51 protein-coding genes (1 of these 51 running past the window's edge) are annotated in these 57671 nt (G+C 64.1%); 24 read left to right on the top strand and 27 right to left on the bottom strand.

The features are described 5' to 3' along the window. On the bottom strand, positions 1-2 hold a 2-nt sliver of the coding sequence (locus P5705_RS10950; protein WP_277460867.1) for a multidrug effflux MFS transporter. Its footprint begins 1210 nt before the window's first position; just 2 of its 1212 coding nucleotides fall inside the window; only part of the start codon is in view: it crosses the left edge, with 2 bases visible at positions 1-2; its stop codon lies beyond the left edge, outside the window. A 92-nt stretch (positions 3-94) separates the two neighbouring features. Here P5705_RS10950 and P5705_RS10945 point away from each other — a divergent pair, with 92 nt between their 5' ends. Then, positions 95-1531 (top strand): PLP-dependent aminotransferase family protein, encoded by a 1437-nt coding sequence (locus P5705_RS10945; RefSeq protein ID WP_277460865.1) that lies wholly within the window; start codon positions 95-97, stop codon positions 1529-1531. A gap of 91 nt (positions 1532-1622) precedes the next feature. Here the strand turns inward: P5705_RS10945 and katG are convergent, their stop codons facing one another. Continuing rightward, on the bottom strand, positions 1623-3857 hold the full coding sequence (katG, locus tag P5705_RS10940; RefSeq protein ID WP_277460863.1) for a catalase/peroxidase HPI: 2235 nt from the start codon (positions 3855-3857) through the stop codon (positions 1623-1625). Between the two features lie 317 nt (positions 3858-4174). Between katG and P5705_RS10935 the strand changes: the two genes are divergently transcribed. Continuing rightward, a complete protein-coding gene (locus P5705_RS10935; protein WP_277460862.1) occupies positions 4175-5083 on the top strand; it encodes a LysR family transcriptional regulator in 909 nt (302 codons plus the stop codon). A gap of 101 nt (positions 5084-5184) precedes the next feature. Beyond that, positions 5185-5793, top strand: a complete 609-nt coding sequence (locus tag P5705_RS10930) for an ATPase (RefSeq protein WP_277460861.1) — start codon at positions 5185-5187, stop codon at positions 5791-5793. A gap of 73 nt (positions 5794-5866) precedes the next feature. Here the strand turns inward: P5705_RS10930 and P5705_RS10925 are convergent, their stop codons facing one another. From P5705_RS10925 to P5705_RS10915, 3 genes are all read right to left on the bottom strand, one after another. After that, positions 5867-7276: a DOPA decarboxylase gene (locus tag P5705_RS10925; RefSeq protein WP_277460860.1), complete on the bottom strand. Its 1410-nt coding sequence runs from the start codon at positions 7274-7276 to the stop codon at positions 5867-5869. Between the two features lie 167 nt (positions 7277-7443). Further along, entirely contained in the window at positions 7444-8388 is a 945-nt protein-coding gene (locus P5705_RS10920) for a LysR family transcriptional regulator (protein WP_277460859.1), read from the bottom strand. Between the two features lie 103 nt (positions 8389-8491). After that, entirely contained in the window at positions 8492-9202 is a 711-nt protein-coding gene (locus P5705_RS10915; RefSeq protein ID WP_110995175.1) for a YebC/PmpR family DNA-binding transcriptional regulator, read from the bottom strand. Positions 9203-9464: 262 nt separating this feature from the next. On the opposite strand from P5705_RS10915, the gene nspC reads away from it, so the two are divergent. The 7 genes from nspC (at position 9465) to P5705_RS10880 (ending at position 17954) form a co-directional block, all read left to right on the top strand. Further along, the gene (nspC, locus tag P5705_RS10910) at positions 9465-10562 is read left to right on the top strand and encodes a carboxynorspermidine decarboxylase (RefSeq protein ID WP_277460858.1); all 1098 of its coding nucleotides are present in this window, start codon (positions 9465-9467) and stop codon (positions 10560-10562) included. A 30-nt stretch (positions 10563-10592) separates the two neighbouring features. Further along, entirely contained in the window at positions 10593-11837 is a 1245-nt protein-coding gene (locus P5705_RS10905) for a saccharopine dehydrogenase family protein (protein WP_277460857.1), read from the top strand. A gap of 327 nt (positions 11838-12164) precedes the next feature. Then, positions 12165-14183, top strand: coding sequence for a peptidase domain-containing ABC transporter (locus tag P5705_RS10900; RefSeq protein WP_277460856.1), 2019 nt, complete (start codon positions 12165-12167; stop codon positions 14181-14183). Further along, positions 14180-15478, top strand: coding sequence for an HlyD family type I secretion periplasmic adaptor subunit (locus P5705_RS10895; protein ID WP_277460855.1), 1299 nt, complete (start codon positions 14180-14182; stop codon positions 15476-15478). The genes P5705_RS10900 and P5705_RS10895 overlap by 4 nt, the downstream gene beginning before the upstream one ends. 1 nt (position 15479) lies before the next feature. Continuing rightward, on the top strand, positions 15480-16217 hold the full coding sequence (locus P5705_RS10890) for a hypothetical protein (protein WP_277460854.1): 738 nt from the start codon (positions 15480-15482) through the stop codon (positions 16215-16217). 1 nt (position 16218) lies between these two features. Then, the gene (locus P5705_RS10885; RefSeq protein ID WP_248919793.1) at positions 16219-16833 is read left to right on the top strand and encodes a hypothetical protein; all 615 of its coding nucleotides are present in this window, start codon (positions 16219-16221) and stop codon (positions 16831-16833) included. After that, complete coding sequence (locus P5705_RS10880) at positions 16833-17954, top strand: cupin domain-containing protein (protein WP_277460853.1); 1122 nt, start codon at positions 16833-16835, stop codon at positions 17952-17954. Before P5705_RS10885 ends, P5705_RS10880 begins: the two co-directional genes overlap by 1 nt. A 65-nt stretch (positions 17955-18019) precedes the next feature. Here the strand turns inward: P5705_RS10880 and P5705_RS10875 are convergent, their stop codons facing one another. Next, positions 18020-19066 carry a class I SAM-dependent methyltransferase gene (locus tag P5705_RS10875; protein ID WP_277460852.1) on the bottom strand — a complete coding sequence of 349 codons (1047 nt, stop codon included), beginning with the start codon at positions 19064-19066 and terminating at the stop codon, positions 18020-18022. 193 nt (positions 19067-19259) lie between these two features. Between P5705_RS10875 and P5705_RS10870 the strand changes: the two genes are divergently transcribed. After that, on the top strand, positions 19260-19748 hold the full coding sequence (locus P5705_RS10870) for a signal peptidase II (RefSeq protein WP_277460851.1): 489 nt from the start codon (positions 19260-19262) through the stop codon (positions 19746-19748). Between the two features lie 67 nt (positions 19749-19815). On the opposite strand, the gene P5705_RS10865 is transcribed toward P5705_RS10870, so the two are convergent. Together P5705_RS10865 and P5705_RS10860 are read right to left on the bottom strand one after the other, a co-directional pair. After that, positions 19816-20664, bottom strand: a complete 849-nt coding sequence (locus P5705_RS10865) for a type 1 glutamine amidotransferase domain-containing protein (RefSeq protein WP_277460850.1) — start codon at positions 20662-20664, stop codon at positions 19816-19818. Positions 20665-20677: 13 nt separating this feature from the next. Further along, complete coding sequence (locus P5705_RS10860; protein ID WP_277460849.1) at positions 20678-20983, bottom strand: putative quinol monooxygenase; 306 nt, start codon at positions 20981-20983, stop codon at positions 20678-20680. A 90-nt stretch (positions 20984-21073) separates the two neighbouring features. Between P5705_RS10860 and P5705_RS10855 the strand changes: the two genes are divergently transcribed. After that, a complete protein-coding gene (locus P5705_RS10855; protein ID WP_277460848.1) occupies positions 21074-21988 on the top strand; it encodes a LysR family transcriptional regulator in 915 nt (304 codons plus the stop codon). A gap of 65 nt (positions 21989-22053) precedes the next feature. On the opposite strand, the gene mqo is transcribed toward P5705_RS10855, so the two are convergent. Next, complete coding sequence (mqo, locus tag P5705_RS10850; protein ID WP_277460846.1) at positions 22054-23622, bottom strand: malate dehydrogenase (quinone); 1569 nt, start codon at positions 23620-23622, stop codon at positions 22054-22056. Between the two features lie 173 nt (positions 23623-23795). Between mqo and P5705_RS10845 the strand changes: the two genes are divergently transcribed. Further along, complete coding sequence (locus tag P5705_RS10845) at positions 23796-25016, top strand: putative DNA modification/repair radical SAM protein (RefSeq protein ID WP_277460845.1); 1221 nt, start codon at positions 23796-23798, stop codon at positions 25014-25016. Further along, positions 25013-25858, top strand: coding sequence for a TIGR03915 family putative DNA repair protein (locus P5705_RS10840; RefSeq protein WP_277460844.1), 846 nt, complete (start codon positions 25013-25015; stop codon positions 25856-25858). Before P5705_RS10845 ends, P5705_RS10840 begins: the two co-directional genes overlap by 4 nt. A 100-nt stretch (positions 25859-25958) precedes the next feature. Here P5705_RS10840 and P5705_RS10835 read toward each other — a convergent pair whose 3' ends face one another. Continuing rightward, positions 25959-26438 (bottom strand): VOC family protein, encoded by a 480-nt coding sequence (locus P5705_RS10835; RefSeq protein ID WP_277460843.1) that lies wholly within the window; start codon positions 26436-26438, stop codon positions 25959-25961. A gap of 73 nt (positions 26439-26511) precedes the next feature. Next, positions 26512-27345, bottom strand: coding sequence for an AraC family transcriptional regulator (locus P5705_RS10830; protein ID WP_277460842.1), 834 nt, complete (start codon positions 27343-27345; stop codon positions 26512-26514). 420 nt (positions 27346-27765) lie between these two features. On the opposite strand from P5705_RS10830, the gene P5705_RS10825 reads away from it, so the two are divergent. Together P5705_RS10825 and P5705_RS10820 are read left to right on the top strand one after the other, a co-directional pair. Beyond that, the gene (locus tag P5705_RS10825) at positions 27766-28257 is read left to right on the top strand and encodes a GNAT family N-acetyltransferase (protein WP_277460841.1); all 492 of its coding nucleotides are present in this window, start codon (positions 27766-27768) and stop codon (positions 28255-28257) included. A gap of 121 nt (positions 28258-28378) precedes the next feature. Continuing rightward, complete coding sequence (locus P5705_RS10820; RefSeq protein ID WP_277460840.1) at positions 28379-29194, top strand: protein phosphatase 2C domain-containing protein; 816 nt, start codon at positions 28379-28381, stop codon at positions 29192-29194. Between the two features lie 349 nt (positions 29195-29543). On the opposite strand, the gene P5705_RS10815 is transcribed toward P5705_RS10820, so the two are convergent. Continuing rightward, positions 29544-31670: a hypothetical protein gene (locus tag P5705_RS10815; RefSeq protein WP_277460839.1), complete on the bottom strand. Its 2127-nt coding sequence runs from the start codon at positions 31668-31670 to the stop codon at positions 29544-29546. Positions 31671-32370: 700 nt separating this feature from the next. Here P5705_RS10815 and P5705_RS10810 point away from each other — a divergent pair. Continuing rightward, entirely contained in the window at positions 32371-32943 is a 573-nt protein-coding gene (locus tag P5705_RS10810; protein ID WP_277460838.1) for a ComF family protein, read from the top strand. Next, positions 32943-33608: a PspA/IM30 family protein gene (locus P5705_RS10805; RefSeq protein ID WP_277460837.1), complete on the top strand. Its 666-nt coding sequence runs from the start codon at positions 32943-32945 to the stop codon at positions 33606-33608. Before P5705_RS10810 ends, P5705_RS10805 begins: the two co-directional genes overlap by 1 nt. A gap of 52 nt (positions 33609-33660) precedes the next feature. Here P5705_RS10805 and P5705_RS10800 read toward each other — a convergent pair whose 3' ends face one another. Further along, positions 33661-37539: an amino acid adenylation domain-containing protein gene (locus P5705_RS10800; protein WP_277460836.1), complete on the bottom strand. Its 3879-nt coding sequence runs from the start codon at positions 37537-37539 to the stop codon at positions 33661-33663. Between the two features lie 651 nt (positions 37540-38190). On the opposite strand from P5705_RS10800, the gene P5705_RS10795 reads away from it, so the two are divergent. Next, positions 38191-39243, top strand: coding sequence for a cytochrome D1 domain-containing protein (locus P5705_RS10795; protein WP_277460835.1), 1053 nt, complete (start codon positions 38191-38193; stop codon positions 39241-39243). Between the two features lie 226 nt (positions 39244-39469). On the opposite strand, the gene P5705_RS10790 is transcribed toward P5705_RS10795, so the two are convergent. After that, positions 39470-40813: an OprD family porin gene (locus P5705_RS10790; RefSeq protein ID WP_277460834.1), complete on the bottom strand. Its 1344-nt coding sequence runs from the start codon at positions 40811-40813 to the stop codon at positions 39470-39472. Positions 40814-41093: 280 nt separating this feature from the next. Here P5705_RS10790 and P5705_RS10785 point away from each other — a divergent pair, with 280 nt between their 5' ends. Continuing rightward, a complete protein-coding gene (locus tag P5705_RS10785) occupies positions 41094-41417 on the top strand; it encodes a DUF2790 domain-containing protein (RefSeq protein ID WP_277460833.1) in 324 nt (107 codons plus the stop codon). 92 nt (positions 41418-41509) lie between these two features. On the opposite strand, the gene P5705_RS10780 is transcribed toward P5705_RS10785, so the two are convergent. Next, positions 41510-41929, bottom strand: coding sequence for a RidA family protein (locus P5705_RS10780; RefSeq protein ID WP_277460832.1), 420 nt, complete (start codon positions 41927-41929; stop codon positions 41510-41512). A 130-nt stretch (positions 41930-42059) separates the two neighbouring features. On the opposite strand from P5705_RS10780, the gene P5705_RS10775 reads away from it, so the two are divergent. Further along, entirely contained in the window at positions 42060-42806 is a 747-nt protein-coding gene (locus tag P5705_RS10775) for an SIR2 family NAD-dependent protein deacylase (RefSeq protein WP_277460831.1), read from the top strand. A 312-nt stretch (positions 42807-43118) separates the two neighbouring features. Here P5705_RS10775 and P5705_RS10770 read toward each other — a convergent pair whose 3' ends face one another. Next, on the bottom strand, positions 43119-43580 hold the full coding sequence (locus tag P5705_RS10770) for an FAD/FMN-containing dehydrogenase (RefSeq protein WP_277460830.1): 462 nt from the start codon (positions 43578-43580) through the stop codon (positions 43119-43121). A gap of 118 nt (positions 43581-43698) precedes the next feature. Here P5705_RS10770 and P5705_RS10765 point away from each other — a divergent pair, with 118 nt between their 5' ends. Beyond that, entirely contained in the window at positions 43699-44706 is a 1008-nt protein-coding gene (locus tag P5705_RS10765) for a GlxA family transcriptional regulator (protein ID WP_277460829.1), read from the top strand. Between the two features lie 9 nt (positions 44707-44715). Here the strand turns inward: P5705_RS10765 and gspF are convergent, their stop codons facing one another. Genes gspF through gspG form a run of 7 tightly spaced genes read right to left on the bottom strand, consistent with a single transcriptional unit; the run spans position 44716 to position 52530 of the window. After that, positions 44716-45921, bottom strand: coding sequence for a type II secretion system inner membrane protein GspF (gene gspF, locus P5705_RS10760; RefSeq protein WP_277460828.1), 1206 nt, complete (start codon positions 45919-45921; stop codon positions 44716-44718). After that, positions 45921-47342, bottom strand: a complete 1422-nt coding sequence (gene gspE / locus P5705_RS10755; protein WP_277460827.1) for a type II secretion system ATPase GspE — start codon at positions 47340-47342, stop codon at positions 45921-45923. Before gspE ends, gspF begins: the two co-directional genes overlap by 1 nt. Beyond that, positions 47339-49699: a type II secretion system secretin GspD gene (gspD, locus tag P5705_RS10750; protein WP_277460826.1), complete on the bottom strand. Its 2361-nt coding sequence runs from the start codon at positions 49697-49699 to the stop codon at positions 47339-47341. The genes gspE and gspD overlap by 4 nt, the downstream gene beginning before the upstream one ends. Continuing rightward, complete coding sequence (gene gspM, locus P5705_RS10745; RefSeq protein WP_277460825.1) at positions 49696-50202, bottom strand: type II secretion system protein GspM; 507 nt, start codon at positions 50200-50202, stop codon at positions 49696-49698. Before gspM ends, gspD begins: the two co-directional genes overlap by 4 nt. Continuing rightward, complete coding sequence (gspL, locus tag P5705_RS10740; RefSeq protein WP_277460823.1) at positions 50192-51130, bottom strand: type II secretion system protein GspL; 939 nt, start codon at positions 51128-51130, stop codon at positions 50192-50194. Before gspL ends, gspM begins: the two co-directional genes overlap by 11 nt. Further along, on the bottom strand, positions 51127-52077 hold the full coding sequence (gspK, locus tag P5705_RS10735) for a type II secretion system minor pseudopilin GspK (protein WP_277460822.1): 951 nt from the start codon (positions 52075-52077) through the stop codon (positions 51127-51129). Before gspK ends, gspL begins: the two co-directional genes overlap by 4 nt. A 6-nt stretch (positions 52078-52083) precedes the next feature. Beyond that, positions 52084-52530, bottom strand: a complete 447-nt coding sequence (gene gspG / locus P5705_RS10730; protein WP_277460821.1) for a type II secretion system major pseudopilin GspG — start codon at positions 52528-52530, stop codon at positions 52084-52086. A 147-nt stretch (positions 52531-52677) separates the two neighbouring features. Between gspG and gspI the strand changes: the two genes are divergently transcribed. Then, a complete protein-coding gene (gene gspI / locus P5705_RS10725; protein ID WP_277460820.1) occupies positions 52678-53043 on the top strand; it encodes a type II secretion system minor pseudopilin GspI in 366 nt (121 codons plus the stop codon). Between the two features lie 306 nt (positions 53044-53349). Here the strand turns inward: gspI and P5705_RS10720 are convergent, their stop codons facing one another. The 4 genes from P5705_RS10720 to P5705_RS10705 all read right to left on the bottom strand — a co-directional run bounded on the left by P5705_RS10720 (position 53350) and on the right by P5705_RS10705 (position 55224). Next, entirely contained in the window at positions 53350-53859 is a 510-nt protein-coding gene (locus tag P5705_RS10720; protein ID WP_277460819.1) for a hypothetical protein, read from the bottom strand. 12 nt (positions 53860-53871) lie between these two features. Further along, positions 53872-54225 carry a DUF7716 domain-containing protein gene (locus tag P5705_RS10715; protein WP_277460818.1) on the bottom strand — a complete coding sequence of 118 codons (354 nt, stop codon included), beginning with the start codon at positions 54223-54225 and terminating at the stop codon, positions 53872-53874. Positions 54226-54254: 29 nt separating this feature from the next. After that, positions 54255-54842 carry a DUF1963 domain-containing protein gene (locus tag P5705_RS10710; RefSeq protein ID WP_277460817.1) on the bottom strand — a complete coding sequence of 196 codons (588 nt, stop codon included), beginning with the start codon at positions 54840-54842 and terminating at the stop codon, positions 54255-54257. 85 nt (positions 54843-54927) lie between these two features. Next, on the bottom strand, positions 54928-55224 hold the full coding sequence (locus tag P5705_RS10705) for a DUF6881 domain-containing protein (protein ID WP_277460816.1): 297 nt from the start codon (positions 55222-55224) through the stop codon (positions 54928-54930). A gap of 1058 nt (positions 55225-56282) precedes the next feature. On the opposite strand from P5705_RS10705, the gene P5705_RS10700 reads away from it, so the two are divergent. Beyond that, the gene (locus P5705_RS10700; protein WP_277460815.1) at positions 56283-57626 is read left to right on the top strand and encodes a patatin-like phospholipase family protein; all 1344 of its coding nucleotides are present in this window, start codon (positions 56283-56285) and stop codon (positions 57624-57626) included. Positions 57627-57671: the final 45 nt, after the last annotated feature.

The raw sequence follows: 57671 nt of genomic DNA, 5'->3' as shown, positions 1-57671 counted from the left end.
ATCGGCACAACTCCACAGGCACAAGACACTCGCAGGGTAGAGCGAAAGCGGTCTAGTATTCAGAGCCATTTGGCGCATCTGTGAGTAGACCACTATGTCTCGCGGCAAGACCGCCCTGCCCCTCGACCTGCCGCTGCCTTCCACGCCTGGCCTCGGCAAGCAGCAAGGTGCCTACCAGGCGTTGCGCGACGCCATCCTCGAACGACGCCTGCTCGCGGGGGCGGCGCTGCCCTCCAGCCGCACCCTGGCGGCACGCTGGGGGCTGTCGCGCGGCACGCTGGAAGTGGTGTTCGACCGTCTGCGCAGTGAGGGCTATATCGAACGGCGCAGCGGTTCCGGCAGCCGTGTCTGCGCCGTGGTGCCCGAGCATCTGCTCGGCGCGGGCAATGCCACGCCGGCACTCGCGGCCAGCGGCGTACCGTCCCCGCTGGAAACCCGGGTCCGTGCCGGCGTGCCTTTCGTGGCCCGCCTGCCCGATCCCGCGCTGTTTCCACCTCGGCAATGGGCGCAACTGCTGACCCAGGCCTTGAACGGCGCCTCACCCGATCAACTCGCCCACGCCACGGCGCAAGGCTCGCCTGCGTTGCGTGAACAGTTGGCCGGCTACCTGGCCCAGCACCGTGGCATCGCCTGCTCGGCCGACGACCTGATCATCACCCATGGCATTCGCGACAGCCTGGAACTGGTCATCGCCACGCTCCTGCGCCCAGGCGATATTGCCGCCGTCGAAGACCCCGGCTACCCCGCCGCCGCCGCGCTGCTGCGCCAGGCCGGCGCCCAGCTGCGGGCAGTGCCGGTGGATGACGACGGGCTGCGCAGCGCTGCCCTGCCCGGCTGCGGCGCCCGCCTGCTCTACCTCACGCCTGCGCACCAGGCACCGACCGGCGCCACCCTGCCGGTGTCGCGGCGCCTGGCGGTGCTGGACTGGGCGCAGCGCGAGCAGGCCTGGGTCATCGAGGACGACTACGACAGCGAGTTCAACTACAACAGCGCCCCATTGCCGGCGCTCAAGGCGCTGGACCAAGGTGACCGGGTGATCTTCTGCGGTTGTTTCAACAAGACCCTGTTCGCCGGCCTGCGGGTCGGTTACCTGCTGGTCCCCAAGGCCTGGCGCGCCGCGCTGCTGGCCCGGGTCGAACTGACCGGCCGCGCCGTCGGTGTGGTCGAGCAACTGGCCCTGGCCCGGCTGATCGACAGCGGCGGCCTGCTGCGCCACCTGCGCGCCGCCCGGCACACCTACCAGCAACGCCGTGACGCCCTGGCCGCCGTGCTGCAACTGCACGCGCCCGGACAATTTACCCTTCATGGCGACCATGCCGGCCTGCATTGCCTGCTGCGGCTGCCCGCCGGCAGCGACGCGGAGCGCCTGTGCCAGCGGGCGGCCGACGTCGGTTTGCCTCTGCAACCGCTGCAGCGGTTCTGCATCGATGCGCGACCGCCTTCGGCGATAGTGCTCGGCTACGCCTCCCTGACCCTTGCTCAAGTGCGCCATGCCGGCAGGCAACTGGCCGAGCTGCTGCTCGCGCAGTGACAACTGGCGCCGTCAAGCGCCCGGCATGACCTGAAAACGCGCCCGCCCCACAGGCGGCAAACCTGTGGGGCGGGCTTTTGCGGCAGATTGGCTACTTGAGGTCGAAGCGGTCCAGCTCCATGACCTTCGCCCAGACCGCGACGAAGTCCTTGACGAACTTCGCAGCGGCATCGCTGCTGCCATACACCTCGCTGAGGGCACGCAGCTGGGCATGAGAGCCGAACACCAGGTCGACCCGGCTACCGGTCCACTTCACCGCGCCGGTCTTGCGGTCACGACCTTCGAAGTGCTCGTTGTCCGCCGAGGTCGGCTTCCACTCCACGCCCATGTCCAACAGGTTGCGGAAGAAGTCGTTGGTCAGTACGCCGGGCTTGTCGGTGAATACCCCTTCCTTGCTGCCGCCATGGTTGGCGCCGAGCACACGCAGGCCACCGACCAGCACGGTCAGTTCCGGCGCGGTGAGCGTCAGCAACTGGGCCTTGTCCAGCAGCAACTTCTCGGCCTTGACGCTGTAGCGCGCCTTGCTGAAGTTACGGAAGCCGTCAGCCAGGGGCTCCAGCACGGCGAACGACTCGACATCGGTCTGCTCCTGCGAGGCATCCACGCGCCCCGGGTGGAAGGGCACGCCGATCGTATGCCCGGCATCCTTGGCGGCCTTCTCCACCGCCGCGCTGCCAGCCAGTACGATCAGGTCGGCCAGGGAGATCTTGTGCCCCCCCTCGCTGCGGATCTTCTCCAGTGCCGCCAGCACCTTGTCGACACCCTGGTTCGCCGCCCAATCTTTCTGCGGGGCCAGGCGCAAGCGCGCGCCATTGGCGCCACCGCGCTTGTCCGAGCCGCGGAAGGTCGAGGCCGAGGCCCAGGCGGTGGATACCAGCTCGGCGACACTCAGCCCCGAGGCCAGCACCTTGGCCTTGAGCGCGGCGATATCGGCTTCGCTTGGCTGCGGGCCGGCCTTGGGCAGCGGGTCCTGCCACAGCAGTTCCTCAGTGGGCATTTCCGGGCCCAGGTAACGCGCCAGCGGGCCCATGTCACGGTGGATCAGTTTGTACCAGGCGCGGGCGAACGCGTCGGCGAGCTGGTCGGGATTGTCCTTGAAGCGCCGGGCGATGGGTTCGTAGATCGGGTCGAAACGCAGTGCCAGGTCGGAGGTGAGCATCGACGGGGCATGCTTCTTCGCTGGATCATGCGCATCAGGCACGGTATTGGCGCCCTTGCCATCCTTCGGCCGCCACTGGTGCGCGCCTGCGGGGCTCTTGGTCAGTTCCCATTCGAAGTTGAACAGGTTGTTCAGGTACTCGTTGCTCCACTTCGTCGGGGTCGAGGTCCAGGTCACTTCCAGGCCGCTGGTAATGGTGTCGCCGCCCTTGCCGGAGCCGAACCTGTTGTGCCAGCCAAAGCCTTGCTGCTCCAGGCCCGCCGCTTCCGGCTCGGCGCCGACATTGTCGGCGGGGCCCGCGCCGTGGGTCTTGCCGAAGGCATGGCCACCGGCGATCAGGGCCACGGTCTCTTCATCGTCCATGGCCATGCGGCCGAAGGTGTCGCGGATATCCTTGCCCGAGGCGACCGGGTCGGGGTTGCCTTCCGGGCCTTCCGGGTTGACGTAGATCAGGCCCATCTGCACGGCGGCCAGCGGGTTTTCCAGGTTGCGCTCACCGGCCAGGTTGCGGCCCTGCTCTTCCGGGCGCTTGGCCGGTTCCGCCACCAGGTCGCCCTTGCCGGGCGCCTCGGCCTTGCCGTAGCGGGTGTCGCCACCCAGCCAGACCTTTTCCGACCCCCAGTACACATCCTCGTCCGGCTCCCAGACATCGGCGCGGCCGCCAGAGAAGCCGAAGGTCTTGAAGCCCATCGACTCCAGGGCGACGTTGCCGGTGAGCACGATCAGGTCGGCCCAGGAAATCTTGTTGCCGTATTTCTGCTTGATCGGCCACAGCAAGCGCCGGGCCTTGTCCAGGCTGACGTTGTCCGGCCAGCTGTTGAGCGGGGCGAAGCGTTGCTGGCCGGAGCCGGCGCCCCCGCGGCCATCACCGATGCGATAGGTGCCGGCGCTGTGCCAGGCCATGCGGATGAACAGTGGGCCGTAGTGGCCGAAGTCGGCCGGCCACCAGTCCTGGGAGTCGGTCATCAAAGCGCTCAGGTCTTTTTTCAGGGCCTGGAAATCGAGGCTCTTGAACGCCTTGGCGTAGTCGAAGTCCGGGTCCATCGGATCGGACTTGCGCGAGTGCTGGTGGAGGATCTTCAGGTTGAGCTGGTCAGGCCACCAGTCACGGTTGCTGGTGCCACCACCAGCGGTTTGATGGAACGGGCATTTCGATTCGTTCGACATCTGCTTCTACCTTTTCGGTCGGATCTGTCCAGGTTTCCGGGCATTGTTGTGAACGCGGCGCCAGGTATTCGATCGGCCGGGCGCAAGGCCCGGGCCTACCCCTCATCAGGTGTGGCCGGTGTGCACGGCCACGCATCCCGCGACGGCTTTTCGCGGGGCCAGGGGAAAGACTAGTCGAGCTTGGGCAGAGGTCTAATAGAGGCGGTATTGAAGGGTGATAGCGTGGGTCTGTCAGCCACCGCGCCAGGCACATCGGTACAAGCCAGGCGCCTGGATCTGTGCTTGAATCGGCACTTTCCTCCGCCCAAGGGCCCCGCATGAACCGCAACGACCTGCGCCGCGTCGACATGAACCTGCTGGTGGTGTTCGAAGCGTTGATGCTCGAACGCAACCTCACCCGGGTCGGCGAGAAGCTGTTCATCACCCAACCCACGGTCAGCGCCGCCCTCGCCCGCCTGCGCGACCTGTTCGACGACCCGCTGCTGATCCGCAATGGCCGGGCCATGGACCCCACGCCACGGGCGTTGCAGATCTTCGGTGAACTGGCGCCGGCGATGGACGTCATCTCGGCGGCGATCAGCCGGGCCAAGGCATTCGACCCAGCCAGCAGTTGCAACGTGTTCCGCCTGGGCCTGTCGGACGATGCCGAGTTCGGTTTGTTTCCCGCCCTGCTCGACGCGTTGCGACAGGAGGCGCCAGAGATCAGCGTGGTTGTGCGCCGGGCCAACTTCCTGCTGATGCCGGGCCTGCTCGCCTCGGGCGAGATCTCGGTGGGGGTGAGCTATACCACCGACCTGCCGGCCAACGCGAAACGCCGCAAGCTGCGTGACATCGGCGTGCGAGTGCTGCGCGCCGACGACCGCCCCGGGCCGCTGACCCTGGACGAGTACTGCGCCCGCCCCCATGTGATGGTGTCGTTCTCCGGCGACATGAGCGGCAATATCGACCTGGACCTGGCGCGCATCGGCCGCACGCGCAAGGTGGTGCTGGCGGTGCCGCAGTTCGGCAGCCTGCGCGCGCTGCTGCGCAACACCGAGATGATCGCCACCGTGCCGGACTACGCCGCCTGCGCCCTGGCCGACGACGGCAGCCTGCGCGCCGACCCGGCGCCCTTCGAGGTCAGCGAGGCCGAGCTGTCGATGGCCTGGAGCAGCGCCCACGACAATGACCCGGCCGAGCGCTGGCTGCGCGAACGCATCCTGCAGTTCATGAGCGCGCCACGCTGAACCATCGATGCCGTCGATAGCCACCATGCCTGCCATCGAGTTCCGCCCGCCGCTCGGCGCGAGGAAGATGGCGGCATTGACACTTCGACGAGGCAACTCCCATGAAAACCGGCATGCTCGCCGCCCTGCTGGCCCTGTTCGCCGCCCTTGCGGGCTGCGCGACGCCCGCCAGCCAGCAGCAGACGCAACCCTACGGGCACTTCTACTCGGCCACCGAGTTGTCCAGCGTCACCCTGAGCCACGGCCAGCATGTGGCGGTGCTGCTGGGGCGCAACGCCACCGCGACCCTGGACTACCTGCAACGTCATCGCGACCAGGCCGTGCCGGGCACGGCCAAGGGCACGCCAGTAGCCACCCTGGGTGGCAGCCAGGCCTACGCTTGGTTGGCACAATCGCTCGTCCAGACGTTCGCCGACGTCACGTTCTACGAAGACCTGGACACCCTGCTCGCCGACCGCCCGGACGTGATCGTGCTGCTCGATGCCCGCAGCCAGCTGGCCAGCCCCGGCAGCGAAGCGATCCAGGCCAGCGTGGTGGCGCGGTTCTTCGATGAACAACTGACCTACATCGGCCGTGCCGAGGGGGTGGCGAGCAAGCAGGCCAAGGGGGTCGACCTGGTGCGCCAGTTGGATGAAGAGCAAGCGGTGCAGGCCGATGCGCTGAAGCAGTTCGACGCCTCGCTCAAGCTGTTGATGCAAGGATCGGTGTAGGAGCCAGCGTTGCTGGCGAACCGCATTCACACCGAGTTGGCGCGGTTCGCCAGCAAGGCTGGCTCCTACAGGGTCAGGCCACGACGGTTTGCAGGCGCTGCCACAGGCGCTGCACATGCTCGCGTTCGGTCGGCAGCGCACCGACCGAGACCCGCACCATCCAGCGCCCTTCCAGGGTGGCCGGGGTGACATAGGCGTCGCCCGAGGCATTCAAGCGATCCGCCCAACCACGGGTATGGGCATCCAGCGCCTCACCCTCCAGCCCGGCAGGCCGATGACGGATGCACAGGGTCTGCAACTGCACCGGTGCCAGCAACTCCCATTCACCCGACGCCTGCACCTGCTCGGCCAGCCAGCGGGCGTTGTCGAGGTCGCGGCGCAGGCGTTGCTGCAAGTTCTCCACGCCCTCGCTACGGAGCATGAACCACAGCTTCAACGCGCGGAACCGGCGCCCCAGCGGGATGCCCCAGTCGCGCAGGTTCTTCACTTCGCCATCGACGGCCGATTGCAGGTAGCTGGGGTTGGTGCTCATCACCCGGATCAGGTGCTGCGGGTCACGCACATAGTAGATCGAACAGTCGAACGCCACGCCCAGCCACTTGTGGGCATTGACCACCACCGAGTCGGCCAGCTCGATGCCGTCCCACATCCAGCGGCATTCCGGCAGGATCATCGCCGAGCCGGCCATGGCCGAGTCGACGTGCAACCACAGCTGGTTGGCCTGGGCGATCTCGCCGATCGCGCGCAGCGGGTCGAGCGCGGTGGTGGTGGTGGTGCCGGTGGTGGCGACCACGGCGCACGGCTGGTTGCCAGCGGCCAGGTCCTTGTCGATGGCCGCGCGCAGCGCTTCGGGCTGCATGGCGAACTGTTCGTCGGTGGGGATCAAACGAATGTTGTCGCGGCCGAAACCGGCCAGCAGCGCGGCCTTGTCCACCGAGCTGTGGGCGTGGGCACTGACGTAGACGACCAGGGGCTTGGCCTGGGCCTGCAGGCCGCCGCGTACCAGGGCGTAGTCGGTGGTCCGTTCACGGGCGCAGATCAGCGCCACCAGGGTACTGGTCGAGGCGGTGTCCTGGATCACCCCGCTCCACTGGCTGGACAGCCCCAGCAGTTGGCGCAGCCAGTCGAGCGTGGTTTCCTCCAGCTCGCTCAAGGCCGGGCTGGACTGCCAGGACAGGCCGAGCACGCCAAGGCCGGTGCTGAGGAAATCGCCCAGCACCGATGACAGCGTGCCATTGGAGGGGAAGTAGCCGTAGAAGTCGGGATGTTGCCAATGGGACAGGCCAGGCATCAGCAACTGGTCGACATCCTTCAGGATTGCCTCGAAGGGTTCACCCTGCTGCGGCGCCGCGCCGGGCAAGGCAGCCTTGAGATAGCCGGGCTCGACCTGGGCCATGACCGGGCGCTCGGCGACGGTCTGGCGGTAGTCGGCGATCAGGTCGATCAGTTGGTGGCCGTATTGGCGGAATTGTTCGGGGGTCACGTAGCGGTCTCCTGAGGGTTGTCCGCTGCCTGTACCGGCCTGTTCGCCGGCAAGCCGGCTCCTACGTAGGAGCCGGCTTGCCGGCGAACAGGCTGTTTCAGACAACTCGATGCCCAGCAGTCTAGGCGGCCTCTTGCCAATGAATAACCCCGTATCGCGCATAGCTGCTATGGCGAAGGCGCATGCCCGCCCTGCACACCGAACTGCGACTGACGCCACAGTTCGTACACCCGGTTGCGCAACCAACGGTGCTCGGCCGAGGCTTGCAGGCGCTGATGCCAGACCACCCAGTAACGCTGGGTATGCGTGATGAACCCCATCGGCCGCCAAGCCAGGCCATGCAACCGCGCCAATTGCGTGGCGATATGCTCGGGCACCGTGGCCAGCGCCTGGCCGTTGGCGACCACCTGGACCATGGCGCTGAAGAACGGCACCTCCAGGCTGATCCGCCGTTGCATGCCCTGGGCACGGAGATGGCGGTCGATGAAGCTGTCCTTGTCGCCACCACCGGACACCCGCACATGCTTGAACGCCAGGTAGTCGTCCTGGCTCAGATCGGCGCGCACGGTCAGTGGATGGTCATGGCGCATCAGGCACACCGCACGGTCCTCGCCGAGCAGGCGGCCGTGCAAGTTAGGTGGCGACTCGTCGAACAGCGTGGTGGCCAGGTCTATCTCGCCACTGGCCAGCAAGGCGTACTGCCCGGCCTGCCAGGTGCGGTATTCCAGCGACACCCCTGGTGCCTCGCGCTCCAATGCTGCCACCAACAACGGCAGCATGTGCTCGGCCACATAGTCCGACGCCGCCAGGCAGAATCGCCGCTCGCAACGGGCCGGGTCGAAGGCGGCGGGTTGGCGCAAAGCGCTAAGCTCGTCCAGCACCTGGCGTAGCGGTTCGACCAATGCCTCGGCGTGCTCGCTGAGCACATAACCGCGGCCCTGACGCACCAGCAACGGGTCGTCGAAGGCTTCGCGCAGGTGGGCCAGCTGGCGGCTGAGCGCGGGCTGGCTGCAGCCCAGGCGCTCGGCGGCGTGGCTGAGGTTCTTTAAATGCAGGAGGCAGTCGAGGGTGCGCAGGTGGGCGAGGCTGAGGGAGGCGAAGGTGGGGTTCATGCAGGCTCCCCTGTGTTGAATCCAAGTGCCCATTCGCCGGCAAGCCGGCTCCTACGGGGCAACTGCGTGTAGGAGCCGGCTTGCCGGCGAAGCGCTGGCTCGATCAGTCGGTCAGGCCGACATAGACGTTCTGCACGTCTTCGTTCTCGTCGATCGCCTCGAGGAACGCCTCGACTTCGGCCAACGCCTCGGCGCTCAGGCTGGCGGCACTCACCGGGTTCTTCGGGGTGTAGCCGATCTTCGCCGAGGTCACGGTGAAACCTTGCTCCGGCAGAGCCTTCTGCACCGCGTCCAGGTCGGTGGTGTCAGTGATGAACAGGGTCGAACCCTCTTCCTCGCCGTCCTCGAAGTCCTGGGCACCGGCTTCGATAGCGGCCATTTCCGGATCAGCGTCACCCTCCGGGGTGGCCTCGATCAGGCCGACATGGTTGAAGTCCCAGGCCACCGAACCGCTGGCGCCCAGCTGGCCCTTGCGGAACAGCACGCGGATCTGGGCCACGGTACGGTTGACGTTGTCGGTCAGGCACTCGACGATCAGCGGCACCTGGTGCGGGGCGAAGCCTTCGTAGCTGACGGCATGGTACTGCACGGCCTCGCCGTCCAGGCCTGCGCCTTTCTTGATCGCACGCTCCAGGGTCTCACGGGTCATCGAGGCTTTCTTGGCCTGGACGATGGCCAGGCGCAGGCGTGGGTTCATGTCCGGATCGGCGCCGGACTTGGCGGCGATCTGGATCTCCTTGGCCAGCTTGCCCATGATCTTGCCCTTGGCGTTGGCCGCCGTTTCTCTATGCTTGGCTTTCCACTGTGCGCCCATATCGACTCTCTTTGTTTCAGCGGCCGGTTCAGGAAGCGACCGGCCAAAAGTGGGTGCAGTTTATACGCCCTCGGGCCAGGATCGACAACACATCGTGCAGGCGCGGAACCTGAGCGCAGCCCCGGACAGTCACAATCTTCTGTTCAACTGGGCCTGTCACCCACGCAACTCAGACGAAATGCGCCTTGCGCCCTTTCGAATAGTGGCAAGTGAAGGCACAATGCGTGTCCTTTTTTTGGCCGGCCTGGCCGGGGGCCTTTAAATGATCAAGACGCCGTACTACCTCATCGATAAACAAAAGCTGCTGGGCAACATGGAAAAGATTGCCTACGTTCGCCAGCAGTCCGGGGCCAAGGCCCTGCTCGCCCTCAAATGCTTCGCCACCTGGTCGGTGTTCGACCTGATGCAGCAGTACATGGATGGCACCACTTCGTCTTCGCTGTACGAGCTCAAGCTCGGCCGCCAGAAGTTCGAAGGCGAAACCCACGCCTACAGCGTGGCCTGGGCCGACGATGAAGTCGAAGAGATGCTCGAGAACTGCGACAAGATCATCTTCAACTCCATCGGCCAGCTCGAGCGCTTCACAGAACAATCCGAAGGCAAGGTCCGCGGCCTGCGCGTCAACCCGCAGGTGAGCAGCTCCGACTACCTGCTGGCCGACCCTGCGCGCCCGTTCAGCCGCCTCGGTGAATGGGACCCGGAAAAGATCGAGAAGGTGATCGAGAAGATTTCCGGCTTCATGTTCCACAACAACTGCGAGAACGGCGACTTCAGCCTGTTCGACAAGATGCTGTCGCACATCGAGGAACGCTTCGGCCACCTGCTGCACCAGGTCGAGTGGGTCAGCCTCGGTGGCGGCATCCACTTCACCGGTGAAGACTATGCGGTCGATGCCTTCTGCGCGCGCCTGAAAGCCTTCGCGGAAAAATACGCCGTACAGGTTTACCTGGAGCCGGGCGAAGCCGCCATCACCAACAGCGCCTCGCTGGAAGTGACCGTGCTCGACACCCTGTACAACGGCAAGCACCTGGCCGTGGTCGACAGCTCGATCGAGGCGCACCTGCTCGACCTGCTGATCTACCGCCTCAACGCCAAGATGGCGCCCAATGACGGGGCGCACACCTACATGGTCTGCGGCAAGTCGTGCCTGGCCGGCGATATCTTCGGCGAATATCAGTTCGACAAGCCGCTGCAGATCGGTGACCGCCTGTCGTTCGTCGACACCGCCGGCTACACCATGGTCAAGAAAAACTGGTTCAACGGTCTGAAAATGCCGTCCATCGCGGTCAAGCAGCTCGACGGCAGCGTCGAGGTGGTGCGCGAGTTCGGTTTCGACGACTACGTTTCGAGCCTGTCGTAAGACAGGCTTTCATGAAGGAGAGCAGCTGAATTGAAGAAGAACGTTCTTATCATTGGTGCAGGAGGTGTCGCCAAGGTGGTGGCCCACAAGTGCGCACAGCATAACGACGAACTGGGTCGTATTGCGATTGCGTCACGGAACATCTCCAAATGCCAGGCCATCATCGACAGCGTCAAGGCCAAGGGTAGCCTCAAGGTACCCGCCGACATCCAGGCCTTCTCGCTCAACGCCCTCGATGTCGAGGCCACCAAGGCACTGATCCGCGAGACCGAATCGCAGATCGTGATCAACGTTGGTTCCGCCTTCCTCAACATGTCGGTGCTGCGCGCCTGCATCGATACCGGTGTCGCTTATCTTGACACCGCGATTCACGAAGAACCGGGCAAGATCTGCGAAACCCCGCCCTGGTATGGCAACTACGAGTGGAAACACCTCGAAGAGTGCCAGCAGAAGAACATTACCGCCATTCTTGGTGTCGGCTTCGACCCGGGTGTGGTGAACAGCTACGCGAAACTCGCGCAGCAGCAGTATTTCGACCACATTGACTCGATCGACATCCTCGACGTCAATGCCGGGTCCCACGGCAAGTACTTCGCCACCAACTTCGACCCGGAAATCAACTTCCGCGAGTTCACCGGGCAAGTATGGAGCTGGCAGAACAGCCAGTGGACCAGCAACACCATGTTCGAGGTCAAGCGCACCGACGACCTGCCGGTGGTCGGTTCGCAGAACCTGTACCTGACGGGCCACGACGAGGTTCATTCGATCTCGAAGAACCTGAACGTGCCGAACGTGCGCTTCTGGATGAGCTTCGGCGAGCACTACATCAACGTGTTCACCGTGCTGAAGAACCTCGGCCTGCTCTCCGAGCAACCGGTCAAGACCGCCGAAGGCCTGGAAGTGGTGCCGTTGAAAGTGGTCAAGGCCGTGCTTCCTGATCCAGCTTCGCTGGCCCCGGGCTACACCGGAAAGACCTGCATCGGCGACCTGGTCAAGGGCACCAAGGACGGCCAGCCGCGCGAGGTGTTCATCTACAACGTGGCGGATCACGAAGAAGCCTACGCCGAGACCGACAGCCAGGGCATCTCCTACACCGCCGGCGTGCCACCGGTGGCTGCCGCCCTGCTGGTCGCTCGCGGCCAGTGGGACGCCGGGCGCATGGTCAACGTCGAGGAGCTGCCGGCCGAGCCGTTCCTCAAGGCGCTGGACGTGATGGGCCTGCCGACCCGCGTCAAGGATGAGAACGGCGACCGTGCATGGGACGCCGAGGCTTGATAGCCAAGCCAACATGAAACACTGAGGGGGCCGAAAGGCCCCTTTTCTTTTGTTCCCACTTCCCCGTCTGGCCCGTTCTGGGCACGCAGTAGCCCCCTCACACTCGGCAACGGCATTCGCTTCAGTTGCCAGCATAAAGCCATCATTTTTGCAGAATATCCACGCATCCGCAGCGCGCACCCCACCCTTCGAGAGCCACCTCTCTCAATAGATTTTTGCAATCAAATCAATCGCTTACGATTAACAAATATAGATGTTACAAAATGTAAAAAATGTATGATGCCGCGATAAATCCATATCTAAATCATTCTCTTTTAAGGCGCTTCCATGGACGGGATTGTTCCAAGCCTGTGCTTCTGCCTGTCATTGCAGGGCCATGCCACCGACCCACTGGCCTTGCAGCGTCAACGCCATTCGGTTTCGTCCCAACCCCTGGAAAAGCAATGCCGCTCACTGGCAAGGCAGCAAGGTTTCACTTGCAAGGCCTGGGCGGCACAACACCTGGATCGAGCACCCCAGCCCCTGCTCATCAACCTTGAAGAGCACGGCCTGTGTGTCCTGGCCAAGCTGGAAAGAGGCCTGTGTTTCATCTTCCAGCCAGGCATGCCGGACACCCCGTTGATGCTGCCGTTGGCCGAAGTCAAGCGCATGCTCATCGGCTCAGCCCTGCAATTGAAAAGAAACCCGACCGGCGCTCTGAGCCTGCGTGCCGCGCTGCGTCACTATTTCGATGGTCCCACCGTGGCACTGATCGCCGGCGCTACCCTGCTGATCCAGACGCTCGGCTTTTCCATCCCGATCTTCAGCCAGATCATCATCGACCGGGTACTGGTCCACCAGAACCTGTCCGCCCTGCACGTTTTCGGCAGCCTGGCCATCATCCTCGCCTGCTGCGAACTGGCGCTGTCATTGGCCCGGGTGTATGTGAGCACCGAAGCCGGCGCCAAACTCGACATGCTGATCGCCTCGCGCGTCCATGCCTCGCTGCTGGACAAGCCACTGCCCTTCTATGGGGCCAGTAAAGTCGGCGAATTGGTGGAGACTGCACGGCGCGCCGACATATTCCGCAAGCTGAACTTTTCCGGCGGCCTGTTCAACGCGCTGGACCTGGCCTTCTGCCTGGTGTTCGTGGTGCTGATGATGGCCTACAGCCTGCCACTGACCGTGCTTTCCAGCGCCTTCATCCTGGTGATCTTCTCGCTGAACCTGCTGTTCGACCGCATCCGCCAGGCCAGGCCCGCCCAGGCATCCCAGGCACCCGCGCTGCTGACCGAGGCTTTGCAGGGCATCGAGACCCTGAAACTGACAGGCCGCGAAGGCCTCGTCCAATCGCGCCTTGGCGCGCAACTGCTGGCCGATGCCGAACAGGGCTGCCGAGATGCTCGCCACGCCAACTGGACGGTGGCCACCAACATCTGGGTCCAACGCCTGGGTATCCTGGGGACCTTGTGGTATGGCGCCCTGCTGGTGCTCGACAACCACATGAGCATGGGCCAGCTCGTTGCCTTCCAGATGTTCTCCAGCCGTGTGTTCCACCCTATCGCCCGTGCCACCTACACGCTGCAGGAACTGCGCAACGCCTTGTCCAGCTTCCTTGAGCTGGAGGACAAGGTCGCGCCGGCGGAGCCCGAAAAAGCCCTCACTACCCCGCGTATTTCCATGCTCAGCGCAGACCGCCTGACGTTTCGCTATGGCCCCAAGGGGCCGGCGCTGCTGGATGCCGTCAACCTGGACATCCAGCAAGGCGAGAAAATCGCCATCGTCGGCCGCAGCGGCTGCGGCAAGAGCACGCTGCTCAAGCTGCTGGCCAACGCCTATCAGCCGCAGGGGGGCCGCGTGGCGGCCAATGGCGTGGATATCCGCCAGTACAACCAGGCCTTCATCCGGCACAAGGTCTGTCTGCTGCCACAACAGGCATTCCTGTTCAGCGGCACCTTGCTCGACAACATCACGCCACTCAACGCCATGACCGACCGTCCGGCACTGGACGCGCTTGCCAGGCTTGCCTGCGCCGATGACATCATCGAAGCCCATCCAGACCACTACCAGCGCATCCTCGGCGAGGGCGGCGGTAGCCTCTCGGGGGGCCAGCGCCAACGCATCTGCCTGCTCAGGGCGCTTGCGTCCAAACCGGACATCCTGCTGCTGGACGAGTCGACCAGTGCGCTGGACGAGCAGACCGAACAGTTGATCCACGACAACCTGATCCGGCATTTCCCCGAGCTGACGGTGATCACTGTTTCGCACCGACCGCGTTCGCTGGCCGGCTATGACCGGATCTACTGCCTCGAACACGGCAGCCTTGTGCTGCAAGACACCCGCCACAGCCTGGACGAAGCCGTATGAGCCCTTGCAACCCCGATGTGGCGGCGTATCTCGAACAACCTGCCCGGCGCCTGCCAAGGGTCGCCATCCAGCTCACCGTGGCGCTGCTGCTCGCGGCAATGCTCGCGGCCTCGTTGGTCAGGATCGATACCGTGGTGACCGTCAGCGGGCGTATCGCCCCCGAAGGCAAGGTAAAAAGCATCCAGGCCGTGGAAACCGGCGAGATCAAGGAGGTTCTGGTCAAGGAAGGTCAATTCGTCAACAAGGGCGAGCGTATTGCCCTGCTCGACCCCCAGGTGTCGCAGGCTGAACTGGCCAAGCTGGAAGCGTTGCACGAAAAGACCCGGCTGGCGGAGGAGCGGGTGCAGGCCTCGCTGCACGAACGACCGCCGGCCTTCGAACATGACCAGGGCACGGCCGCGCGCGAGGAGCTCGAATTGTGGCGTGCCTCGGAGCGCAACTTCAGCCAGACCCTGCTCGACCTGGAGCGCCAGACCACCATCGGTGAACTGGCCATCGTCTCCACCCAGGCGGAGATCCAGAAGAACAAGGACCTGCTGCGCATCGCCGACGCCCAGGAAGCAGCCGTGCGCGATAGTGCCGGCAGTGCCATCTCCCGGTTCAAGTACATGGAATACCTCGACACGCGTAACCGCCTGCGCAACGAAGGCATCATTCTCAAGACCCGGCTACGCAAGGAACATCAGGAACTGGTCATCACCCAAGGCAAGGTCGACGCATTGCACGGTTCGCGGACAGAGCAACTGCTCAAGGAGCGGGAAAACCTGGCGCGAACCCTCGACGACCTGGGCAGCGAACTGGTCAAGGCCAGGCGCAACTCCCGATTGCTGGCGATCGAGTCGCCGCAGGCCGGCTACATCACCGAGCTCAAGCTCACCCACGCCACGCAGATGGTCAAGGCGTCGGAGGAAATCACCAAGCTGGTGCCAGCGGATGCCAACCTGGTGGTCAGGGCCAAGGCCAACTCCAACGATGTGGGGTTTCTTGCAGTGGGTGCGCCAGCCGAGGTCAAGGTCGACGCATTCCCTTATCAACTCTACGGCAGCATTGGCGCGAGCCTGACCTGGATCAGCGCCGACTCCGAAGAAGACCGCGCCCAGGCAGGCGGCCCGGGCAACCGTCAGTACACCCTTGAAGCCGCACTAGGAGAATGGAGACTCTCAAAGGACCTCGACAGCAAAGTAAAACCCGGCATGTCCGTACTCATGGACATCAAGACAGACAAGCGATCCATCGCTTCGATCATCTTCAACCCCATCACTTCCAGCCTGCGTTCTTCTTTAAGGAACAATTGAAATGACTTCAAAGTTGTTTGGCGGACTGCTGGTCTTCAGCCTGTCCGGGCTGACGCTCGCCTCGCAATCGGCTCCCGACGCCCTGCAGGTCAGCTATCTGAAGCAATCCACGCCCAGCCAGTTCGCCGAGTCGCCCTATGGCGCGCGCATCTCGGTGAAGCAAGGGCCTGACACCTTGCTCGAGCAGAACACCCGCCTGCTCCCCGGATGCGAACAGCTTCCGGCCAACCACACCCTGACACTGGCTGGCGAAGCGGTCAGCGTGCTTTGCGGCAGCTACAGCGGCCGCCATGAAACCTTGCGCGCGTTCGCCATCGTCAACGGCGAACTGGCCAGCGCCAGCCTTGGCTTCGGCGAAGCCAGCGCACAGTTGCAAGACCACGACGGCGTGCCCTACGCCCTGGTCGCCAACATCCCGCTGGCCGACCCCCGCCACGGCGTGGTGTTCCAGGCCTACAAGCTGGAGCGCAACCCCACCACCCTGGCTTTCGTGGCGGTCGACGACGACGCTGCGCGCCAGCTCTATCGGGCACGCCTGGCCCGTTATCTGGGCCAGGAGCTGCAAAGCGAACCCGAGCTGGCAGAAGCACTGCAACTGATTGACAAGTCGCGCTACAGCGAGGCCGACGCCTGCCTGAGCTACCAGCGCCTGGCCGAACGTTCGGCCCATGCCCCCGTGAACGAACAGACCGCGGCAATCACCCAGAAACTGACCGACACCTGCAAGGACGCACACTGACATGGCCGACCTCAACGCTATTCAACTGCAGAACGCCGAAGCCATCGCCAACTACGGTTACCAGCATGGCTTCAAGGAGTCGCAGATCGAGTTCGCCGTCAAGGCGGCATTCATCGAGTCCACGCTGGGCCTGAAGACGCAAAACGCCAACTCCTCGGCGGCTGGTCTGTTTGGCTACCTGTCCGGCACCTGGGCCGAGAACCACGCCAACCTGGGCAACCGCATGTCCAACGACAGCCAGATCCACGCGTTCTACGACGACATCGCCAAGTACACCGCACGCTTCAACGATCCCTCGGTCAATGCCCCGATCAAGGCCGCTGGCCTCACCCTGGACCAGTACATCTACATCAAGCACCACGACGGGCAAAACTACACCGATTTCAAGAATGCCCCTGGCCTTGGGATTTTCAAAAGCTTCAATTTCCATCCGGACCTGTCCGAATATACGCAGCCCGAAGGCTACGGCGCCCCGGTGGGCGGTCATGTCTTCACCTTGTACGACCCGATCTACGCCTCTTCCCACGCGTACTGGTTCACCAACTCCAGCTACCAGCCGGAAGGCCATGTCACCATCGGCGAGCTGGGGTTCATCAACGGGCAGGATCAGGACTGATGACCGTGCACATCGATGCGCAGTACTTCCGTGAACAGCTCATGGGCAAGGCGCCCGCGCACCTGCGCGGTGTCACCCAACCCATCCTGTCGAGCTGGGACGATGTGGATGAACTGCTCTATGCCTGCGAAATCAACGCCGGCTACGTCAAGCTGATCGGGGAGCGTCCGCTCGGCGAAGCGGAGTTCGCCGAACGCATCCCCTACTACGGCCAGACCAAGACCTGCCTGAATCGCGAGCGGCTGTACAACGAGTTGGCCAACGGTGCGACGCTGGTACTCAATCGCCTGGAAATGCGCTCGCTGCGCATCAAGCGCCTGTGCAACGCGATCGCCCACCTGAGCCTGGGGCAGGTCGTTGCCAATGGTTACCTGGCCATGACCGGCGACAGTGCGTTCGGCAACCATTGGGATGCACACGACGTTTTCGCCACCCAGCTGATCGGCCGCAAACGCTGGAAGATCTACAAGCCGACCTTCGCCAACCCGATCGCCGGCCAGCTCAGCCGCGACCGACGCGAGGAGTGCCCGACCGAAGCGGTGCTGGATGTCATCACCGAGCCAGGCGACATCCTCTACATCCCGCGCGGCTGGTGGCACTGCGCCTATCCCTCGGAAGGCGAGTGCTTTCACCTGGCAATCGGCGTGCACAAGCCCTATGTACTCGACTACCTCGGCTGGCTCAGTGCAAGCGTGCTGAACCAGCACGAAGCCTGTCGCGACAGCCTCAGCCTCGGCCAGGCCTTGCCACTGGACGCGTCGATGGCACAGGAAATGGCACGCCTGGCCCAGGACGAAAGTACCCTGAATGCCTTCGAACGCATGGTGTTCTTCAAGGAGCGCATGGACGGTGGGCTCAACCTCGGAGCCTGGTTCGCCCGCGACCTGCAGGCGCTCGAAGCCAGGCAGGTGCGCCTGGCCACGCCCTACAGCGATCTGGTGCAACGTGACAACCTGGCCCTGAACGGCCTGCGCCTGCAAGACAACCTGCTGACCCGGCAATTGATCGATGGCCCTTGCGCCCTCGCCGATCTGCGCGTCCGTCTCACGCAGCTCGACGACGACACATTCCTGCAGACCATCAAGGAGCTGATGGCCAAGGGGGTGGTTCACCTGTATTGACGCGACGCAACCATGGGCGCTCGGTGGCGCCCATGGTTCATCATGCGAAGCGGTTCGCGCCCGAACTATTTACGCGCTTCGAGGATGAGGTTGAATGGCGTCTGCGTCGCCCGCCGGAACCGCGTGAACCCCGCCTCCTCGAACACCGCCCGCAACCGTGCCTCACCGGCCTGCGCGCCCAACCCCAAGCCCACCTCCTGCGACAACGAGTTCGGTGTGCAGATGAACGTCGATGCCGCGTAGAACAGCCGCCCGACCGGATTGATGTTGGCGTCCAGCGTATCCTCGGCAAACGGCTCGACCAACATCACCGTGCCATCCTCTTTCAACGCATCATAGGCGTGCCGCGCCGCGCCGACCGGATCGCCCATGTCGTGCAGGCAGTCGAAGAAGCACACCAGGTCGAGATCATGCCCGGGATAATCCTTGGCCGAAGCCTGGACAAAGCTCACCCGGTCGCCCAGGCCGGCTTCCCGGGCACGCTCGGTGGCGGTGCTCACCGAGGGAGCATGGTAGTCATAGCCTATGAAATGCGAGGCCGGAAATGCCTGGGCCAGGACAATGGTCGAGGCACCATGGCCACAACCGACATCGGCCACCTGCGCCCCGGCCTGCAGCTTGGCCACCACGCCGTCCAGCGCCGGCAGCCAGTCCGCCACCAGGAACGTCCGGTAGCCGGGACGGAAGAAGCGTTCCGTGCCGCTGAACATGCACGGGTGATGATCGCCCCAGGCCAGCCCGCCATCGCCGCGCATGGCCGCCACCAGCTTGTCCTTGTCATGAAACAGTGCGGCCAGCACCGCCGCGCCACCGGCCATGTAGGCCGGCGAGTCCTCGAGCGCCAGGGCCAGGGCCTGCTCCTCCGGGAGGGTGAAGCTGCCATTGCGATGCTCCACATAACCCGCCGCGGCCTGGCCGTTGAGCCATTCACGCACCAGGCGGGGCTGGCAGCCGGTGCGCTCGGCCAGCACTTCGGGCGTGACTGGCAGGCTGTCGGCCATGGCCCGGTACAGCCCGAGTTCGTCACCGAGCACGACATTGGCCAAGGTCGCCGCGGCGCCCATGTCGCCCACCAACCTGCCCATGAATTCCTGAAGCCTTGCCTCGTCCATGACCTGACCTCCTCTAGCGGAAGGCCACCGTCGGCGATGTCCGGCCCGGGGGCGGTGGTCGAAAGGTTGAACAGCCCGCGTGTCATGCGGGTCCAGGCTTTAAGTCTAGACCCGCCTGCGCTATCTTCGCCGCGCTGTCGGCATACCCGCCAATACCGGACGGCCGCGCCCGCGCAACTAGGAAATCGCCACCATGTTCACCAGCCGTACCTTCGTCCTTGTCCTGGGCCTTGCCTTCGTCATCATCGACCAATGGGTGAAGCTGATCGCCCTGGTCGCCCTGAACAACCACAGCTATGTCATCGGCAACCAGAACGTCTGGCTGGACCTGGCCCTGAGCCTCAACCCCGGCGCCTTCCTCAGCCTCGGCGCAAACCTGCCGGCCGGCTTGAAGCTACTGGTCTTCGTGGTGGTAGTGGGCGTGGTGTGCTGCTGGGCCAGCATCTGGGCCTTCAGGCAGTGGCAGACGGCGCCGGTCAAGGCCAGCGCTGCCTGGTTCATCGCCGTGGGTGGCTTGGCCAACCTGATCGACCGGGTGTTTCGCGACGGTCATGTGGTCGACTATCTGGTACTCAATGTCGGCTCGCTGCACACCGGCGTCTTCAACCTGGCCGATATCGCCATCATGGCCGGTGCGGCGGTGCTGGTAGTCGATGGCCTGACGAAGCCGGCCAAACGCTGAAGGCGCTTACACGCATCACGGCAAAAGCCCTGGCCAACGGACCAGGGCTTTGGCTTTCCTCGGTGTTTCAGCCCCCTTTCTTCACCGCATCTTCCAGCTTCTCCAGCAAAGCGGCGGCCAGCGCCTTGTCGGAGAACGGGTTCTGCCCGGTGATCAGCTCGCGATCGACCACCACATGGGGCTTCCAGGCCTCGGCATAGCCCATGCTGCCACCTGCGCCGGCCATGGCCTTGGCTGGGTAGAACTGCAGGTGCTCACCGTTCAGTGAACCTTCGAATACCTGCTCCTCCGGGTCGGAGAAGATGGTCATGCGGTAGCCCTGGTAGCTCCAGTCGCTGGCCGCCGGGGCCTCGCCACGGGCCAGCGCGGCGCGGAAGGCGACCGGGTCCTGTTGCGCCGACAGCAGCGTGATGGGGCCATGGCAGATGGCCGCGGTGGGTTTGCCTGCCTGGTGGAAGTGGCGCAGCAGCGCACCGACTTCGGGGTTGTTGGCCAGGTCGATCAGCGGCGCATGCCCGCCTGGGATGAAGATGCCGGCGTAACGGTCCAGGTCACCCGCCAGCACCTCCGACAACGACAATGTGTCATGGATGCCCGGCAGGTTTTCGACGACGTGGCGGATGCGCAGCATTTCCGCCTGGTCGCCACCGAAATACATCGGGTCGACCGAGCGCTCGTCGACGCTCGGCGCATTGCCCTTGGGCGTTACCAGCACCAACGTATAGCCGGCCTTGAGCAACTGGTCGGCGGGCACGCCGAATTCGTTGAGGTAGTAACCGGTCGGGTAGTGCTTGCCATCCTTGAGCGCCAGCTGGTTTTCGCTGGACAGCAGCACCAGCACCTCGCCCTTGGGTGCGGCGACGGCACCGCCTGCCATGAGCGCGCCGGCCAGGGCAACGGATGCGAACTTGGACATGATGATCTCCTGGTCAGTTGAATGGGCTGATATCGAGCGCACGGGCCAGTTGCACCCGCGTCGGTGCGGCCAGCCAGTCGGCGGTGGCGGCGCGATAAGCCTGGTAATGGGGGCTGGTGCGGTGGGCTTCGACAGCAGCCTCGTCGGCATACAGCTCGAACAGCTCGAATGCCGCTGCCTCGCCTTCGTGGGCGAACAGGTCATAGCGCAGGTTGCCGGGTTCGGCGCGGCTGCGCTCGACCATCAGGCGCAAGGCCGCTTCAGTGGCGCCACGGTGTTCAGGGCGGGGGTGAATAGTGGCGAAGATTGCGATGGGCATTGGCGCCTCCGGATGGATGTGAATGGGCACATCCTAGCCATCGCGCTAAGATTCGATAATTCGAAAGCTTTTATTCCTGCAATCCAATTTATGAATATCGCCAACAAAGATCTCAACCTGCTGCACCTGTTCCAGGTGCTCTACGAAGAGCGCAGCGCCTCCCGTGCCGCCGAGCGCCTGGCCCTCAGCCAGCCGGCCCTCAGCCACAAGCTCAACAAACTGCGCCACCAGTTCGGCGACCCGCTGTTCGTGCGTGCTCCACGCGGCCTCACGCCGACGCCACGCGCCCACGAACTGGCGCCCCAGGTGCAGGTGCTGACCGAGCAGTTGAGGGATTTCTTCGAGCGTTGCGACGGCGAGGACTTCCTGGCCCGCCCTGCCCGCCTTCATCTGTTCAGCACCGACTACCTTGAGCAGACGCTGCTGCCTGGGCTGCTGCCGGTCCTGCGCAGCCAGGCACCGAACCTCACACTGGTCACCCACAACACCCGTGGCGAACTGCCGCGTGACGCACTGGAGAAAGGCACCTGCGACCTGGCCATCGCCGGCTTCTACACCGACTTGCCGGACACCTTCCACCAGCAGCATCTGCTCAGCGAGGACTTCGTCGTGCTGGCATCGGCCGGCAACCCGCATCTGGCCGCAGGCATGACCCTCGAAGCCTTCCTGACCTGCGAGCACCTGATCACCACCCTGACCGGCGACCTGGATGGCCGCGTCGATTGCGCGTTGCGTCAGCTGGGCCGGGAACGCAGGATCATCGCCGGCCTGTCCAGCTTCGTCGCCCCCACGCGGCTGGTGCGTGGCACCGACCTGTTGCTGACCTGCCTGAGGTCATTGGCCGAAGAGGCGGTCGAGCGAGATCCGGACCTGCGCATCCATCCGTTGCCGCTCGATCTGCCACGGGTTCAAGTGATGCAGATCTGGCATGCGCGCACCCATGCCGATCCGTTGCGGCGCTGGTTCCGTAAACAGCTCCATGAGGTGGCGCAGTCTTACCTGTAGGAGCCAGCCTTGCTGGCGAAAGAGCTTCGCCAGCAAGGCTGGCTCCTACGGGGATTGCACTTGCCTCAAGGGGCTTCGGCGGGCGCCAGTTGCAGCACCTCGCTGGTGTAGCTCCATTCCTCCTGCACCTTGTCCGGATGCTCGTTCAGGCGGATCCCGTACGACGGAATGATCTGCTTGATCTTGGCCTGCCACTGCGCCGTGGCGACCTTGTCCTTGAACACCTTGTTCAGCAGGTCGAGCATGATCGGCGGCGCGGTGGAGGCGCCTGGCGAGGCCCCCAGCAGCCCGGCGATGCTGCCATCCTTCGAGGTCACGATCTCGGTCCCCAGCTTCAGCACCCCACCCAGGTTCTCATCCTGCTTGATGATCTGCACCCGCTGCCCCGCCTGCCACAAGCGCCAGTCCTCCTTCTTCGCTTCGGGGAAGTAGGTCTGCAGCGCGGCGAAACGATCATCGTCCGACTGCATCAACTGGCCGATCAAGTACTGCACCAGGTCGAACTCGCGCACCCCGACCCGCACCATCGGCCAGGTGTTGTGCAACGACATGCTGGCCACCAGGTCCAGCAACGAGCCCTGTTTGAGGAACTTGGTGGAGAACGTGGCGAACGGCCCGAACAGGATCATGCGCTTGCCATCGAGCACCCGGGTGTCCAGGTGCGGCACCGACATCGGCGGCGCGCCGGTGGCGGCGATACCATAGGCCTTGGCCATGTGCCGCTGGGCGATGGCCGGGTTGTCGGTGACCAGGAACGAACCGCCCACCGGGAAGCCCGCGTAATCCTTGGCTTCATCGATACCGGACTTCTGCAGCAGCGGCAGCGCGGCGCCGCCGGCACCGATGAACAGGAACTTGGCGTCGGTGGCCGCGGTGCTGCCGTCCTTGAGGTTCTTGTACGCGACGTGCCAGCTGCCATCGTCGTTACGGCTGATACCCTCGACTTCGGTGGACAGCTTGAGGTCGAAGTTCGGCCGGGTCTGCAGGTAACCCACGTACTGCCGGGTGATCTCGCCGAAGTTGACGTCGGTGCCGATGGGCGTCCAGGTCACCGCGAGCTTCTGGTTGGGGTCACGCCCCTCCATCATCAACGGTACCCACTTGGCGATCTGCGCGTGATCCTCGGAGTACTGCATGGGCTTGAACAGCGGGCTGGCCTGCAAGGCTTCGTAACGCTTCCTGAGGAAACGGATATTGTCGTCACCCCAGACGAAGCTCATGTGCGGCGTGGTGTTGATGAACGAACGCGGATTCTTCAGCACGCCCTGCTTCACCTGCCAGGCCAGGAACTGGCGGGTGACCTGGAACGACTCGTTGATCTCCACCGCCTTGCTGATGTCGATCTTGCCGTCCTTCTCCGGCGTGTAGTTGAGCTCGGCCAGCGCGGAGTGGCCGGTGCCGGCATTGTTCCAACCGTTGGAACTCTCCTCGGCGACCTTGTCCAGGCGCTCGACCATCTCCATCGTCCAGCCAGGCTCCAGCTCGTTGAGCCAGACCGCCAGTGTCGAACTCATGATGCCGCCGCCCACCAGCAGGACGTCGACCCGCTTGGTATCGGCGGCCTGGGCGCTGCCCAGGCCCACAGCCAGGACCAGTCCGAGCAAGGCCCATTTGGTTCTTTTCACAATGTTCATGTGCGCTCCCGTGTTCGCCTTTGCCTGCACCGGCAACCCACAGGCACAGGGCCTGCGGCGTTGAGCCTGGGTCAAGCTTAGTCGACTGATTTGCTCAGGCATGATCGTGCTGGCACTTGCAATCAGCCATTTCCCGAAATACTGTATGAATAATCAGTATTTCGAGAATCCCCATGCAACTGATCGCCAAGCTCGGCATCCTCGCCGACGCCGCCAAGTACGATGCCTCCTGCGCCAGCAGTGGCGCGCCCAAGCGCAGCTCGCGTGGCCGTGACGGGCTTGGCGCCACCGACGGCATGGGGATCTGCCACAGTTTCACCCCGGATGGCCGCTGCGTATCCCTGCTCAAGGTGTTGCTCACCAACTTCTGCCTCTACGATTGCCAGTACTGCGTCAACCGCCGTTCCAGCAACGTGCCACGGGCGCGCTTCACCCCCGAGGAAGTGGTGCGCCTGACCCTCGACTTCTACCGGCGCAACTGCATCAGTGGCCTGTTCCTGAGCTCCGGCATCATCCGCTCGGCCGACTACACCATGGAGCAGCTGATCAGGGTCGCGCGCCTGCTACGCGAGGAACACGGCTTTCGCGGCTACATCCACCTCAAGACCATTCCCGACGCCGACCCGCTGCTGATCGAGGAAGCCGGGCGCCTGGCCGACCGCCTGAGCGTCAACATCGAATTGCCCACCGACGCCAGCCTCAAGCGCCTGGCCCCGGAGAAACAGGCCAGCACCATCCGCCAGGCCATGGGGGTGATTCACCAGGGGCAACAGGCAGTGGCCGGCGAGCCCCGGGCGCCCCGCTTCACCCCCGCCGGGCAGAGCACCCAGGTGATCGTCGGTGCCGACGCCACCGACGACAGCACCCTGCTGCGCAATGCCGAGTCGCTGTACCAGGGGTACGGGCTCAAGCGTGTCTACTACTCGGCCTTCAGCCCCATCCCCGACAGCCCCGGCAGCGTCCCCCTGGCCGCCCCGCCGCTGCTGCGCGAGCACCGCTTGTACCAGGCTGACTTTCTTTTGCGCGGCTATGGCTACAAGGCCGGTGAGCTACTCGGCGAGGCCGGTAACCTGGCGCTGGATATCGACCCCAAGCTGGCCTGGGCGCTGGCCAATCGCGACATGTTCCCACTCGACGTGAACCGCGCCGAACCGGCGCTGCTGGCGCGTATCCCCGGCATCGGCCTGCGCAGCGTGCAGCGGTTGGTGGCCCTGCGCCGTGAACGGCGGGTGCGCTACGACGACCTGATCCAGCTGCGCTGCGTGCTGGAAAAAGCCCGCCCGTTCATCGTCACCAGCGATTACCGCCCGGCCCAGGCCGAACTGCGCAGCGGCCTGCTGCGCGCCCGCCTGCGCGAGCCCCAGGCGCCGGTGCAGATGGGCTTGTGGGGATGATCGCGCTCGACTGCGATGATGACTTCGCCACCTGGCGCGACCAGGCCCGGCGGCTGCTCGGCCATGGCATCGACCCGGCCGAGGTCACCTGGGGTCAAGGCCCGATGGATGATCTGCTCGCGGTGGCGGCGCCACCGCCCGAAGGCCCTGGCCCGTTTCGCGCCCGCGTGCCGGCGGCTTTGCTGGCCCAGCTGGAGCAGGCCGGGCGCTATCGCGGCGAACAACGCTGGAACCTGCTCTATGAAGTGCTCTGGCGTGTCGCCCATGGCGACCGCACCGCCATGCTCGCCGGTGACCGCCTGGGCAGTGAACTGCAACGGCGTATCAAGCAGGTGGGTCGCGAGGCCCATCACCTGCACGCCTTCGTGCGCTTCGTGCCACTGCCTGGCGCATTGGCCGAACACCTGCAACTGGACCTGGTTGCCTATCACGAACCCGCCCACGACATCCTCGACAGTGCCAGCGGCCATTTCGCCGAGCGCCTGGGGCGCCAGCGCTGGCTGATCGCGACACCGCGCGACGGCATCCGCTTCGACGGAGAAAACCTGGACCACCGCCGCCACTGCCCGGATGAATGGCGCCAGTGGGCGCGCAGCGCGGAGGATCCGGGCGCCGAGCTCTGGCTTACCTACTACCGCCACACCTTCAACCCCGCCCGGCTCAACCCGGACGCCCTGCGCCAGCATTTGCCCGGTCGGTTCTGGCGGAACCTGCCCGAAGGGCCACTGATTCCCGAACTGGTCGGCCAGGCGCGCCAGGGTAAGCAACGCGATGGCCAGGCAATGGAAGTTGGCTTGCAGGCCGGCAAGCGTATCGCCGCCCATCCCATGGGGCCAAAGTGAAGCAGACGCGATGATCACCTCAGGTTCAGCGCCACACCTGTAGGAGCCGGCCTTGCCGGCGAACAGGCCGTCGCAGAGATGCGCCCCTCTCGCCTGGCTCTCAACCTTTGAGCGCCTGCTCGATCGTCGCGATATCGATCTTGCCCATCGTCATCATCGCCTCGAACGCCCGCTTGGCCGCAGCCCGGTCAGCACCAGCCACCGCCTGGGTGAGCACGCGCGGCGAAATCTGCCACGACAGCCCCCACTTGTCCTTGCACCAACCGCAGACGCTGGCCTCACCGCCGTTGTCGATGATGGCGTTCCAGTAACGGTCGGTTTCCTCCTGATCGTCGGTCGCCACCTGGAACGAGAACGCCTCGCTGTGCTTGAACATCGCCCCGCCATTGAGGCCGATGCAGGGGATGCCCATCACGGTGAACTCGACCGTGATCACATCGCCCTGCTTGCCGGACGGGTAGTCGCCGGGTGCCTGGTGCACCGCGGTCACCCTGCTGTCGGGGAAGGTGCGCGCATAGAAGTTCGCCGCCGCTTCGGCGTCGCCGTCGAACCAGAGGCAGATGCTGTTCTTCGGGGTCATGTCGGAGGCTCCTGTGCCCTTGCCATGTCCCGTCGAGTCTAGCCCCCTGCCCCGAGCGAATTGCCTCGTGCGATCAGCGGCCGGCCAGGGGGATCCACAGGTCGACGTAGCCGACGCCGCGCATTGGATCGAAGTCCGGGCTGTACAGCTCGAACTCCGGCGCGTCGGCGGCCTGGTAGCCGGAGGCCGGCAGCCACTGGTTGAACACGGTGAAAACCGTCTGGTGGATCATCGACACGTGGCCCAGGTGGCGGAACACCGCATAATCCCGCGCCGCTAGCCGGAAGAAGCGAAAGTTCGCCGCCAGCTCGGCGGTACGGGCCACCTCGACCCCGGCGATGTACTCGAAACTGCCATCCTCCCCCGGGTTGCAGCACAGCCCGTAGGTGAAATCGCCCACCTGGCCAGGCACCCGGCCCACGTAGGGATCGAAGGCCTGCCACAGCCCCACGATGCCCTCGTTGCGCTCGAAGGTGAAGCGTTCGCCCAGGCCGGCGACGATGAATTCGGGGCGGTGTTCGAAACGGGGTTCAGACAGGGGGACAACGTTCAGTGCTTTCATGCGCAGGGGCTCCACCAGCTTGATCGGATCATGGGCCTGCCCACGCACCTGGCTCGGCGCAACGCCGAACAGGTCGCAGAAGGCCCGCGTGAATGCTTCGTGGGAGCTGTAGCCGGCCGCCAGGGCGACGTCCAGGATGTCCGGGTGGCCTTCGCGCAGAGCCTGGGCCGCCCGGCTCAACCGCCGGGCCCGAACATAACGCATTACAGGCCAGCCGGTGGCGGCGACGAACTGGCGCGCCAGGGCGAACGGCGACAAGCCGAAATGCCTGGCGACACCTGACAGGTCCAGGTCAGTATCCAGGGCCGATTCGATGTACCACAGGATGTGTTCGATGCTGCGCATTCCATTGCTCCTCAGTCAGCACGGCCACCTTAGCAAGTGCCCGTGAGGCCGGTTTGATCGTTCTTGCGCGGGTCAGCCTTGGCCGGCGCAGGCAGCCAGGACCAAACCTCTCAAGGTGTTCGACGTTAGCGTTTCAGATCGAGCGCCCCGGCGCGGCGCTCGATCTCGCAAGCGCGGCAAGGGTTGCGGCGGGCATCTGGCGGCCATGATGCGGTCACGCCCCCTGCGTCCAGAGCCCCTGAAAGGGAGAAGCAGGACAATGCACATGCAGGCCTCGTCGATCGGCGTGGTGTTGGCGCCGATCATCGCCGCGTTCGACGATCGCGGCAAGCGCACTGTATGCCGGATTCAGCGCGCATCTGTATCTGCCGCCCCCGGGCTGCAACCCCTAGCATCGAACACTCCGCCCCGGTAGCCGACATGCACGACCTCCCCGCCCACATCGATTTTCCAGGCCTGACCGTGCGCCGCGTGCGCCCCGAAGACCATGCCATGATCTGCGCCCATCGCGAGGCCATGTTCCTCGAGGCCGGTGGCGTGCCGGAGCGCCTGCGCCTGATGACCGAACACTTCGCCCCCTGGCTGCTGCCACGCCTGGAGGACGGCCGCTACTACGGCTTCGTGCTGCTGGACCAGGATCATCCGGTGGCGGCCATCGGGCTTATGGACATCGAATGGCCGCCGCACCCGAACCACCCTACCCAGGCCCTGCGCGGCTACGTGCTCAATGTCTATGTCGAACCCAGCCACCGTCGCCGTGGCCTGGCCGGCGGGCTGATGCGCCTGGCCGAGGCCGAGTTCGAACAACGTGGCCTGTGCTTTGCCGTGCTGCATGCGACCGAGGCCGGCAGGCCGGTCTATGCGGGGCTCGGCTGGGCGGCCACGGCTGAGATGGCCAAGACCCTCGACTGAGTACCGACCCTGTCGTCCGTCAATGCAGATGACTCTCAGATATGCCCCGAATTTGACGCGCGCCAGCACAAGGTTCAAGGTCGGGGGCCGGCGCGTCCCTGCCAACGACACGGAGATCCCCATGCATTTCGACCTGATCCAGACCCTCAGCCTGGCCGGCAAGCCGGATGTACCCAATGATGATCGTATCGGCTGCGCCGACCGCCATGCCTGGGTGATCGACGGCGCCACCGATCTTGGCGCGCCCGGTTTACTGGGCGAACGGGGCGGCGCGGCCTGGCTGGCGGGTGCGGCGCAGCGTGCCTTCAGCGTGGCCTCGGGCCCATTGCAGGCGCTGTGCGAAACGGTGTTCGAGACCTTGGCCGGCGATTACCAGCAGGATCGCCAACGCGAACCCGTGGCTCACTGGGAGCTGCCACGCGCCGCGTTCGCCGCCGTGGCGCTGGAAGACGACGAACTGGTCTGCGCGCACCTGGCCGACTGCGTGGTTCTGCACCGCAGCGCGCGGGGCGTCGCCTTCCTCACGCCAGAGCCCGATCGCGAGGCGGAACGCGGCGAAGCGGCCGCCCTGGGCCCCGGCACCGGTGCCCACAATGTGCGCACGCCCGCGGTGCTGGCCGACCGCCGCCAGGCCCGCGAACGGCCCCGGGCCGTGCTCGGCGTCGATGCCGAGTTGTCCCGGGCAGGCACCTGCTACAGCCGTGCTCCGGTGGCGCGGGGCGACGACATCGTGCTGATGAGCGATGGCTTCGCCGCGCTGTTCGACACCTACCAGGCCTATACGCCGACTGCGTTCGTCGAGCGCCTGCTGGCCCATGGTCTGGTCGATCTGGCGCGCACGCTGCGGGAGATCGAGCAGGAAGATGCCGGCTGCCTGCGCCATCCGCGCTTCAAGATGAGCGATGACGCCTCGGCGATCTGGTTGCGGGTGGGCTGAGTTCTGTGCAACCACTTAGAGAGGCCAACTTTTTCCGACGAATGCGACCTGAGGATCGACTCCCCCTTCAACAGAACGTCCAGCGCCGCCCCTATCAGGATTGGAGAGAGGTAGAAATTAAAACTTCCAACCTATCAGTATCAATATTTCAGCGTACTTTCAGATCATTAGGCTTGGTAGGAAAAGTGTCTGCGCGACGATCATGCTGCGTTGAAAACAGGCTCGGAATGCTCATTTGCAACCAGCAAAGTCGAGCGCGACTCCGACCGTTCCTCGCCTGTTTTCACCTTGCCTGATCGCCGCGCGACGACGTTTCCTGCAAACCCTAGGCACTCTCGTGTACCCAGTATCATTTTACGGGCTTGCTGATCTTGACCTCCCCATACAGATCCACGTTCTCCTCGTAACTATCCACATTGACCTTCAAACCGAACGTACCGCTGGTTCCTTGGCCACTCAACACCCAATATAAGCCAGCGGTTCCCTCATCTATACGCATCCTATGATCATACGCCGGATTAGCCTTCACCTTGTCTTTACTCAAGCTGTCGGGCACGAACGTCAGCGAAGCGAAAACTGTATTTGCGATGGGGCTCCCTGCTCTCGGCAGTATCCTTACCCAAACCTGGCGATCATCTTGGATCTCAAATTCGGTCACTTCTTGCTCTTTGACCAGCACTTGTATTTCATCACTCAATTTTTCTGACAACACAATCACTGGCAATACCCATGACTCTTCGAACCCTTCCACTTCGAACACCACGGTAAACGAGCCGCTCTTATCCGGAGACTTGATCGCCCAGCTCAACCCGGTTTCAGTCATCGGTCGTGGTTCCCCAAACGCTGGTTCAGCAGTCACATCATCCTTGGTCAGGGATCCCTCGATCAGTACCATATGCGCCTTTAGCGTAGTGGTTCCCAGAGGACTTCCGCTCTTTGGAACCAACGTCAATTGGACAGTAGATCCTCGCTTAAAAACCTCCACCGTCAAGCCCAATCCTTTTCCATCCCGCTCAAGCCTCGTCTCCGATCTGACGCTTCTGTTCATTTTCAGAAACCTCTCCAACTTCAGAGCATGCTGGAAACCGGGCATTACGACCTTCAGGCTGTTTACACTACTTGCATATCCAGTTTGAGGAAGGACTCCCCAGGTAAAACCACTCTCCGTCACCACATCGCTCCAAAAAGGTGGAGTAACCGCGAACGTCGTCGGGAGTGGCCCCTCTATGCTAAGTTGAGCCTTAAGCCCCATACGAGCCAGCGGGCTATCCTGCTTCGGCACAATACGCACCTCCTTCAACACCCCTATATTGAAAATCGGCGGCTGGCCAACCCACTTGTTCTCGATTTCCAACGTTGCTTCTTCAGCCAGATCGCTCGACATCTGCGCCCCTGGCATCGGGAACGAGCCACCCAGCATCAGTGTCGTCGCCTCCAAGACAAAGAAACCGCTGGTATCGCCCCCTGTAATCGCCCACTCGATGCCTCCCTTGGTCATCTCCTGTGGCGCACTGGGCGTGAATGTGATGCCAAGATCCTTCGTGCCCTCAGGCCATTTCAACGTGAACAGATGGCCAAGGAAATCGCTGTCCTCCCGAGGTTTCAGCATCAATGTGTGCGGTTGCGATTGGCTCAGACGAAGGCCTGGACCTTTGAAATCCGTAATTTCTTTTTTATCGAGAAACACCTGCAGCTGATTTGCCCAAGGCGAAGTGAGATAAGCCCGGACACCTTGTGGCACTCGGCTTTCCAGTTGCAGGTCATCCATACCTGTAGCAGTGAACGTGAGCGTCCCATACTCATTGCCGCCCAAATCTTCGGCCACGGGCGTGTACCTCAACTCTGAACGCCCATTCTCATCAGTCGGGATAGTCCACGTCCGCCCGACGCCCAACTCCCAAGTCACGCTTTTCCCCGCTAGCACGCGCTTGTCATCAAAGACACTTGCCACCGTGACGGCCAGGACTATCTCGTCACCCTCCTCGATGATCGGCAAAACGCCACTCCACTGGATATGCTTGAAACCGTAGTGAAAATCACCCACGCTCGCCTTGATCTCATATTTGGGTGCTTGCCAGTAGCTCCCCAAGGCCAGCGTCACGTCACCGGACTGCGTGCCCTCACTAGCATGCTGCGCCTTCAGCTGCCATTCGGCTCCTGTGGCGGACAGTATCTGGTAATGCTTTTCTGCATCGGTATTGCCAAGGAAAAACTCAGGGTTTGCGCTCAAACCGTAATGACTTGGCAGAGTACCGGTGCTCATCCAGTGCAGGCTGGTTTTCTGCTTCACCCAGGTACTGCCGCCCGGCGCCTGGACCTCCAGCGTGTGATCGGCACCGTGGCACAGCTTGAACGGCTGCGTGTCCTGGGGAGGAACTTCTTTGTCTGGTGAATGTATCAACAGACGCAACGACGAAGCGGCCGTACCAGGGGTAGGGAGCGAAACGTCGGTTTGAGCGGATTCGAGCTTGGACATGGCGGTCTCCTGAGCGCATCTGCACGATTACCGAAGACCTTAATGGGCTTTTCTATCAGGTGAAACTGACAGAAATACCAGATTGGCAGCCTGTAGGTAGGCAAACCAGATCCAGTATTGGGCTCGCGCCAAGCGTGGCGGATCGGATTGAGCGTAACTGGGCAGGCGCGCCGAACAGGTGGAGCTCGTGCGCGGCTTTGATCGTCAGCAGGTGGCCGATGTTCGTCGACTGCGTGCCCAACTTTGGTTGCACTTCTGCGCTCGCTTTTAGGGGGTACTTTCCGGGTGTTTGGCGGGAGAGTTGCAGCGCCCATGAGATAGAGCGCCGCCGCGCGGCGCATCGCGGATGAATCCGCTCCTACAGATTGGTTTCGGGCCAGTCATGCCTGGAAGGGTACCGATGGCCGCCTGACTGGCAACCATGGTCTCACAGGTGCGGCACGTTGCAACAAACGTAGGAGCGGCTTCAGCCGCGATGCGCCGCGTGGGCGGCGCTCTATCTCATCGGCGCTGCATTTCTCCCGCCGAACACCCTCCAGGAACCGTCGTTGAATCCAGACAGTCGAAACCCGAAAAAACAAGGAAAAGGACTACAACAAACACGGAAACCATGAAGTCGATCCCGTCCCGAGTCAGACGCAAGATGGCAACTCGGCCCACGAGGGCCCCTCCCATAGTCTGACGTACAAGGAAGCACTCCATGGTCATCCATCCCCTCCCCGCCACCCCCGCCTGGGACTACGGCATCAGCCTGGACAAGCACATCGTCTCCAGCGTCCCCATCGGCCCCAACGAATACGGCCATATGCAGTTCGACACGATCAGGACCGCCCTCGGTGAAGCGGTGTTCCAGCTCAAGTACCGGGACAACTACAAACAGGTGGAATTCCTCGCCCAATCCGTCGCCGGCGCGCTCGCCGGCCACCGCTTCGACGTGGTCCTGCCCATGCCCGCCAGCAAGCAGCGCCCGCGCCAGCCGGTGTATGAAGTGGCCCAACGGGCCGCCGCGCTGCTCGAGGCCGGCTACAGCGAACAGACCCTGGAGAAGCGCTGGAGCACCGGCCTGATGAAGGACCTGGCCGGCTACGAAGAACGGGTCAAGGCACTGGCCGGCTGCTTCACGGTCAACGCCAACCTGCAGCCCGGTTCCGACATCCTGGTGCTGGACGACCTGTTCGACACCGGCGCATCGCTGGAGGCCGCCTGTACCGCCCTGCGCGAATACGCTAGCATCCGCAGCATTTCTGTCGTCGCCCTGACGCGGAGGCACTAATGCCCAGGGTCTTCATCGCCGGCTCCATCACCATCAAGCGCCTCCCCACACAAGTCGAGGCCAGGCTCGACAATATCCGCTCATCCGGGCTGGACGTGCTGGTGGGAGACGCAGGCGGTGTGGACCATGCCGTGCAGCGCTACTTTCATCAAGCCGCCTACCCGGCCGTCACCGTCTACTGCAGTGGCGACACCCCTCGCCATAACGACGGTGGCTGGCCACTGGCGATGATCGCACCGCCGGCCAACGCCAGAGGCCGCGCCTTCCATACCGCCAAGGACCTGGCGATGGCGGCGGACTGCGACTACGGCCTGATGATCTGGGACTGCAAGAGCCCCGGCACGCTCGGCAACGTGCTCGAACTGCTGGGGCGCCAGAAAAAGTCCTTGGTCTACCTCAAGCCACTGGAGCAGTTCCAGACCGTGCAGTCGCCTGCGGATCTGCAATGGCTGGTGGCGCAGATGGACGACCTCGCCAGGCAGGAAGCCGAGCGCAAGATCTCACTGTCGAGGAAGATGGCCCGCCTCGTCTCACCGGACAGCCACGACCTGCAGGCGCAGATCGAGGCCCACCGCGCACAGATCGCCCACCACGAGCAGTGCATCGCGCTGCTTCAGGCGAAGCTGGACGCGGTGCCTTCGACCAGCGATCTGTTCACGGGGTAAAGGCATGCCGCCCGGTTTCACCAGCAACGGTGGAACCGGGCGGCGCTGCGCTTCAGGCTTCGTTCACCGCCACCGCGGCCTGTCGTTCGAGCAGCGCCTCGACGAAGCGCTCACCGAACTGGTCCAGGTACTGGCGTTGCAGCAGGCATTCATGGGGCGCCTCGACATCGACCTGCACCAGGTCGCCGTCGATGTAGGGCAGCCACAAGCCCGGTTGCTGCTCGTCCTGGCGCAGGATATCGGTGGTGGCACGGATGAACAGCAAGTCGCCCTTGTAGCGCGCGTACTGGCAACGCCCCAGCAATTCGAGCATCAGCTTGGAGTCGTCGACCAGCCGGGTCAGGAAGGCATCCCCGAGCTGCTGGCTGCCGAGCACTTCCTCCATGGCGCTCTTGAGCCCCTTGAGCCCGGCCCGTGGCGAACCAACGATGGCACGGGTCATGCGGCTGATGATCATCGCATCGTCCAGCTTCAGCGACGCTGGCCCGCCCTGCAGCGGATAGCTGTCGAACATGCACAGGAAGCTCACTTCATGCCCCTGGGCTTGCAGCATCGCGGCCATCAGCAGCGCCAGGTTGCCGCCCACCGACCAGCCCGCCAGTTGGTAGGGGCCCTGGGGTTGCAGCGCGAGGATGCGTTGCAGGTACTCCCGCGCCAGCTCCTCCAGCGAACCGACCACCCGCTCCGGGTCGAGCAGGATCGGTGACTGCAGGGCGTACAGCGGTTGGTCCTGCGGCAGGTACGCCAGTAGCCCCGCGTACGGCCAGGCAATGCCACCGCCGGGATGGATGCAGAACAGCGGCGGCCGCTGGCCCTCGGTACGCAGCGCCAGCACGGCACTGAACGGGTCGCTGTAACCGTTGTTGCGCTGCAGGCGCTGGGCGAGCTGGCGAGGGGTCGGCGCGGCGAGAAAATCGGCAATCCCCAGAGCGACGCCGAACTGTTCGCGGATCCGGTTGACCAGTTGCAGACCCAGCAGCGAATGCCCGCCCAGGTCGAAGAAGCTCTGGTTGGCGAACACTTCAGGGCAGTCGAGCGCTTCGGCGAACAGCGCGCACATGGCCTGCTCCTCCGGGGTCTCGGCGGCGCTCAGCTCGGAAGCCTCGGCTATGACAGGCTCCGGCAGGCGATCGACCGCGAGCTTGCCGTTGGGCGTCAGCGGGAAGTGATCGACCCGCATGATCACGCTCGGAATCATGTGCTGGGGCAGATGCCGGCCAAGCGCCTGCTTCAGTTGCGGGCTTTCCAGGCGAGTGTCGGTGCTGGCGACATAGGCGACGATGGCCGGCCCCTGCCGAAGCTCTCGCAGCAATACCGTGGCGTCGGTCACGCCATTGCAACCCAGCAGCACGTTCTTGATCTCGTCGAGCTCGATGCGCAGGCCACGCAACTTGACCTGGTTGTCCTGGCGACCGAGGTAGTGGATGCGCCCCTGGTGATCGAAGAACACCCGGTCCCCGGCGCGGTACATGGTGCCCCGCGGATCGAGCAGGTCGCTGACGAACCCCTTGGCGGTGAGGTCCGGACGGTTGCGGTATCCCCGCGCCACGCCCGGGCCACCAATGAACAGGTCACCCCAGCTACCCGGTGGCAGCAGGCGCTGCTGGCTGTCCACCACGTACAGGCGCGTGTTGTCGGTGGCCGGCCCGATCGACAGGTCGCCGCTGCCGTAGTGGGCGTTGATCGAGGTGGCGAACGAGGTCTCGGTCGGCCCGTACACATTGAGCAGGCGGCAATGGGCGAATCGCGCCAGCAACGCCGGCGTGCATGGCTCGCCGCCGAGCATCAGCGTGGTGTCCTGGGGGAAGTCCTCGGTCTGGTGGCAGGCCAGCAGACTGGGCGTCATTACCAGCAGGTCGATGGATGCCTGCCTGACCACCTTGGCCAGCGCCTTGCCCGGCGCGCTGGAGACCTTGTCGGTGATCACCAGCTGCGCACCGGCCAGCAGGGTCATCATGATCTCCAGCACCGACATGTCGAAACCGGCGGCGATGAACTGCAGTACGCGCGCGCCCGGCTGCAAGTGGGCCGCCTCGATGGCCGTGCGGGCGATCGATACCAGGTTGCGGTGGGTGACCTCGACGCCCTTCGGCTTGCCGGTGGAACCGGAGGTGTAGATCAGGTAGGCCGGCAGGCTGGCATCGAACGGCGCCAGCGCCTGTTCGGCCTGCGGCAGTTGCGCCAATGCTTCAGGGGTAAGCCGGAGCAACTTGTTGGCGGCAACCTCGACGGCGAGCTGGCTACCGGGCGCCACGATCACCAGCGCGGGGTCGGCATCGGCGAAGATGTGCTCGATGCGTGCCGGCGGCAAGTCGGGGTCTACCGGTACATAGCAGGCGCCTAGCTTGAACAATGCCACTGCCGCCACTACCCACTCGACGCTGCGCGAGAACATCACCACCACGCAATCGCCGGCCTTCACACCCTGCGCTTGCAGATGAGCGGCCAGACGCGTGGCGTCGGCGTCGAGATCGGCGTAACGCAGTGAACGCCCACCTTCGCTCAGCGCCACGCGCCCGGCATGCTCGCGCACGGCACTGGCGAACGCGTCGGCGAACACCGGCAACGCCCCCTTGGCCACAGGAAGCGAATAGAAGCGCGCATGCTCATCCGCCAGGAACAGGTCATAGTCCACCGCAAGGGTATCCGGCGCCTCGGCAAAGCGCTCGAACAGCGCCACCAGGCGTTGGTAGTGCAGCGCCAGCGCGGCGTCCGGATACAGGTCGGCGTTGGCATTGAAGCCGATCTCCAGGCGCCCGTCCTGATGCCGGTCGAAGATATCGATGCCCAGGTGCTCCGCCGGCCCGTTGGCGTAGTTCTGGATCGTGGTGTCGCAGCCCTCGAAGCCTGGCCCCTGGTCGTAGGCGACGATATTGAGCAGGGTGTTGAATAGCGGCTTGTTGCCCCGCTCGGCGTGCAGGTCGCGGATCATGTTTTCGCTGCGGTAAGTCTGGTGCAGCAGGTGGTGGCGCAACTGGCGCTGGATGTTGGCCGCCACTGTCAGCACCGTGCTCTGGGCGGTGAACGACAAGTGCAACGGCAGGATGTTGGCGACCATCGACGGCAGTTCGCGCAACGCCTTGAGCTGGCGCGCGGCCACCGGCATGCCGACGGCCAGTTCAGTCTGGCCGGTCATGCGGTGCAGGTAGGTGGCGCACAGCGCCAGCAGGATGCTCGACAGCCGCAACGACTGCTCGCCGGCCACATGGCGCAAACGCTGCACGGTCTCGCCTTGGAACACCTGACGCAGGCGGTTGAGCCCGACCAGGGGCGCATCGCCCGGCACCAGTTGGGTAGGCTCGGGCATTTTCAGGCAGTACTGCCGCCAGTAGCCGCGGTCCTTGTCGTGCTGCGGGCTGTCGCGGTAGGCCTGCTCGGCCTCGGCCACGCTGGCCAGGGGCGCATAGCCGTGGGGCGCCAGTGTTTCACCTCGGCTCAAGGCGTTGTAGTGCGCGGTGATGTTGCCAAACAGGATGCCATGGCCGAAACCGTCCACCACCAGGTGCGAGGCCAACTCGACCAGGCGATGGTGGCGCGCGCCCAGGCGAACCACCACGTAGCGGGCCAGCGGTTCGTGCTGCAGGTCCATGTCGTGCCCCAGCAGGTGCTGCAGCAACTCGGCGCAGCCCTGCTCCGGGTCGGCGCGGTCGCTGACATCATGGAACTGGAAGGTCTTGGCCGGCAGCGTGTCGGTGGCGTGGATGCGCTGCACGTATTCACCACTGCGCGGGTCGATCTCGAAATTGGCGCGCAGGGCATCGGCCTGCAGCAACTGGCCATGGATGGCCGCCTCCAACCAGATCAGGTTCAGGTCACCGCGCAAGTCGATGACGTCACACAAGTGATAGTTGACGTTACGTCCGCTCTGGCTGATAGCGAGGCATACTTCCTGCTGGGCGGTGCTGAGCGGGCAGCTGTATATCTGGAACATAAAGAATTTCCTTTTCTTTAGTGGCTTCCGGTTATCGACAGGCAGCCGCGTGCCTGTCCACTTCATGGCTTGACGCCACCAGGACAGCGACAATCTCATTTAACTTTCGAGAAACACGAGATATACGCAGACGGGTGTTGTTCTTATATGACGCCAATCCATAGCGACATCTTGCCACTCTACTAACGAATTAGTTTGTAACAAGTAGCGACGGACTCTAGAGGATGCGAACACTGCTGTCAATTTACCTAAAACCCAGCAAAACCACCGAAATAGAGCGGATAAATAGAGCAACAGCTCCAAACTCATTCAATTGAAACCGCCTCAGGATTCACTGCCACCCATCTGCATAATTTAGAATTAAAAGCCTAACCTCCTCATGCCCACGCCTTGACAAAAAACAACTATGCCCACAACTAAATTTCATAAAGACAATGACCCAATGCATAACACATACATAAATAATTCACCTGCTGCTCACTTGAACAACTGACATTAATTCGCCATCTCACTGCTGCCCAACACCTCGCTCCCCCATGTAACAGCAACGTCAATTTTTCCGCCCCGCGCACATCCACTGAAACTCCCACCTTGCCCGGACGGTCTCATCCAGTGCATGCAATAAGGAATGCACCCTCAAGGAGACTGGACATGCCCTACCCCCGGACACTCACGACCCCCTTCCGCCTGCTGGCCTTGGCCAGCGCACTGCTCGCCTGCTCGCCCTTGGCCAATGCCGACGACATCCTGCTGGTCGGCAACAAAGCCGATGCCAGTGTGTCGGCCCTGGACACCCGCAGCGGCCAGGAGATGGCCCGCCTGCCGGTCGGCAGCGGCCCCCACGAAGTGGTGGTCAGCGGCAACGGCCTGCTGGCGGTGGTCGGCAACTACGGCGCCCAAGGCACGGCCAACAACAGCCTGAGCGTGATCGACTGGCCGACGCGCACGGTCATCCGCACCATCGACCTGGGCCAGGACGCCCGCCCCCACGGTATTCGCTTCCTGCCCGACAGCCAGCGCGTGGTGGTCACCACCGAAGCCAGCGAACGTTTGCTGGTGGTCGACCTGGCCCAGGGCAAGGTGCTCGACCGCATCGACGTCGGTGGCGGCAAGCCGCACATGGTCGCGCTGTCGCCAGGCGCTGACCGCGCCTATGTCACCCATGTCGACAGCGGCACCCTGTCGGTGGTCGACCTGCTGCACAAGAAGAAGATCGCCGAGATCCCGACCGGCTCGGGCAGCGAAGGCGTGGCGGTCACTCCCAGCGGCAGCCAGGTGTGGGTCAGCAACCGTGGCGGCAACGAAGTGGTCATCGTCGATGCCCAGCGCCTGGAGGTCACCGACCGCATCCGCACCGGCCTGTTCCCGATCCGCGTCGCCATGACCCCGGACGGCAAGTATGCGTTGGTCACCTGCGCCAAATCGGCGGAGCTGGCGGTGATCGATGTGGCGGCCAAGAAGGAGATCAAGCGCATCGGCCTGGCCCGCGAGGGTGTCGAGTACCGCCGCACGATGCTCGGTGAAGAGGCGCTACCGATCGGGGCCGTGGTTTCGCCCGATGGCAAGCGGGTCTATGTGGCGATCAGCGGGGGCGACGAAGTCGCGGTGATCAGCACCGCCAACTGGACCGAGAAGGCGCGCTGGAAGGCCGGCCCCGAGCCGGATGCCCTGGCGATCGTGGTGCAGCCGAAGGAAGAGAGCTGAGGTCTAGCGCCGCGCGCGGCGCATCGCGGATGAATCCGCGCCTACAGGCATCCGCGATGCGGCGCGGGGACGGCGCGCGATAGACGCATCACCTCACCACTCGAGGCAGGCCCCTGGCCGGCACACTTTCCAACAACTCAAAAAAAGGCGCCTCGCAAGAGGCGCCAAAACATTCACCTTCAACCAAAGGAGCACGTGGGCTTCTCAAGGTGAATCCTGGGTGTGATCAGAGAATCGACAGCGGGTACTCGACGATCACCCGCACCTCGTCCAGGTCCGACTCGAAGGCCGTGGCCCGGGTCGTGGCCTGGCGCACGCGCAGCGACAGGTCCTTGGCCGCGCCGGTCTGCACCACGTACTTGACCTCGATGTCGCGCTCCCAGCGCTTCTGGTCGGTGAGCGGGTCGCCGTTGTCGTCGCGGCGCATGTAGTAGGCGTTGGCGTGGCTGTAGTCGGCGTCGCTGCCACGGCCGTAGCGGGTCATGAACGACAGCCCCGGCACGCCGTAGGCGGCCATGTTCAGGTCGTAGCGCAGCATCCACGAACGCTCCTTCGGCGAGTTGAAGTCGCTGTACTGGATGGAGTTGTCGAGGAAGATCGAGTCGGACTGGCGCAGGTAGTCGAAGTCGTTGTCGCCATTGTTGCGCTGGTGCGTCAGCGCCAGGGTGTGGGCGCCGTAGCGCACGCCGAGCTTGGCGCTCCAGATGTCGTTGTCGAACTGCCCCAGGCGCTGGCGCCCTTCGTCCCTGGCGTTGTAGAAGTTGAAGCCGCCGATCAGCGCCAGTTGGTCCGACAGCGGCCAGGTCACGCTGGTGCCGGCGTAGTACTGGTTCCATACATCCTTCAGGCGGCTGCCGAACAGGCTCACGCTGACGTTCTCGTTGATCGCATAGTCGCCACCGCCGTAGGCGATCCATGGCGAATCCACCGGGCCACCGTAGAACGTCACGAAGTTGTCGCGCAGGTCGCTGGATACCGGCTGGCTCATGGCATGCAGGCGCCCGGCCTGCAGCGTCAGGCCCTGCAGGCTGGTGTTCTCCAGGGTGACGCCGCGAAAGCTCTCTGGCAGCAGGCGCGAGTCGCCGGCCGCCACCACCGGGTTGACCGGGAACACGTCGCCCACCCGCAGCACGGTGTCGAACAGACGCACCTTGGCCGCACCGCCGACCTTGCTGTATGCGTCGCGGGCCTGGCCGTCGCTGTCCACCGGCAGCACATCGAACGAGCTGCGCCCGCCGTTGCGCCCACCGCCGGTGTCGAGCTTGAGCCCGAGCATGGCGAAGGCATCCACGCCGACCCCCACGGTGCCCTGGGTGAAACCGGATTCGAAGCGGGTGATGATGGCGTGGGCCCAGGCTTCGGAGTAGCCGTTGTCACTCTCCTTGCCACGGTTGTAGGTGGGGGCCGGGCCATCGCGGTGGTCACGGTTGAAGTAATAGTTGCGGTTGAGCACGCTCAGGCGGCTGCCCTCGATGAACCCTTCCTGCTGTTCCTCGGCGGCCCAGGCGGCCGGGCCGACACCCGCCAGCGCCAGCAGCGCGGCCAGGGAAAGTGTGGGACTGTTTGTCATCCGATGCTCCTTCGATTGCGGCTGTTCTTGTTGTCGGCCCTTGGCGCTGGAGCGTCCCTGGCTTGGCCAGATGCAAGCGCACCCAGCCCCTTCGGCCGAGGCTGATGCTCGCCGTCGGCGGATAACGGGAAGGTGATGGGAGCATTACAATCGCGTCATTCAAGGGGTGAACACAGCCGACGTGGCGCCCCTTGCAGATCTGTAACCCTGGCGTCATGCCGCTGTTGGTCGGCCCTCTTTAGGGTGGGCTCCGAAACCACGAACCTTTCGGAGGCACCCCATGCAACGTCTGATCATCTGCGCCGCGCTGCTGGCGCTTTCCCTCTCGGCCCAGGCCACCGGCTTTTCCGGGCAGCGCAACGAGCAACTGGTCGCCGACCACCAGCAGGCCGTGGCGGCCTACGCGGCGAAACGCGACAAGCCGATGCCCGAGATCGTCGACTACCGCTACGGCATGAAGCTGGATGTCGCCCGCTTCGTGCGCCAGTCGGGCGACCCGCGCACCTGCGAGGTGGTGCCGCGGCTGATGACCTTCGAGGACAGCCAGGGCACCCTGCGTACCGTGCGTTATGTGGTGCAGTCGCAGTGCATCAACAACAAGTAGGTCAGCCCCGAGCGTGCTGGAACTGCTCGCGCGGGTGACGGCCCAAAGCCTCGATAGCGCACGGTGCCGGTCTGGGCGCGGCCTTGCCGGCACTACTGCGCAGGCAGCGCCGCCACCGCATCAACTTCCACCAGCATGCCGTCCAGCGCCAGGCGCGGCACCGGGATCAAGGTGCAGGTCGGTGCCATGCGCCCGCCCCAGGCCCGCTCGGCCTCGGCCACCCACTGGCGCAGGCGTTCCTCGGAGTGCTCGACCACCAGCAGCGTAAGCTTGAATACATCGGCCAGGCCCGCCCCCTTGGACGCCAGGGCGGTCTTCAGGTTGGCCAGGGCCTGCCGGGCCTGCTCGTCGAAATGCGCCGAGAGCTCGCCCCGGGCATCCTCCCCACCCTGCCCGGCGATATACAGCAAACGGCTGCCGGCACGTACCTCTGCGACGTGGGAATAGGCATTGGCGCTGGGGTCGTAGAGGCCTTCCGGATTGGACAGGTGGAACGCGCGTGGCTGTGTCATGGTATCGCTCCGTCGATGGAAAGAGCGGCCGAGTATCGAACCTCGGGTTAAGTCGAGGTCAAGCGCCAATTCCCCTTGTTCGCTTGCCGCCCCGCAGGCACAGTGACCACCCTGCCCCTGGAGATCCGCCATGCCCTTCGACCCCGGACTGCTTGCCCAGGCTCGTCACCTGGTGGTGTTCACCGGTGCCGGCGTGTCGGCCGAGAGCGGTATCGCCACGTTTCGCGACAAGCTCGATGGGTTGTGGGAGCGCTTCGACCCTGTGCAACTGGCCAGCGCCGACGGCTTTGCCGCGGACCCTGCGCTGGTCTGGGGCTGGTACGAGATGCGCCGTGCGGGCATCGCCCAGGCACGTCCCAACCCTGCGCACCAGGCCATCGCTGACCTGCAGGCCAGGCTGGCAAAAGTCACCCTGGTGACGCAGAACGTCGATGACCTGCATGAGCGCGCCGGTAGCCGCGAAGTATTGCACTTGCACGGGCGACTGGATGCTTTTCGCTGCTTCAGTTGCGCGCAACCCGTCGGCAGTGCCCTGCCCCTGGCCGAAGGCGCCGAACAAGGCCGACGTATCGAGCCACCACTGTGCAAGACATGCGGGGGCTATCTGCGGCCTGGCGTGGTCTGGTTCGGCGAGCAACTGCCCGAACAGACCCTGGACCAGGCCTTTGCCGCTGCCGAAGACTGCGACTTGCTGCTGTCGGTAGGCACCTCGGGGGTGGTGCAGCCTGCGGCGTCGATACCACGGGTAGCGTTGCAGGCCGGCGCGACGGTGGTGCATGTCAATCCGCAACCGGTAGTGGCCGGCCATCCGCGTGAGTTCACCCTGGCCGGCAAGGCAGGAGAAATATTGCCCAGCTTGCTGAAAAACGGCCTGTAGGAGCCGGCCTTGCCGGCGAACCAGACGACGCGATGGATGGCACCGGCCTTGCCGGTGTTCGCCGGCAAGCCGGCTCCTACGGAAGAGCGCAGCACTTGGTCGCTTACATACCTGTAGGAGCCGGCCTTGCCGGCGAACCAGACGACGCGGTGGATGGCACCGGCCTTGCCGGTGTTCGCCGGCAAGCCGGCTCCTACGCAAGAGCGCAGCACTTGGTCGCTTACATACCCTGTAGGAGCCGGCCTTGCCGGCGAACCAGACGACGCGGTGGATGGCACCGGCCTTGCCGGTGTTCGCCGGCAAGGCCGGCTCCTACAGGTGTTCCAGGGCCGCCTTGAGTGCCGGGGTATCGGAAAACGCCTGGCGCTTCACCAGCACGCCTTTGTCCAACGTCAGCCACTGCACCTTGCCATCAGCCGCCGCATAACGGCTGGCAACCCGCCCTTCGCGGTCCAGCATCACCCGGTAGCTGTAGTCACGCATGGCCGGTATGGCGAACAGCTTGCTGACCAGCGCCGGCATGCGCTGGATATCGGCGACGAACACCGCATCGCGCGCTTCCAGATAGCCCTTGGGCTGCCCCTCCAGCGCCGCCTTGACCAGCTTGGCGCCGTCCATGTCCTGGGCCACCAGCAGGATGCGGGTGTCGGCCGACAGGCTGTAGGGCTGGTCGTACTGGTCGAGCAAGGTCCAGGGCGCAAGCCTGTCGCCAGGCTCCACGGCCTGGGCCAGCAACGGGAGCAGGCTGAGCAACAGGGCGGCGGCATATTTCATCGTGATCAAGGTCCAGGGTGAGCGGGCGCCCAGCATAGCCCAACGCGCATTCACCCGGTTGTCTTTCCCCCCGCCCCGACGCACACTCATCCCCGCCAGCCAGGAAGCGGAGTCCGCAGTGCCCACGCCACGCCAGTTCAGCAAGAAGACCAGCACCAGCAACATGCTGCGGCTCAAGCCCACCGACGGCAGCGCCGAACGCCCCTACCAGGTCGCCTTCGTGCTGCTCGAACACTTCTCCATGGCCAGCTTCACCGTGGCCATGGACGTGCTGGTCACCGCCAACCTGCTGCGCGCCGAGCGCTTCGCCTTCACCCCGCTATCGCTGGGCGGCGACCGGGTGCTCAGCGACCTGGGCCTTGAGCTGGTCGCCACTCCCCTCACCCCGCATACCCTGCACGGGCTCGATCTGCTGGTGATCTGCGGCGGCCTGCGCACGCCGCTCAAGTACCCCGAACTCGACCGCCTGCTGGGCGATTGCGCCAGCCACGGCATGACCCTGGGCGGGCTGTGGAACGGCGCCTGGTTCCTCGGCCGCGCCGGGGTGCTCGACGACTATGGCTGCAGCGTCCACCCCGAGCAGCGCGCCAGCCTGGCCGAATGCAGCCCGCAAACCCGCATCACCCCGTCCAGCTTCACCCTCGACCGCGACCGCCTCACCGCCGCCAGCCCCAACGGCGCCATGGAACTGATGCTCGGCCTGGTCCGCCGCCTGCACGGCGACGCCCTGGCCGAGGGTGTCGAAGAGATCCTGTCGTTCTCCGGCGCGCGTTATCGCCAGGTCGGCCCCGGGGCGAAGAAGTCGATGAGCCTGCACCTGCGCACCATCGTCGAGCTGATGGAGAACAACCTCGAGGAAACCCTGAGCCTGGACCAGCTGGCCGCCTACTCCGGCCGCTCGCGGCGGCAGATCGACCGCCTGTTCCAGGCCCAGCTCGGCACCTCGCCGCGGCGCTACTACATGGAGCTGCGCATCACCAAGAGCCGGCGCCTGCTGCAGTATTCCGACCTGTCGGTGATGGAAGTCGCGGTGGCCTGCGGGTTCGTCTCGGTGTCGCACTTCAGCAAGTGCTATGCCGCCTATTTCGGTTATCCGCCCTCGCGAGAGCAACGCCTCGGCGAGTAACCCAGGGCGTCACTGCACCAACTGGTTGATCTCGATGATCGGCATCAACACCGCCATCACGATCAACAGCACCACCGCGCCCATCACCACGATCATCAGCGGCTCGAGCAACGCCGTCATGCCCATCGCCCGCCGCTCGATATCCTTGGCCAGGCTGTCGGCCGCCCGGTCGAGCATCGGCGGCAGGTCGCCGGTCTTCTCGCCGCTGGCGATCAGGTGGATCAGCAACGGCGGGAATACCTTGCCGACCGCCAGCGCCGACGCCAACCCCACGCCCTCGCGCACCCGCGCCGTGGCTTCGCTGACACACTGGTCGAGGCAGTCGTTGCCCAAGGTCTGGCGCGCCGCCTCCAACGCGCGAAGCAAGGGCACCCCGGCGCTGCCCAGGATCGCCAGGGTCGAGGCGAAGCGCGCGGTGTTCAGACCCAGCACGAAACGCCCGATCAATGGCAGCCGCAACACCTGCCTGTGCCAGGCCAACCGTGGCCCTGGCGCCTTCAGGTAGACGCGCCAACCCCAGAACACCCCGGCCAGCAGGGCGAAACACAACACGCCCCACGCGCGCACGAAGTCGCTGGCTGCAAGCATGGCCAGGGTCAGCCCAGGCAAGTCCTGGCGCGCCTGGGTGAAGGCGCTGACCACCTGGGGCACCACGTAGCTGAGCAGAAAGATGACAATCCCCACCGACACCAGCCCGACCACCCCGGGGTAGATGAACGCGGTCATGATCTTGCCGCGCAGGGTGTTGCGCTCCTCGATATAGTCGGCCAGGCGCTCCATGACCCGGGCCAGGTCGCCGGACTCCTCGCCCGCCGCCACCAGGGCGCGGTAGATATCCGGAAAGTCCCGTGGCCGCTCGGCCAGCGCGTCCGCCAGGCGCATGCCGCTGCGCACATCGGCCCGCACGGCGCCCAGCACCTGGGCGATGTGCTTGCGCTCGGCTTGTTCCAGGGTCGCCCCCAGCGCCGCCTCCAGCGGCAGCCCGGCGGCCAGCAGGCTGGCCAGTTGGCGGGTCGCCCAGGCCAGGTCGCCATCGGACAGCTTCGCGCTGAACAGGCCACCGCCCTGGCCGGCCACGGCCTGGTGCTCCACCGCCAGGGCGGTCAACCCCAGGGCACGCAACTGGGCCATCACCGCGGCCGGACTGTCGGCCTCCAGCAGGCCATTGACCAGGCGGCCCTGGGCGTCGGCGGCTTCATAGCGATAACGGTTCATCAGGCGTCCCGGGTGACACGCAGGATTTCCTCGAGGCAGGTGCTGCCATCGTCGACCCAGCGCTGGCCATCCTCGCGCAGGCTGAGCATGCCATTGCGCCGGGCGGCGGCGCGCAGGGCCTGTTCGTCGGCGCCCTGGTGCACCAGGCTGCGCACCGCGTCGTCGACGCAGAACAGCTCGTGGATGCCGGTGCGCCCACTGTAGCCGCACTGGTTGCAGTGGGCACAGCCGACTGCGCGGTACTGCCCCGGCGTCGCCGGGTCGGGTTCGCGGCAATGCGGGCACAGCCGGCGCACCAGGCGCTGGGCCAGCACCCCGAGCAGCGCCGAGGCCAGCAGGAACGGTTCCACCCCCATGTCGACCAGGCGGTTGACCGCCGACACCGCGTCGTTGGTGTGCAGGGTGGCCAGCACCAGGTGCCCGGTCAGCGACGCCTGCACGGCGATCTGCGCGGTCTCCAGGTCGCGGATCTCGCCGATCATGATCACGTCCGGGTCCTGGCGCAGGATCGCCCGCAGGGCCACGGCGAAGCTCATGTCGATGCGCGCGTTGACCTGGATCTGGCTGATCCCCGGCAGGTCGTACTCCACCGGGTCCTCGACGGTGAGGATGTTGCTGACGCTGGCGTCCAGCCGCGCCAGGGCGGCGTACAGGCTGGTGGTCTTGCCTGAACCGGTGGGGCCGGTGACCAGGACGATGCCATGGGGCTGGCGGATCAGCTGGTCGAGCCGCGCCAGCAGCGCCGCATCCATGCCCAGCGCCTCCAGGCGCAGGCGCCCGGCCTGCTTGTCGAGCAGGCGCATCACCACCCGCTCGCCATGCCCGGTGGGCACGGTGGAGACGCGGATATCGATCGGCCGCCCGGCCACCCGCAGGGCGATGCGGCCGTCCTGGGGCAGGCGTTTCTCGGCGATGTCCAACTGCGCCATGATCTTGATCCGCGACACCAGCGCCCCGTGCAGTGCCTTGCGCGGCGAGACCACATCGCGCAGGGTGCCGTCGACCCGGTAGCGCACCAGGCAGTGGCTCTCGAACGGCTCGATATGGATATCGCTGGCCTGGTCGCGCGCGGCCTGGGTGAGCAAGGCGTTGATCATGCGGATCACCGGCGCGTCGTCCTGGGCTTCGAGCAGGTCGGTGACCTCGGGCATGTCTTGCAACAGGCGGTCGAGGTCGACCTCGTTCTCCGCCGCCCCCACCACCGCCGCGGCGCTGCCGGTGTCGGCATAGGCGCTGACCAGCAGTTCGTCCATCTGCGCGTCGCTGAGCGCCTCGACCGGTACCTGGCCAAAACGCCGCCGCACCTCCGCCACCGCCCACCCCGGGCTCGACGGGCAGCGCGCCAGGCGCGCGCCCTCCTCGCCGCTGGCCTGCAACACCAGGCGCTGGGCCTTGGCCCAGGCGTATGGCAGGCGGCTCATCGGGCGACCTCGTCCACCGGCACCGCACGAATTGACGCACGGGGCGCACGCCCTTGATCGGGCACCCCCTGCTCCACCGGCGGCAGCAACGGCATGTCCATGTCCGGCAGCGCCCACGAGTGCTCGGGCTTCAGGTCGCCCTGGGCACGGCGGATGAAGTCGTAGCGGTTGCGGGTGATGCTGCGCCCGGCATTGGCGTCGCGCACGATGTAGGGCCGCAGGAACACCATCAGGTTGGTCTTGTTGCTGGCCCGGCGCTCGCTGCGAAACAGCGCGCCCACCCCCGGCAGGCTCGACAGCCACGGGATGCCTTCGTTGCTCTGGGTGTAGCCGTCCTGCAGCAAGCCACCCAGCACCATGATCTGGCCATCGTCGAGCAGGATGCTGGTGTCGATGGCGCGCTTGTTGGTCACCGTGCCGGCGGCGCTGGAGGCGCGCTGGTCGACGCTGCTGACCTCCTGGTAGACATCGAGCTTGACCGTGCCGCCCTCGGAGATCTGCGGGCGCACGTTCAGGCGCAGGCCCACCTCCTCGCGCTGGATGGTCTGGAACGGGTTGTTGCTGTTGCCACCGCCGTCGGTGACGTACTGGCCGCTGACGAAAGGAATCGTCTGGCCGACGAAGATGCTCGCCGCCTCGTTGTCCAGGGTCAGCAGGTTGGGCGTCGACAGCACGTTGCTGCCGCCCTTGCTCTTGAGTGCCCGGGCCAGCACCTTGAGGTCGAGCACCGCGCCGACGCCGGGGATTTTCACCGTGCCGTCGACCACCCCCACCGACAGCCCCGGCGGCAGCACATCGATGCTGGTGGGCCCCTTGCCCAGGCCGCTGCCGCCCAGGTTGGCGCCGCCGAACAGGCCGTTCTTGCCCAGGTTGCCGGCCTGCCACTGGATGCCGAATTCGTTGGCGTCGTCCTCGCCGACCTCGACGATCAGGCTCTCCACCACCACCTGGGCGCGGCGCTGGTCGAGCTGGTCGATGACCTCGCGCAGGCTGCGGTACAGCGGCTCGGGCGCGGAGATCAGCAGCGTGTTGGTGGTCTTGTCGGCCTGGATGGTCGCGCCGCCAGCGGAGAACGCGATGCCCTGGTCGTCTTGCTGCGTGCCGTTGCCGTAGCCATTGGGCGTGGTCGCGCCCGCTTGCCCATTGCCCCGGCTCAGGCTGCCGGTGTTGCCGTTGCTGTTCTGCGACGTGCCACTGTTGCTGGCACTGCCATTCTTGTTACTGCCCCCTGTCAGCATGCCACCACCGCTAAGCAGCGCCCGGGCGCCGTCGCTGGTGGTGTCGCTCTCCCCAGTGAGCAGCCCGCGCAGGCTCTGGGCCAGCTTGTCGGCCTGGGCGTTGCGCAGGTACACCACGTGCAGATTGCCGGTGCTGTTCTGCGCGTTGTCGAGTTTGTAGATCAGGTCCCGCGCCAGCTGGGTGCGCTCGGGGCTGGACGAGCGGATCACCACGCTGTTCGAGCGCGGGTCGCCGAGCACGCTGATCTTCTGCGTCGGGTCGGCGCCCTGGCTGTCGAGCAGCTCGCCGACCATGCTGGCGATGTCGCTGGCGATGCCGTTGTGGATCGCCACCACGTCGGTATCGAGGGCACTGGGGATGTCGACGCGGTCGAGAATCTGCGCCACCCGCTCGAGGTTCTCGGCGTAGTCGGTGACCACGATCGTGTTGTTGCCGGGGTAGGCGTTGATCGGGTTGTCCGGCGAGACGATCGGGCGCAGCACCGGGATCAGGTTGACCGCGTTCTCGTACTGCAGGCGGAAGGTACGGGTGACCATGCCGTTGCCCGCGTCGCGGTCGCCGCTCACCAGCGCGCCCCCCAGCAGCTTGGCGTCGGCCTGGGGCACCACCTGGGCCACGCCGTTGACGTCGACGACGCTGAAACCCTGCATGCGCAATGCCGCCAGCAGCATGCCGTAGGCCTTGCTGGCCGGCACTCCGCCCTCGGAGACCAGGGTCAGTTGGCCCTTGACCCGTGGATCGACCAGGAACTGCCGGCCCGTGGCCCGCGACAGGCCGCGCACCACCGCCTGGATATCGGCGTCGACGAAGTTCAGTTGCACCGGCTGGTCGCCCAGCGGGTTGCCGGCCACTGGCGCGGGCGTGCCACGACTATGCCGCTGGCCGACACGTGGCGGCACCTGGCGCACGGCCTGACGTACCCCTGCGCCGGGCTGGGTGTGCAGGTCCAGCGCGGTCGAACTGCTGTCGACCTGGGCCAGGGGCTGGCCGAGCTCGCTGCTGGCCAGGGGCTTGTGCGCAGCCGGCACGTTGGCGCAGGCGCTGAGGGCCAGGGCCATGGCCAGGGGTGCCAACGGCAGTGCCCGAGAAAGAATGCGTGGCGATCCAGTGCACGTCATGAAGGGTCCTTAGCGCCGTGCGCCTGATCCATGCGAAGGGTTCCGGAAAACGTCACCGGGCCGCTGTCGCCACCCGGGTCGCGGCGCAAGCTCAATTGGCCGATGGTGAGCCCCAGGCGCGGGGGAATGTGCTGCAACCAGGCCATGGCCGGTTCGGCCGGGGCCTGCCGCCAGGCCAGGTGCCAGCCGTCACCCTCGGCGTCGAGTTGTGAATGCGCCCGCAGGCCGGCCTCGTCCAGGCTCTGGGCCAGGGCGCCGGCAAGGTCGGCCGGGCGTTGCCCAAGCAAGGCGTCCAGGGCCTGGGCCTGGCTGCGCAGCTTGGGGGTTTCTGTGTTCCAGTGCTCGATGCGAGCAAGCGCCGGCGCCACCAGTACTTGCCAGCAGAAGAAGCTGCCCAGCACCGCGGCGGCCAGCGCCACGGCACGCCGCTCACGCGGGGCCAAGGCCTGCCAACGCTGCCGCGCCTGCCCGCGCAGGCCGTTGATGCGCGCCTTAATCGACATGGGCCAAGGCCTCGTTCGCGGCGCTGCCAACGCGCAGTGTCCAGCCTTGTTCGCCAGCGCTGGCCTCGATGCCCTGGGCGGCGAGCTGCGCCTGCCAGGCCGTGTCGACCGGCGCCTTGCGCCCCTCGGCCAAGGGTGTGATGCGCAGTTCGCCGTCGGCGAAGTCCAGCGCCACGACGTTGCCGGCGAGAAACGGCATGGCCTTGCCTGCGCCGTCGAGCAATGCACCCAATCCGGTGCCCGTGGCACCCTGTCCGCCCTGCAACTGCTGACGCGCTTGTTGTAACGGGTTGAGTACCACCGGCAAGTGCGGGAACGCCGTGCGTACCTGGGTCACCATCCGCGCCCGCAACTGTTCGCCTTCGCTGGCCAACTGCATGGCATGCAGGTTCAAACCGAGGCACCAGACCAGCGCCGCCACGCTCCATACCGCCACGGCGCGCCCCACGTCCAGCGTGTGGGTTGGCCCCTGCAAGCCTGCCCCCAGGTCCACCACCGGCCGATCCTCCGCAGACTGCGTGAACACCCCTTGTGGCCGGATCCGCCCGCCCTGCAGCCATGCCTGCAACTGGGCCAACTGAGCCAGCCCAAGCCAGGCCACTGCCACCTGGCCATCGCCCTGGCGCGGCCCGTGTGCCACATGAACCTGCCCGATATCGCCCAGCACCAGCCCCTGCACCGCACAACGCACCGCCGCGCTCAAGCGCTTGCCCGTGAGTGGCGGCAAAGTGACGGCCAGGGCCAGGCTGTCATCCTCGTGCAGGTGCAGGCGCCAGCCGGCGCCCTTGGTTTCGCGCAGTAGCTGCGCCCGCTCGGCGCTGCCTGTGGCCAAGGTGCGACCCTGGCGATCACTCAGGCGATAGTCGAGGCTCGATGCCGGCCCAAGCTCGACCAGCGGTGGCAGTTGAACGTCCAGTAGCGTGCTCATGCGCCCACCCGTGTCCAGACCACATCCGGCAACCGCCCCTCGCGCTGGCGCAGCAGCGCCTGCATGCGCAGCACCCGTTGCCCCTGGCGCACCTGGCCGTGCAGGCGGAACCAGTCGCTGTTGATCCCCACCCGCACATTGGCCTGCGCCAGTTGCGGCATGCGCAGGCGGTTGACGAAGTCGCCACGGTTGACGAACCAGCGCCCGCCATCGCGCTCGGCCACCAGCGCGGCGGCCTGTTGCAGCGACAGCCCCGGCACCTGGGCGGCGAGCACCTCGGCGCTGGCGGTGTTGCCATTGATCCAGGTAAGCGCCGGCAACACCGTGACGAACCGGCGCAGGCGCTGCAGCGTTTGCGTGTTCATGCCCTTGAGCGAGGCCAGGGCATCGAGGCTGCCCATCATCGGCTGCCTGGCCGGCAGTGGTGCACTGGCACTGGCGGGCGACGTCAGGCGGCCGCTGTCGAAACCTGCCTGTTGCGGCGCCACCGGGGTGGCCGGTTGCCGGGGATAGCTGTCGATGACACGCTCGCTGATGGCAGAGGCCAGCCGCGCCTCGACACCGATCAGCGCGCACAGCCGCTGGAAGGTCGCCAGCGCCTCAACGTCGACTCGGCCATCGACCACCAGGTTGCGCAGGTTGTACTTGCCCTGCTCGTCCTCCAACTGGCCACCGAATAGCACATTGCCCGCCGCCATGTCCGGCAACGGCCGTGCCCACGGCTGACCCGCGCGCACCAGCGGATCGCGCTGGCGTTGCTCGGCCAGCAGTTGCCGGCTCAGTTGCAGCCCCCCCTGCAATGCCCACTGCCCCTGCACCGCCAGCTGGCGGTTCTCCACCTGCCGGGTCAGCAGGCCCTGGCGCTCGATCATCCCGGCGGCGATCACCGCCACCACTGCGGCGATCAGCAAGGCGCTGATCACCGCCATGCCGTCCTGGCGCGCCATGGCCGGTCACAACTGCCAGGAGCCGAGGTCGGCGTTCACCCCGTCGCCGCCGGCCTGGCCGTCGGCGCCGAGGGAGAACACATCGATCTCGCCATTGGCGCCGGGGTTCAGGTACTGGTACGGGCGCCCCCACGGGTCGTTGGGCAGGCGGTCGAGGTAGGCGCGCCATTGGCCTTCCTTGGGCTGGGCCGGTTTTTCCACCAGTACCTTCAGGCCCTGGTTCTGGTTCGGGTAGCCACCGTTGTCCAGGCGGTAGAGCTTGAGCGCCTGCATCAGCCCGGCGATGTCCTGGCGCGCCGCCGTGGCGCGGGCCTGGTCGGGGCGGTCGAGCACCTTGGGCACCACCATCGCCGCGAGGATCCCGAGGATCACCACCACCACCATGATCTCGATCAGGGTGAAACCCCGCTGGCGGAAACGGCGGCCTCTGGCGCTGCGACGGGTGATCTGCATCTCGGCATTCCTTGCGTGAGTTCGAGTCGGGGGCCGATTGTGGCAAGCGGGTATGTCACGGATATTGAAAAAGCTCGGGAGTCGGCGTCGTCAAACCGTCACCCAGGCGCTCTACAGTGCGGCTTTCCCTTGCCCTGAGCTCATCCCGTGCGCAACCGCCAGGCGGGTTTCACCCTGATTGAAGTGCTGGTGGCCCTGACCATCGTCGCGGTGGCCATGGCCGCTGCCGTGCGCGCGACCGGTCTGATGACCCAGGGCAATGGGCTGCTGCGGGACAAGTCGCTGGCGCTGCTGGCGGCCCAGGGGCGGCTGGCCGAGGCGCGGTTGGAGGGCGACCCCAAGCCCGGGGTGCGGCAGGTCGAGTGTGACCAGGGGCGGTTGCGGTTGCGTTGTGAGCAGCGGGTGGTGCGCTTGGCGGGTGGGGGAATGGAGGTGTCGGTGCAGGTGTTCGAGCGGGAGCGGGAGGGCGGGGCGTTGGCGCGGTTGCAGACGGTGATGGTGGTGGGGGGGTGAGCGGTTTTTGTGGTGGTGCGCAAATCGAGCGCCGCCCCTGCGGCGTATCGCGGATGAATCCGCTCCTACAGGTTTTTTCCGGGCCAGGGTACCGGGACCGCCTTGTTCAAACCATGCGCCAAGGCTGGCAACCATGGCCTGACAGGTGCGGCACGTTGCAACCGATGATGTAGGAGCGGATTCATCCGCGATGCGCCGCGCGGGCGGCGCTCGATCTGATAGGCGCAGAAGACTTCTTGGCTGCTTCCCAGGCAACTGCATGGGCACTGCGGAAGCTGACCGTACCCCACCTACCGTGGCATTTCCCTAGCGACGACTCTTGAGCTGTTGAATCTGGGCCAACATGCTCCGATTGTGCTGTTCACTCCTGGCAATAACCTGAAGGCCCGCATCGATCCCCTTTCTCCCCTCACCAGCCGCTGCCTTGGATTGGCGTTTGAAGAAGTCCATGGCCTGCCGTGACGTGTACTGGCGCGCGACCAAATCGCACACCCGCCAGCAGAACGCTCCGTCCTGGTAGTGGGGGTAGGTTTCGCTCAGCACACGATAGATCTGCTGCTTCTGCGCGTCATCATAGCGATGGAACTCCCACCCCACCTGCTCCACCAGGTGGCTCATGCCTGGCTTGTCACACAATGTGCACGAAGCGAACACAGCAACGACAAAGTCGACGGCAAGCTGCGGTGTATCCAACTCGCAGGACGCATCATCAAACGCCCGGGACAACACGTACAGCGTCTTTCTGACCTTCGGCCCTTGTGCCGCCTGCATGGCATCGAAGAGGACCTTGAAGGGGCTGCTTTCAGCGACCGCCATGCACACTCCCATTCAAGGATAAACGTCCAGAAAATCGTCATGGATGGCGTAGTGGTTCAAGCATTCGATCAACGTATGCGTGGTCACTCCCGCGTCCTGCGACAAGGCCAGGTCGATGACATCCTGGAATTGATCGCACGCGTAGCAGAACTCAAACCCAAGGGTCTGCACAACTAGCGGCATGACTTCATTGTCATCCTCGTCAAAGGAGGGGGTTTCCCCCACAAGCACCCTCATCCCCTGTACCAGCTCATCCGTGTCCTGCTCAGCATAGAGCGCGTAGATATGCTGCCTGTCTTCCCTGCTCCTTACCCACTGAACAACGTCCTCTATCCGGTAGATTTTGTTGAGCTCAAAACCACTCATGGCAACCCCTTGTCATCCATCAAGCCCGATCACGAAAACTGGAACGTCAGCAGGCCGCACGCGCCTGGCCTGCATTGCGTGTGGAAGTCAGTACTCAAGAACACATAGACCACGCCATCGGAAAAGACCCCCGGCGCCCCGGCAAGCCCCACATCGAAATCATCGCCATTGACCATCATCCGGCATGCGTGCCCTTCAACCTGCTCGCGGTCCTGCAGCCAGGCAATGTGCTGGCTCACGCGAGACGTGAAGTGCCGGCAGGGTTCAGGTTCGTCCGTGAGTTCCAACTGGATCGTGTGCGCGGGCGAGAGTGCGTCATGGCCGCCACTGCTAGCGGTGCCGCTGTTATCGTGAAGGAGCACGACCGAGGCATTACCCGCTTCGCTTGTGAGTGTTTCCCAGTGCAGGTAAGTGTCTTCCCGATCGTAGGGGGTAAAGAACGACAACCAACCCTCACTGCCCTCTTCAACCCAGGCGGTGGGAATCGTCATCAGGTGGAGCTGGGGGTCGCCTTTGCTGTCCACGGGCCAGTGCAGATCATCAGGCAGCAAACAGCCGCCACCCGCATGGGGCTCGGCAAGATCGGCCAGGGTTGCCTTGAACCTCAGTCGCTTCATGGCGTCCCCCCCAAGGTCGACGCCCACTCGGCAAATGGTTGAACGCAGATTTCAAACCACGCAAAGACGCGTTCTCTACCCGTCATCACGCTTGCATCCCTCGAGCATTGAGTGCCCCTATCCAGACCCGTTCAAATTCCTCTTGTGTGATGGGTTCTGCATCGAACTCGCTAGACGCATAGATTGCCTCAATGCTCGGGATGGGTTGGTCACTGAGAATCGAATCGCCCACATCTGCCGCCTTGGATGCATAACCACACACTGCCCCGCCTTTGAATAACTCGACCTTCCTGGTCCCCCAGGAATCACCGTCCACCTCTTGGAATATCAGGTGCGGCTCATCGGCATGCGCATGATTCCACTTAACCTTGAGAAACCTCATGAATGTCGCCCTCTTCCGCCTCCCGCGCCTTTAAGCTTGCCCCGGTGCCAGACCAAGGTGTGTTCGCAGGTGCAGACGCCAGGGTAAACAGGTACTCGTCGCTGTCAATCAACCCGTGCAGATTTCCCTGGCGCAATCGCTCAAGTGATCGGCCGCTTGGTAGATTTCACTCTGTATAGCGCTGTCATACATGTCAGCGCTGCTGGTCATCGCACCCCCACATGTCCGGGAAGATCTCAGCAAGGTTCTTGGGAGTGGCTTTCTGGCCATTTAGGCGCCCCTTAAACTGTTTCAGCAGTTCGGTCAGAACTTCATGCAAAACATTATCGAAACCACGCTTTTTCACACAGCGGCAGATCAAACCCCTGCCACTTATCGACACGGGACAATATCAACTGGCCAGCCATGTGGCGACCCCCTCAACAAGTACATCAACCTGGGCGACAACCATTATCCGCAATGATCCAACCTATACAAATGGCCGGACAAATCTTGGCGACCGCAACAGCGACTTCATGTAAACGAACACATCATAATCTTGAGCGCTATCAACCTTATAGTAAAAAAAACTAAAAACCAATCCTCTCCCATGACCCGAGCTCGAAAGCCACGATATGCTCGCCCTTAAGAGAGAGGGCTTCCAATGAAAAAAGCAGATTCATTTGGCTAACCGCTTTCATCTTGACAGATGCCTCAACTGAATCTAAACCTCTTCCAAGGGGCACTGCCAGAGCTTTCTTCGGCACAAACACCAAGCAATCCAATTCCCTGAGCAGGCACGCGAAGAACCTCATCACAAAAAGGAAGAGACGAGCACATAAAACACTCGAGAAAATATTGCATTCAGCCATGCACCCAATAGCACTTAACAACAACACCAACTAAAACTCATAAAACAAGCCCACAGGAGCACGAGTGTGGGCGGTACGCCGACACTGCTCGAAAAATTCAATAAAACGACAAGAAAATACATCTTAACCTGCATTTTCGAGCCCCCCCGGCACTCGGAGACCAACGCAATGCCTGACACAGGAATTAACGAAAAAGGAGCTTGAGAAATGGCGACAAAAAACTTAATAAAAAACAGTAACTACACACCCTCATACAACGCAAAATTTGGAAGGCTAGGAGTCGATGTCGCCAAAAATTGGCCAGAGAAAAACGCACTAAAACGAAACAACAAGGATAAAGACACACTGGGCATCGCGCTTTCTGGCGGAGGTTATCGCTCGGCGATTTTTTGCTACGGCATCCTCCGTGGCCTCTACGAAATAGGAGTCCTGAAAAAAATAGATTATCTCTCTGCCGTTTCCGGTGGATCCTGGATCGCCACACCTTTTTCGATGGCTGAAAACTTAGACTATTTTTTCAACGTCCCGGACGATCGTGCAAACTTTATTGAAGAGGGCTTTGAGTCCTTGTTGACAAACCCACTTCGCCTTATCGAAGAAGCTGCGCTTACCCGCCCAGACAACAATAGCATCAGCGATCTTTTTGGACGACTTCTTGCGAAAACCTTCCTTCGCGAATATGGCGATTATGGGCGCTACAACCCGCTCAACGACCCAACGTTAATCAAAGATAATGACCGCCCCTTTTTAATTATCAACGGAACCTTGAATTTTCGACGACCCAACACTTTTGACATCACGCAAGAATGTTTCGAAATGACCCGTTTGTATTGCGGCTCTCGCTCTCTGGGTTATCTAGACACCCAAAGCATGCTTGCTGATGATGAAACCATTCGAATTCGTGACGCCATTGCCATTTCCGGTGCCGCAGTAGCAGTACACATTCCTGGATTAGGCAATGAGGTATCTGGGCACGGACTGAGCCGCGAAATAATAAACTTCACGCTCGGACAAAAAACACCGACAACCAACCCACCACTCGCTGATCGTTTAGACGTTGCCGATGGCGGGCATTACAACAACCTTGGAATTGAATCACTTGTAAATCGTGGATGCGGGTATATTATTGCAATCGACGCCGAGCACGACCCAGAATTCAATGACAAAGGCAGCACACGCCAGAAATTCGAAGGATTGCGCACGCTAATGCAACGCAATCACATTCCGCAGCCCGACTTTGTCATCAAGGACCTCGACCGGGCGAACGAACCGCTGCACCTTATCTCAGGCAACAGCAAGGTTCCAGATATACTTTACGTGAAGCTAAAATCGGTCGCTGCATTCGATAAAGTGGCCGCCAAAAAACGCTATAACCAACCCGGCTTTTTGAGAAACATGTTTGATCGAGGTAAATTTTCTTTCGATCCGCAATTCAGCACAGCAAAACTGGACTACAGCTTTGTCGAACATCGCAACCTTACTGAGCTGGGCACATTTATTGTTAAGGAAAATGCGGAATTATTTTTAAAATTCGCAAACAAATCAAAATAGGCTAGGGAACCTCCGATCAAGTCAGCACAGGCCATCTGACCTGTG

The sequence above is a fragment of the Pseudomonas entomophila genome (assembly GCF_029478665.1).
GTDB classification, from domain to species: Bacteria; Pseudomonadota; Gammaproteobacteria; order Pseudomonadales; family Pseudomonadaceae; genus Aquipseudomonas; species Aquipseudomonas entomophila_F.
This window is presented reverse-complemented; position numbering and strand designations above follow the sequence as displayed.

Coding starts and splice junctions, on each gene's coding strand:
- P5705_RS10945 (WP_277460865.1), top strand. CDS start 95: ATGTCTCGCGGCAAGACCGCCCTGCCCCTCGACCTGCCGCTGCCTTCC.
- katG (WP_277460863.1), bottom strand. CDS start 3,857: ATGTCGAACGAATCGAAATGCCCGTTCCATCAAACCGCTGGTGGTGGC.
- P5705_RS10935 (WP_277460862.1), top strand. CDS start 4,175: ATGAACCGCAACGACCTGCGCCGCGTCGACATGAACCTGCTGGTGGTG.
- P5705_RS10930 (WP_277460861.1), top strand. CDS start 5,185: ATGAAAACCGGCATGCTCGCCGCCCTGCTGGCCCTGTTCGCCGCCCTT.
- P5705_RS10920 (WP_277460859.1), bottom strand. CDS start 8,388: ATGAACCCCACCTTCGCCTCCCTCAGCCTCGCCCACCTGCGCACCCTC.
- P5705_RS10915 (WP_110995175.1), bottom strand. CDS start 9,202: ATGGGCGCACAGTGGAAAGCCAAGCATAGAGAAACGGCGGCCAACGCC.
- nspC (WP_277460858.1), top strand. CDS start 9,465: ATGATCAAGACGCCGTACTACCTCATCGATAAACAAAAGCTGCTGGGC.
- P5705_RS10900 (WP_277460856.1), top strand. CDS start 12,165: ATGGACGGGATTGTTCCAAGCCTGTGCTTCTGCCTGTCATTGCAGGGC.
- P5705_RS10895 (WP_277460855.1), top strand. CDS start 14,180: ATGAGCCCTTGCAACCCCGATGTGGCGGCGTATCTCGAACAACCTGCC.
- P5705_RS10890 (WP_277460854.1), top strand. CDS start 15,480: ATGACTTCAAAGTTGTTTGGCGGACTGCTGGTCTTCAGCCTGTCCGGG.
- P5705_RS10885 (WP_248919793.1), top strand. CDS start 16,219: ATGGCCGACCTCAACGCTATTCAACTGCAGAACGCCGAAGCCATCGCC.
- P5705_RS10880 (WP_277460853.1), top strand. CDS start 16,833: ATGACCGTGCACATCGATGCGCAGTACTTCCGTGAACAGCTCATGGGC.
- P5705_RS10875 (WP_277460852.1), bottom strand. CDS start 19,066: ATGGACGAGGCAAGGCTTCAGGAATTCATGGGCAGGTTGGTGGGCGAC.
- P5705_RS10870 (WP_277460851.1), top strand. CDS start 19,260: ATGTTCACCAGCCGTACCTTCGTCCTTGTCCTGGGCCTTGCCTTCGTC.
- P5705_RS10865 (WP_277460850.1), bottom strand. CDS start 20,664: ATGTCCAAGTTCGCATCCGTTGCCCTGGCCGGCGCGCTCATGGCAGGC.
- P5705_RS10860 (WP_277460849.1), bottom strand. CDS start 20,983: ATGCCCATCGCAATCTTCGCCACTATTCACCCCCGCCCTGAACACCGT.
- P5705_RS10855 (WP_277460848.1), top strand. CDS start 21,074: ATGAATATCGCCAACAAAGATCTCAACCTGCTGCACCTGTTCCAGGTG.
- mqo (WP_277460846.1), bottom strand. CDS start 23,622: ATGAACATTGTGAAAAGAACCAAATGGGCCTTGCTCGGACTGGTCCTG.
- P5705_RS10845 (WP_277460845.1), top strand. CDS start 23,796: ATGCAACTGATCGCCAAGCTCGGCATCCTCGCCGACGCCGCCAAGTAC.
- P5705_RS10840 (WP_277460844.1), top strand. CDS start 25,013: ATGATCGCGCTCGACTGCGATGATGACTTCGCCACCTGGCGCGACCAG.
- P5705_RS10835 (WP_277460843.1), bottom strand. CDS start 26,438: ATGACCCCGAAGAACAGCATCTGCCTCTGGTTCGACGGCGACGCCGAA.
- P5705_RS10830 (WP_277460842.1), bottom strand. CDS start 27,345: ATGCGCAGCATCGAACACATCCTGTGGTACATCGAATCGGCCCTGGAT.
- P5705_RS10825 (WP_277460841.1), top strand. CDS start 27,766: ATGCACGACCTCCCCGCCCACATCGATTTTCCAGGCCTGACCGTGCGC.
- P5705_RS10820 (WP_277460840.1), top strand. CDS start 28,379: ATGCATTTCGACCTGATCCAGACCCTCAGCCTGGCCGGCAAGCCGGAT.
- P5705_RS10815 (WP_277460839.1), bottom strand. CDS start 31,670: ATGTCCAAGCTCGAATCCGCTCAAACCGACGTTTCGCTCCCTACCCCT.
- P5705_RS10810 (WP_277460838.1), top strand. CDS start 32,371: ATGGTCATCCATCCCCTCCCCGCCACCCCCGCCTGGGACTACGGCATC.
- P5705_RS10805 (WP_277460837.1), top strand. CDS start 32,943: ATGCCCAGGGTCTTCATCGCCGGCTCCATCACCATCAAGCGCCTCCCC.
- P5705_RS10800 (WP_277460836.1), bottom strand. CDS start 37,539: ATGTTCCAGATATACAGCTGCCCGCTCAGCACCGCCCAGCAGGAAGTA.
- P5705_RS10795 (WP_277460835.1), top strand. CDS start 38,191: ATGCCCTACCCCCGGACACTCACGACCCCCTTCCGCCTGCTGGCCTTG.
- P5705_RS10790 (WP_277460834.1), bottom strand. CDS start 40,813: ATGACAAACAGTCCCACACTTTCCCTGGCCGCGCTGCTGGCGCTGGCG.
- P5705_RS10785 (WP_277460833.1), top strand. CDS start 41,094: ATGCAACGTCTGATCATCTGCGCCGCGCTGCTGGCGCTTTCCCTCTCG.
- P5705_RS10780 (WP_277460832.1), bottom strand. CDS start 41,929: ATGACACAGCCACGCGCGTTCCACCTGTCCAATCCGGAAGGCCTCTAC.
- P5705_RS10775 (WP_277460831.1), top strand. CDS start 42,060: ATGCCCTTCGACCCCGGACTGCTTGCCCAGGCTCGTCACCTGGTGGTG.
- P5705_RS10770 (WP_277460830.1), bottom strand. CDS start 43,580: ATGAAATATGCCGCCGCCCTGTTGCTCAGCCTGCTCCCGTTGCTGGCC.
- gspF (WP_277460828.1), bottom strand. CDS start 45,921: ATGAACCGTTATCGCTATGAAGCCGCCGACGCCCAGGGCCGCCTGGTC.
- gspE (WP_277460827.1), bottom strand. CDS start 47,342: ATGAGCCGCCTGCCATACGCCTGGGCCAAGGCCCAGCGCCTGGTGTTG.
- gspD (WP_277460826.1), bottom strand. CDS start 49,699: ATGACGTGCACTGGATCGCCACGCATTCTTTCTCGGGCACTGCCGTTG.
- gspM (WP_277460825.1), bottom strand. CDS start 50,202: ATGTCGATTAAGGCGCGCATCAACGGCCTGCGCGGGCAGGCGCGGCAG.
- gspL (WP_277460823.1), bottom strand. CDS start 51,130: ATGAGCACGCTACTGGACGTTCAACTGCCACCGCTGGTCGAGCTTGGG.
- gspK (WP_277460822.1), bottom strand. CDS start 52,077: ATGGCGCGCCAGGACGGCATGGCGGTGATCAGCGCCTTGCTGATCGCC.
- gspG (WP_277460821.1), bottom strand. CDS start 52,530: ATGCAGATCACCCGTCGCAGCGCCAGAGGCCGCCGTTTCCGCCAGCGG.
- P5705_RS10720 (WP_277460819.1), bottom strand. CDS start 53,859: ATGGCGGTCGCTGAAAGCAGCCCCTTCAAGGTCCTCTTCGATGCCATG.
- P5705_RS10715 (WP_277460818.1), bottom strand. CDS start 54,225: ATGAGTGGTTTTGAGCTCAACAAAATCTACCGGATAGAGGACGTTGTT.
- P5705_RS10710 (WP_277460817.1), bottom strand. CDS start 54,842: ATGAAGCGACTGAGGTTCAAGGCAACCCTGGCCGATCTTGCCGAGCCC.
- P5705_RS10705 (WP_277460816.1), bottom strand. CDS start 55,224: ATGAGGTTTCTCAAGGTTAAGTGGAATCATGCGCATGCCGATGAGCCG.
- P5705_RS10700 (WP_277460815.1), top strand. CDS start 56,283: ATGGCGACAAAAAACTTAATAAAAAACAGTAACTACACACCCTCATAC.